General features: G+C 42.9%; 46 protein-coding genes (1 of these 46 only partly in view). 4 read left to right on the top strand and 42 right to left on the bottom strand.

Features of this window, described 5'->3' with window-relative positions; genetic code table 11:
- Positions 1-202: 202 nt before the first annotated feature.
- The 16 genes from J7E35_RS08170 to folE all read right to left on the bottom strand — a co-directional run bounded on the left by J7E35_RS08170 (position 203) and on the right by folE (position 16,134).
- Entirely contained in the window at positions 203-757 is a 555-nt protein-coding gene (locus tag J7E35_RS08170; RefSeq protein ID WP_192470591.1) for a ReoY family proteolytic degradation factor, read from the bottom strand.
- A gap of 42 nt (positions 758-799) precedes the next feature.
- Complete coding sequence (locus J7E35_RS08165; RefSeq protein WP_214778676.1) at positions 800-2,065, bottom strand: tetratricopeptide repeat protein; 1,266 nt, start codon at positions 2,063-2,065, stop codon at positions 800-802.
- Between the two features lie 78 nt (positions 2,066-2,143).
- Positions 2,144-3,049, bottom strand: coding sequence for a hypothetical protein (locus J7E35_RS08160; RefSeq protein WP_214778674.1), 906 nt, complete (start codon positions 3,047-3,049; stop codon positions 2,144-2,146).
- A gap of 319 nt (positions 3,050-3,368) precedes the next feature.
- A complete protein-coding gene (gene aroA, locus J7E35_RS08155; protein ID WP_214778672.1) occupies positions 3,369-4,661 on the bottom strand; it encodes a 3-phosphoshikimate 1-carboxyvinyltransferase in 1,293 nt (430 codons plus the stop codon).
- Between the two features lie 17 nt (positions 4,662-4,678).
- Entirely contained in the window at positions 4,679-5,785 is a 1,107-nt protein-coding gene (locus tag J7E35_RS08150) for a prephenate dehydrogenase (protein WP_214778670.1), read from the bottom strand.
- Between the two features lie 13 nt (positions 5,786-5,798).
- Positions 5,799-6,902 (bottom strand): histidinol-phosphate transaminase, encoded by a 1,104-nt coding sequence (hisC, locus tag J7E35_RS08145; protein WP_214778668.1) that lies wholly within the window; start codon positions 6,900-6,902, stop codon positions 5,799-5,801.
- A gap of 104 nt (positions 6,903-7,006) precedes the next feature.
- Positions 7,007-7,363, bottom strand: a complete 357-nt coding sequence (gene aroH / locus J7E35_RS08140; protein WP_214778666.1) for a chorismate mutase — start codon at positions 7,361-7,363, stop codon at positions 7,007-7,009.
- Positions 7,356-8,447 carry a 3-dehydroquinate synthase gene (aroB, locus tag J7E35_RS08135; RefSeq protein ID WP_214778663.1) on the bottom strand — a complete coding sequence of 364 codons (1,092 nt, stop codon included), beginning with the start codon at positions 8,445-8,447 and terminating at the stop codon, positions 7,356-7,358. Before aroB ends, aroH begins: the two co-directional genes overlap by 8 nt.
- Positions 8,448-8,449: 2 nt before the next feature.
- Complete coding sequence (aroC, locus tag J7E35_RS08130) at positions 8,450-9,622, bottom strand: chorismate synthase (protein WP_214778661.1); 1,173 nt, start codon at positions 9,620-9,622, stop codon at positions 8,450-8,452.
- Positions 9,623-10,029: 407 nt separating this feature from the next.
- Positions 10,030-10,803 carry a CheR family methyltransferase gene (locus J7E35_RS08125; RefSeq protein ID WP_214778737.1) on the bottom strand — a complete coding sequence of 258 codons (774 nt, stop codon included), beginning with the start codon at positions 10,801-10,803 and terminating at the stop codon, positions 10,030-10,032.
- A gap of 494 nt (positions 10,804-11,297) precedes the next feature.
- Positions 11,298-11,744 carry a nucleoside-diphosphate kinase gene (gene ndk / locus J7E35_RS08120; protein ID WP_102263408.1) on the bottom strand — a complete coding sequence of 149 codons (447 nt, stop codon included), beginning with the start codon at positions 11,742-11,744 and terminating at the stop codon, positions 11,298-11,300.
- Between the two features lie 91 nt (positions 11,745-11,835).
- On the bottom strand, positions 11,836-12,798 hold the full coding sequence (gene hepT / locus J7E35_RS08115) for a heptaprenyl diphosphate synthase component II (protein WP_214778735.1): 963 nt from the start codon (positions 12,796-12,798) through the stop codon (positions 11,836-11,838).
- A 392-nt stretch (positions 12,799-13,190) separates the two neighbouring features.
- A complete protein-coding gene (locus J7E35_RS08110; RefSeq protein WP_214778659.1) occupies positions 13,191-13,892 on the bottom strand; it encodes a demethylmenaquinone methyltransferase in 702 nt (233 codons plus the stop codon).
- A 4-nt stretch (positions 13,893-13,896) separates the two neighbouring features.
- The gene (locus tag J7E35_RS08105) at positions 13,897-14,733 is read right to left on the bottom strand and encodes a heptaprenyl diphosphate synthase component 1 (RefSeq protein ID WP_353050023.1); all 837 of its coding nucleotides are present in this window, start codon (positions 14,731-14,733) and stop codon (positions 13,897-13,899) included.
- A 265-nt stretch (positions 14,734-14,998) separates the two neighbouring features.
- Positions 14,999-15,232, bottom strand: a complete 234-nt coding sequence (gene mtrB, locus J7E35_RS08100) for a trp RNA-binding attenuation protein MtrB (RefSeq protein WP_192470602.1) — start codon at positions 15,230-15,232, stop codon at positions 14,999-15,001.
- A gap of 335 nt (positions 15,233-15,567) precedes the next feature.
- A complete protein-coding gene (gene folE / locus J7E35_RS08095; protein ID WP_214737120.1) occupies positions 15,568-16,134 on the bottom strand; it encodes a GTP cyclohydrolase I FolE in 567 nt (188 codons plus the stop codon).
- 374 nt (positions 16,135-16,508) lie between these two features.
- Here folE and J7E35_RS08090 point away from each other — a divergent pair, with 374 nt between their 5' ends.
- Entirely contained in the window at positions 16,509-16,808 is a 300-nt protein-coding gene (locus J7E35_RS08090) for a hypothetical protein (protein WP_214778657.1), read from the top strand.
- A 32-nt stretch (positions 16,809-16,840) separates the two neighbouring features.
- Here J7E35_RS08090 and J7E35_RS08085 read toward each other — a convergent pair whose 3' ends face one another.
- From J7E35_RS08085 to J7E35_RS08045, 9 genes are all read right to left on the bottom strand, one after another.
- The gene (locus J7E35_RS08085; protein ID WP_023627533.1) at positions 16,841-17,113 is read right to left on the bottom strand and encodes an HU family DNA-binding protein; all 273 of its coding nucleotides are present in this window, start codon (positions 17,111-17,113) and stop codon (positions 16,841-16,843) included.
- Positions 17,114-17,616: 503 nt separating this feature from the next.
- Entirely contained in the window at positions 17,617-19,095 is a 1,479-nt protein-coding gene (gene spoIVA / locus J7E35_RS08080) for a stage IV sporulation protein A (RefSeq protein ID WP_214778655.1), read from the bottom strand.
- Positions 19,096-19,385: 290 nt separating this feature from the next.
- Positions 19,386-20,099, bottom strand: coding sequence for a hypothetical protein (locus tag J7E35_RS08075; protein ID WP_214778653.1), 714 nt, complete (start codon positions 20,097-20,099; stop codon positions 19,386-19,388).
- Positions 20,100-20,127: 28 nt separating this feature from the next.
- Positions 20,128-20,328, bottom strand: coding sequence for a DUF2768 domain-containing protein (locus J7E35_RS08070; protein ID WP_167831376.1), 201 nt, complete (start codon positions 20,326-20,328; stop codon positions 20,128-20,130).
- 609 nt (positions 20,329-20,937) lie between these two features.
- On the bottom strand, positions 20,938-21,984 hold the full coding sequence (locus J7E35_RS08065; RefSeq protein ID WP_214778651.1) for an NAD(P)H-dependent glycerol-3-phosphate dehydrogenase: 1,047 nt from the start codon (positions 21,982-21,984) through the stop codon (positions 20,938-20,940).
- A 19-nt stretch (positions 21,985-22,003) separates the two neighbouring features.
- Positions 22,004-23,314 carry a ribosome biogenesis GTPase Der gene (der, locus tag J7E35_RS08060; RefSeq protein WP_214778649.1) on the bottom strand — a complete coding sequence of 437 codons (1,311 nt, stop codon included), beginning with the start codon at positions 23,312-23,314 and terminating at the stop codon, positions 22,004-22,006.
- 203 nt (positions 23,315-23,517) lie between these two features.
- A complete protein-coding gene (locus J7E35_RS08055) occupies positions 23,518-23,703 on the bottom strand; it encodes a capping complex subunit for YIEGIA (protein ID WP_214737128.1) in 186 nt (61 codons plus the stop codon).
- On the bottom strand, positions 23,700-24,593 hold the full coding sequence (locus tag J7E35_RS08050) for a YIEGIA family protein (protein ID WP_214778647.1): 894 nt from the start codon (positions 24,591-24,593) through the stop codon (positions 23,700-23,702). The genes J7E35_RS08055 and J7E35_RS08050 overlap by 4 nt, the downstream gene beginning before the upstream one ends.
- Positions 24,590-25,201, bottom strand: a complete 612-nt coding sequence (locus J7E35_RS08045; protein ID WP_214778645.1) for a YphA family membrane protein — start codon at positions 25,199-25,201, stop codon at positions 24,590-24,592. The genes J7E35_RS08050 and J7E35_RS08045 overlap by 4 nt, the downstream gene beginning before the upstream one ends.
- A gap of 208 nt (positions 25,202-25,409) precedes the next feature.
- On the opposite strand from J7E35_RS08045, the gene J7E35_RS08040 reads away from it, so the two are divergent.
- Complete coding sequence (locus J7E35_RS08040; RefSeq protein WP_084135440.1) at positions 25,410-25,553, top strand: YpzI family protein; 144 nt, start codon at positions 25,410-25,412, stop codon at positions 25,551-25,553.
- A 115-nt stretch (positions 25,554-25,668) separates the two neighbouring features.
- On the opposite strand, the gene fni is transcribed toward J7E35_RS08040, so the two are convergent.
- The 9 genes from fni to prsW form a co-directional block, all read right to left on the bottom strand.
- On the bottom strand, positions 25,669-26,721 hold the full coding sequence (fni, locus tag J7E35_RS08035; protein WP_214778643.1) for a type 2 isopentenyl-diphosphate Delta-isomerase: 1,053 nt from the start codon (positions 26,719-26,721) through the stop codon (positions 25,669-25,671).
- A gap of 12 nt (positions 26,722-26,733) precedes the next feature.
- Positions 26,734-27,873 carry a 30S ribosomal protein S1 gene (gene rpsA / locus J7E35_RS08030; RefSeq protein WP_214778641.1) on the bottom strand — a complete coding sequence of 380 codons (1,140 nt, stop codon included), beginning with the start codon at positions 27,871-27,873 and terminating at the stop codon, positions 26,734-26,736.
- A gap of 154 nt (positions 27,874-28,027) precedes the next feature.
- Positions 28,028-28,609 carry a lysophospholipid acyltransferase family protein gene (locus J7E35_RS08025; RefSeq protein WP_214778730.1) on the bottom strand — a complete coding sequence of 194 codons (582 nt, stop codon included), beginning with the start codon at positions 28,607-28,609 and terminating at the stop codon, positions 28,028-28,030.
- Positions 28,610-28,611: 2 nt separating this feature from the next.
- The gene (gene cmk, locus J7E35_RS08020; RefSeq protein WP_214778638.1) at positions 28,612-29,286 is read right to left on the bottom strand and encodes a (d)CMP kinase; all 675 of its coding nucleotides are present in this window, start codon (positions 29,284-29,286) and stop codon (positions 28,612-28,614) included.
- A gap of 221 nt (positions 29,287-29,507) precedes the next feature.
- The gene (locus J7E35_RS08015; RefSeq protein ID WP_214778636.1) at positions 29,508-29,690 is read right to left on the bottom strand and encodes a YpfB family protein; all 183 of its coding nucleotides are present in this window, start codon (positions 29,688-29,690) and stop codon (positions 29,508-29,510) included.
- 63 nt (positions 29,691-29,753) lie between these two features.
- Positions 29,754-30,413 (bottom strand): flagellar brake protein, encoded by a 660-nt coding sequence (locus J7E35_RS08010; RefSeq protein ID WP_214778633.1) that lies wholly within the window; start codon positions 30,411-30,413, stop codon positions 29,754-29,756.
- A 476-nt stretch (positions 30,414-30,889) separates the two neighbouring features.
- A complete protein-coding gene (gene ypeB, locus J7E35_RS08005) occupies positions 30,890-32,239 on the bottom strand; it encodes a germination protein YpeB (protein WP_214778631.1) in 1,350 nt (449 codons plus the stop codon).
- Between the two features lie 12 nt (positions 32,240-32,251).
- Positions 32,252-33,031 (bottom strand): spore cortex-lytic enzyme, encoded by a 780-nt coding sequence (sleB, locus tag J7E35_RS08000; protein WP_214778628.1) that lies wholly within the window; start codon positions 33,029-33,031, stop codon positions 32,252-32,254.
- 114 nt (positions 33,032-33,145) lie between these two features.
- A complete protein-coding gene (gene prsW / locus J7E35_RS07995) occupies positions 33,146-33,817 on the bottom strand; it encodes a glutamic-type intramembrane protease PrsW (protein WP_214737154.1) in 672 nt (223 codons plus the stop codon).
- A 102-nt stretch (positions 33,818-33,919) separates the two neighbouring features.
- Here prsW and J7E35_RS07990 point away from each other — a divergent pair, with 102 nt between their 5' ends.
- The gene (locus J7E35_RS07990; protein ID WP_214778626.1) at positions 33,920-34,891 is read left to right on the top strand and encodes an asparaginase; all 972 of its coding nucleotides are present in this window, start codon (positions 33,920-33,922) and stop codon (positions 34,889-34,891) included.
- 505 nt (positions 34,892-35,396) lie between these two features.
- On the opposite strand, the gene J7E35_RS07985 is transcribed toward J7E35_RS07990, so the two are convergent.
- The 8 genes from J7E35_RS07985 to J7E35_RS07950 form a co-directional block, all read right to left on the bottom strand.
- On the bottom strand, positions 35,397-36,371 hold the full coding sequence (locus J7E35_RS07985) for a YpdA family putative bacillithiol disulfide reductase (protein ID WP_214778624.1): 975 nt from the start codon (positions 36,369-36,371) through the stop codon (positions 35,397-35,399).
- 44 nt (positions 36,372-36,415) lie between these two features.
- Positions 36,416-36,577, bottom strand: a complete 162-nt coding sequence (locus tag J7E35_RS07980) for a hypothetical protein (protein WP_214778622.1) — start codon at positions 36,575-36,577, stop codon at positions 36,416-36,418.
- A 210-nt stretch (positions 36,578-36,787) separates the two neighbouring features.
- The gene (locus tag J7E35_RS07975; protein WP_214778619.1) at positions 36,788-38,065 is read right to left on the bottom strand and encodes a Glu/Leu/Phe/Val family dehydrogenase; all 1,278 of its coding nucleotides are present in this window, start codon (positions 38,063-38,065) and stop codon (positions 36,788-36,790) included.
- A gap of 350 nt (positions 38,066-38,415) precedes the next feature.
- Positions 38,416-39,000, bottom strand: a complete 585-nt coding sequence (locus J7E35_RS07970; protein WP_214737160.1) for a genetic competence negative regulator — start codon at positions 38,998-39,000, stop codon at positions 38,416-38,418.
- A 65-nt stretch (positions 39,001-39,065) separates the two neighbouring features.
- Positions 39,066-39,980 carry a MerR family transcriptional regulator gene (locus J7E35_RS07965; RefSeq protein ID WP_214778617.1) on the bottom strand — a complete coding sequence of 305 codons (915 nt, stop codon included), beginning with the start codon at positions 39,978-39,980 and terminating at the stop codon, positions 39,066-39,068.
- A 76-nt stretch (positions 39,981-40,056) separates the two neighbouring features.
- Entirely contained in the window at positions 40,057-40,833 is a 777-nt protein-coding gene (locus J7E35_RS07960) for a metallophosphoesterase (RefSeq protein ID WP_214778615.1), read from the bottom strand.
- Positions 40,834-40,856: 23 nt separating this feature from the next.
- On the bottom strand, positions 40,857-41,243 hold the full coding sequence (locus J7E35_RS07955; RefSeq protein ID WP_214778613.1) for a hypothetical protein: 387 nt from the start codon (positions 41,241-41,243) through the stop codon (positions 40,857-40,859).
- A 60-nt stretch (positions 41,244-41,303) separates the two neighbouring features.
- Entirely contained in the window at positions 41,304-41,936 is a 633-nt protein-coding gene (locus tag J7E35_RS07950; protein WP_214778610.1) for a CBS domain-containing protein, read from the bottom strand.
- 145 nt (positions 41,937-42,081) lie between these two features.
- Here J7E35_RS07950 and J7E35_RS07945 point away from each other — a divergent pair, with 145 nt between their 5' ends.
- Positions 42,082-42,125 carry the 5' portion of a spore coat associated protein CotJA gene (locus J7E35_RS07945; RefSeq protein ID WP_214778602.1) on the top strand. It continues 187 nt past the right edge of the window, so the window shows 44 of its 231 coding nt (coding positions 1-44); the start codon lies at positions 42,082-42,084; the stop codon falls past the right edge of the window.

Genomic DNA, 42,125 nt, shown 5'->3' with positions numbered 1-42,125 from the left:
GCTTTTCGTACCCTTATGCAGTCAACTCTGCACCTATAAGGGTACCGTTCAGCCAAAAGGTACCCTTATGCATCCTTTTCCTCCCACATAGCCATCTTTAGGATCAGGTACATCCGTAAATTTCCCTTAGGCCTTCAAACCGCAAATAGGTTGTTATCCATATGAAATCCGGCAAAATAAAAAGCCTGCTATCAAAAGCAAGCTAAAACGAGTTCACGGTACCTAATCTTTTTAATTGTTCAGTGAGATGTTCAAAAGCTTCCTGGTCCTGGCTGTCCAGTGCCTCATCTATCATGGTAAGCAGTTTGTCTTTTTGGAACTTTTGAATGCTTTCTTCAAGAAATCTTTCTGCTACCATCTTGTCACTTTCGCTGATTTGGAGCTGCCCCGGAACATAAGGGTTTTCTTCCAGCACGGCGGCAAACTGATGGGCTTTGTTTGAAGCGTGGAAATTCAATTGGATGTAAATTTCTTCTTCCCTGTTCAAACGAATGTCGTGGAAAGACTTTTCTGCATCTGTCGTCATCACGTTTTCTTTAAAGAACCTGAAAGGCACTTCATCCACGCAATGGGTCGACATCACTAATCCCCTTGGGCAATACTGTGCATTTTCCACAAAATGCACCTTTTCCATCAGCTGGTCATGGCTCATCAAGTAGTTAAGGATCCAAACGCATTCCCGCCTTTTAAGCTGGTAATGGTTTAAAAACCAGCGGATAAAATCCTTTTTCTCGTTGACAGATACAGGGGTTGTCATTTTTGAATCCCTCCTCTGCATAACTCAAATTTTTTGTTAACGTTACAGATTCTCCGTCAAGCGTTCCAATAACTCACGGAATTCTTCATTGCCAGGTTCTTTTTTAACTAACTTACTAAAAATTTCGGCGGCGTCGGCCATTTTTCCTTCTTCAATTAAAAAATATCCGTAGTCTGTCAAAAATTCTTTATTGTCTTTAAAGAAAGTATATGCTAGTTGGTATTTGTTTAATGACTGTGAAAAATCTTCAATTTGCTGATAAGCAATTGCCTCATCCCAAAGAATCTGAGGTTCCTCTTCTTCTTCGTGGATGTCAGCTGCACGCACCAGCTCAAGTACATCTTCATAGCGTTCCTGCTTGAACAGCAGTTTGTTCAGGACAAGGACTCCTTCCATGAACCCTGGATCCAGAGCGATCGCTTCACGAAGCAATTTTTCGGCAGCTTCTTCATCAGGAATTTTAAGTGCCAATTTGCCGCCATAAAAGTATAAATCTTTATTGAATTCATCCTGCTCGATCCCCTGTTTAACAGCTTCGAACGCCTCTTCTGCCATTTCTTCTCGCTCATAGGCTTTTGCCAGATAGAGATAGAGCGAATGGTATTCCGGATCAAGAGCCTTAAGTTCCTCAAACTTGTCAATCGCTGTTTTATTATAGCCTGCCTGGAGCGCTGTAAAAGCAAAGCCGAACAAAGTATTAATTTCCAGCTTTTGCTCGAGCGCTTTTTCGTAAAAATGAAGAGCTTCCTCAAACGAGCCGCCTGCACTTAACGATTCAGCCAATCTCTGATTGAGATTCACTCCGCCAATTTCTTCATGCGACTTAAGGGCTGTTTCATAATACTGTATTGCTTCAATTAGTTTTCCCTGGTGGGCATATAACTCACCAAGAGCAAAGTCAATCACTGGCTCCTCCGGTAAAAGCCTCTTGGCCTCAAGGAGTTTCTTTTCACTCACCTCAAACAGACCTTCCATTTGATACAGGTCTGCCAGCAGAAGCAGCGCTTGTGGAAAAGAAGGATCTTCTTCATCAACCCTTTCAAGAGAAAGCATGGCCTCCTCCTCTTTACCCATTTCAATCTGAGCTTCAGCGAGCAGAACATGGAGTTCGCCTTCATTGGGATAATCCTTCAATAAGCTTTCAATCAAAGCCTCTGTTTCTTCCATGAAACCGAAGCGGAACATCTCCTCAGAAAGAAGGAATTTTTCTTCGTCGCTTCCTTTTTCAAGAATGCCTTTATAAGCAGCCATTGCCTTTTCAAGCTGTCCATTTTCAATATAAGTTGTTATTTCATTTACTCCGACCATTTTTATCATCCTACCCTTACTTTAGGCTTTTGCCTGAAGCTGTCTGATCAGCAATCATTCATATACCGGCTAAGCCCTTTAATAATTATCTGTAAAAAATCCTGGTGTGTTAATTATAACATTCTCTCCCATTCCTGGCCGATAATAAACCTCGTCCCCGGCGCGAATGACTTTTCCCTTATCGACAGTGACGGCCAGATGCTTCGATTGGAAAAACAACCCATGTTCATCACGTTGTTTGGTTTCCGCGTTTATATTATAAAGATTATAGCTGAGTTCTCCGCCACTGTGCAGATTTGATTTTTCCGGGAAGATTCCGGTTTTCTTTAAAATCGACCTCGACACGGGACCCGGGTTCGCTAGATCATCATGCACCGCGGGAACCTTTTCTCTTTTCATCAAATCACTCCAGGCATTAAGCTGCAGCTGCCTCCCTTTTTTATGCTTACTTTCAGGAAAGACTGGAATGATTGGGCAGTTATAAGGAAATAGCGCTTCCTTGATCCATCCCCACGGCATCGCCGCCAATTCGTCCATCTCATCAATTTCCAGAAAGATCGCTGGTATCTTCAGTTTTTTACATTTACGGATAAATCCGGGATTCATCACCCGTGGCGGGATGCGGACGCCAAGAACAAAATCAATTGGGCTGTCTAAATAATTACTTTTTGCCTGCTTAAGCTTTTCTTCAAGCTGCCGTTCAAATTGGATTTTCACTGTAGTGAATACAACTGTGCTGCCCTTCATTATAAAGTTCTTCAGATAGTATTCTTTTCTCTCTTTAAAAGATTCGTTTACAGGGAGATTCGGGTCAAAGAGGACATGTGTCGGGGTCATTATAAATTTGTCCGCATCCATCCTCATATAGTTATAACGTTCAAATTTGGATGTTGCAGATAAGATTCGCTGGCCCTCCACCAGCATGCTTGTATCCATGAAGGCTTGTCCCTTCAAGAGATGGACATTTTCTATAATGTATGCCATAAAACCACTCCTTTAACGGTCTTATGACAAACTATGCTGAAATTACGAGAATATAACGGCGGTTTTATTTTCTGGCTGTTTTCGTAAAGATTGTTGTTAAAATCCTAAAGCCGATTTTAACGTAATAGAAGGCCATTTTGTTGGTCGGTATTAAGTTTGCATGCTCTTTTCTCACAAAAGAGTCAACCTTACGAAGAAAAATAGGTCATTCAATCCTATTTTGTAGTCAAGAGCAACAAAGTTTGAGAAAAGAGCCTAATATAAATAGAGAGAAGGCCATCCATTGCTCATGATTGGCCTTCCTTCAAACAAAACTATGCTAGTTTCCCAACAAGGAATACAGATCATCAAAGAAATCCGGGTAAGAAACGGCGACGGCTTCGCTTTGCTCTAGGACGACCTCGCTTTTACAGAGAAGGGCGGCGATTGACAGCATCATTCCAATCCTGTGGTCCCCGTGTGCTGACACAGTGCCGCCGTCAAGGCTTTGATTCCCTTGTATAATCATGCCATCATCTGTAGCCTCTATGTCCACCCCGAGCTTCTTTAGTTCATTGACAACGGTATCAATGCGATTTGTTTCCTTCACCTTTAATTCCCCGGCATCCTTAATAACCGTCAATCCCTTAGCCTGCGTTGCCAGCAAAGCAATGACCGGGATTTCATCGATTAATCGGGGAATCAGGTCACCTTCAATTATTGTGCCCCTCAGTTCTGAATGTTTCATTCTTATATCTCCAGCCGGTTCAGCTGAATCACCCTCGTACGGTTCCACCACGAAGTCGGCTCCCATGGCTCTTAGCACATCGATTATTCCGGTTCTTGTCGGATTTAGCCCAACATTTCGAAGAATGATGTCACTCCCGGGAACGACAGCGGCTGCGACTAGAAAAAAGGCGGCGGATGAAATATCACCAGGAACATTTATAGCAGTGCCCTTCAGCATTTGTCCGCCGGTTACCTTTACGGCATTCTCCCTGCGTTCAACTTGGCCGCCAAATTGCTTGATCATCCTTTCGGTATGATCCCTTGTTTTCACTGGCTCAACAACTACTGTCTCACCTTCAGCCTGCAAACCGGCAAGCAAGATCGCAGATTTAACCTGCGCGCTGGCTACTGGCAGTTCATATGTAATTCCGTTTAATTTCTGGCCTTCCACTGTCAGCGGAGTGAATTCTCCATTATTCCTTCCCGTAATGCTTGCTCCCATTTTGCCGAGAGGAAGGGTCACTCTAGTCATCGGCCTTCTTGCGATTGACTCATCACCTTCAAGAGTTGATTTAAACGGCAATCCCGAAAGGATTCCCATCATCAGCCGTATCGTTGTTCCGGAATTCCCGACATACAGTGTTTCCTCAGGCTGGCTTAGTCCATCCGTACCTTTTCCTGTAACCGTTACATTGCTGCCATTCTGGACAATTTCAACACCGAGCTGCCGGAAGCAGGAAATCGTACTTAAACAATCTTCTCCAGGCAGGAAGTTTTCAATACGGGTGACTCCGTCGGCTATTGAACCGAACATGACTGCTCTATGCGAGATTGATTTATCACCAGGTACTTTAACTTGTCCCTCCAAAGAGGTTCTATTTGTTAAAAGAGTTTTCACTGACATTTTTCTGCTCCTTAAGTCTACTCTGCGACAGACATTTCATAGTCTGTCTTTTTTCCAATACATTCTTGTGCTCTGGCCCGGTCATCAGGCGTCTGGAAACTGATCACCAGTACTCCGTATATATCTTCACGAGTTTCTATGATTCTGATATTCGTTATACTGATGTTTTCAACTGCTAGATATCCGGTGATTTCAGAAATCACCCCTGGATAGTCCGGGACATCTACAAACAAATCATAAAAGCTGGGAATAGCTCCTTTGTCGCTTACAGGGAGACCATCCCGGTATTTTTTAGCTGCATCAAAGAAATCATAGATCCTGTCCTGTTCATTAGCTACCAATAATTCTTTTACCCGGCTCATTTCATCCTGCCAGTCAGTTAACAGCGAAATGAGGACTTCCCGGTTTTGAAGCAGGATGTCTCTCCACATCTGCGGATTGCTTGATGCGATTCGGGTTATATCCCTGAACCCTCCAGCAGCCAGCCGGTTGACGAGAGGATTGCCTTCATCCGCCCGTGACGCCTGGTGTACGAGGGAAGCAGCTATTATATGCGGAAAATGGCTGACAACTCCTGTTAGATAGTCATGTTCTTCAGGTGAAACATCCAGAAACTTTGCCCGCGTGCCGGAAAGCCATGCTTTTAGCCGGTCTACCGTCTCACTTCCGACTGAAGCCTCAGGTGTAAGAAGATAGAATGCATTTTCAAACAGGATTTTCTTGGCTGCGGCTACACCGCTTTTATGGGAACCTGCCATTGGATGGCCGCCAATGAAGGTAACTCCTTTTGCTCTCAGGCACGTTGCCTTAGTTGAAATATATCCCTTTGTACTGCCGGTGTCGGTAACAATGACCTCATTTTTCAGTTTCAATGTGGCTAATAGTTCAATTATGTTTCCGGTGGCCAATACCGGAGTCGCAATAATGATTAAGTCCGCCTCCGGTGCTTCCACCTCTAAACTGACTGCTGTGCGGTCAATGACCCCCAGCATCATGGCCAGATCCATTTGATTTTTGTCGGCATCCAAGCCAATTAGTTCTGCCTGCGGATGCTGCCCTTTAATACACATAGCCAGAGAGCCGCCAATCAAACCAAGACCAATGATCAATACGCGGCCTTCCATAAAATCAACACCCTTATTTAGATATTACAGTATCAACACTCAAGTATTCTTTGATCAATTCAATTACCCCTTGATTTTGTTCCTTTGAACCAATGGTAATCCTTACACAGGTCGGGAATCCCAGTGCTGTACCTGAACGCACAATATAACCTCTTTCAAGCAGGTATTGAAAAACCTCCTGGCCATCCCTGTTGAAATCAATCAAGATGAAGTTGCCTTGCGATGGGAAATATTTCAACCCTGTACGATCACAAAAATCATAAAACTGCTGGAGGCCGTTTTTGTTTTCGTTTTTACATTCATCTACAAATTTTTGGTCACCAAGCGCAGCTATTGCAGCTGCCTGAGCCAATGTGTTGACATTGAATGGCTCCCTTGCCGGTTCAAGTGCCCTGATGGTATCTTCGTGGGCGATTCCATAACCAACCCGAAAACTGGCAAGCCCGTATATTTTGGAAAACGTTCGCAGGATAATCAAGTTTTTATACTGATCTAAAAGACTCAGGGAGTCATGATAATCCTCCGCGGTCACATATTCAAAATAAGCTTCATCCAGCACGACAAGCACATCGCTTGGCACCCGAGCCATAAACGCTGTTAATTCTTCTTCAGTTATATAGACACCTGTCGGATTATTCGGAGAGCATAACCAGACAACAGATGTCCGATCATCAATGGCAGCAGCCATCTCATCCAAGTCATGAGCACCGTCAACCAATGGAATTTCTGCTATTTCACAGCCTTCGATAATGCCATTGTGCTTATACTGCGGAAAAGTCGGAGCGGCCATCACAGTTTTTGTCTCTGGTGTAAGCAAGCCGCGGGCAATCATTTGGATTATCTCATCCGACCCGTTTCCAAAAATGATCTGTGCTTCCTTTACACCTAAATGGTCTGCCAAATGCATTCGAAGCTCGGTTGCATATCCATCTGGGTACACTGAATACTTGCCAGCATAATTTGCGATTTCATTTTCCACTTTTTCTGAAGATCCAAATGGATTCTCATTTGATGCCAATTTTACAATCTCGGATAAACCATACTGCCTTTTCACTTCACTGATCGATTTACCAGGCTGGTACGGCTTTAATTTTAGTAGCTGCTCTTTCCATCTCATCTAATCCACCTCAACTATTCTACTCTTTAATTCACTATCTTATTAAAGTAATAAAGAACATGAGCTTATCATACACTGTTTGGTGCTGCAGAAAAAGTATAAAGTTATAAATCAGGTCTTAGTCCTGCAGCTCCCTCAAGATAAATATGCTTGATCTCTTCCTGTGGTTTTTCAGTGTTGAAATGAATCATGACTCTGATACATTTCTGCAGCGAGCCGGGGACTGATAATTCTTGCATACACATGACTGGAACGTAGGTCCAGCCGTCCAAATTTCTTAAAGCCCTTGCCGGAAAGGCTGCATCTACATCATCAGTAGCAGAAATGAAAATCGAGGCAACATCATCCGGTGTAATATCGTTGGTAGCGACTGTTTCTTTTAAAAGTCTTTCAGCAGCAGTAATGATTTCTTGCTCATCATTTTCGTTTACTGTAATAGCTCCTCTTACTCCCCTAATCATCTAACTCCCCCTCTTCTGCAAATTTCATCAGGTTCATCCTCAATACATTTTCCTCGACTTCCTTGAGTGAAGGCACTCCGACCTTTTCCAGTAAAACGAAACGGATTGCCCCATTAACAGTTTTTTTATCCTGCTTCATTCTTTCCAGCAATTGTTCCGAAGAGAGTCCCGCCGGAATTTTGGTTACATACCCAAGATTGTTAAGCCAGTTCTTGAATGTTTTTACCTCGAAATCAAGATCAAGCAATTGTTTGCTTAATTGAAGGGCAAATAGCATCCCGATAGCTACAGCCTCCCCGTGAGTAACTTTACCGTAACCCGCTTCGGCTTCAATTGCATGGCCAAGTGTGTGCCCGAAATTCAAAAATGCACGAATTCCGGTCTCCTTCTCATCTTCTGCGACAACGGACCCCTTAATTTGAATGCCCCTCGTCAAAAACTCAAGCAATGAGTCATTCAATTTATCCAATGACTGGATTTCTTCTTTAAGCCAGGAATAAAAGTTTTCATCGCTTATCAGGGAGTGCTTGATTACTTCCGCAAAGCCGGACCGGATTTCATGGTCAGGGAGGGTTTGCAGGAAATCCAAATCATAAACAACAGCTTCGGGTTGATGGAAGGCACCAATCATATTCTTGCCTAATGGATGGTTAATTGCTACTTTCCCTCCCACGGCACTATCATGGGCAAGAATAGTGGTTGGGACTTGTATGAAGCGGATCCCCCTCATATAAGTCGCTGCCACAAAACCTGCTAAATCTCCGACTGCCCCACCGCCAAAAGAGATGATCAGCGACTTCCTGTCTAGTTTATTTTCAAGCGCTGAAGTAAGACAATCCTTATAAACATCGAACGTTTTCGCTTTTTCCCCTGATGGGACGATTTTTTCAAATATTCGTTCCAGACTTGTGTGTTTGTGAAATGAATCAAGGTGATGCTTGGCGACTGTTCCATCAGTAATGATCATGATTGATGTATATTTGTCTGCAGCATCATGTACAATGCTCCGCAGTTGACGGATAGCACCATTACCAATATATACAGGATAGGTTTTTGTACTTGCAACGATGTTCACTTGCTGCATCTTTAAAAATCCCTCGCAGTCCTTCTTTGCTCTTCGATTGATGCCTTCAATGTGTCAAATCGATCTGCATAAAATTGGTCGATGATGGCTGAAGCAAGTTCCCAGGCAATAACGCTCTCAGCAACCACTGCAGCAGCAGGGACAGCACAGGCATCAGATCGTTCTATACTCGCAGCAAAAGGTTCCTTAGAATCAATATCGACACTCATCAATGGCTTGTAGAGAGTCGGGATCGGTTTCATTACACCACGGACTACGATTGGCATTCCTGTTGTCATCCCGCCTTCAAGGCCTCCAAGCCGGTTCGTTTTCCGGTAGTATCCGCTGCCCTCTTCCCAGGCAATCTCATCATGTACCTGGCTGCCAGGCCTTCTGGCCGCTTCAAAGCCAATACCAATCTCCACACCTTTGAAAGCATTGATGCTCATAATGGCCGCAGCAAGCTTCCCATCAAGTTTACGGTCATAATGGACATAGCTGCCCACTCCAGCCGGCATACCCTCGGCTATTACTTCGACGACACCGCCAATAGAGTCTCCATTTTGCTTTGCGTCATCAATTGCTGCCATCATTTTAGTCCCTGCTTCTGGATCGAAGCATCTGACCGGTGATGCTTCTGTTATTTCTTTAAGCTGTTCAAGTGAAGCGAAATCCTGTTTTTCAGCCATCACCCCGCCAATTTCTACAACATGGGCAACCAATTCGATACCCAGCAGTGACAGCAGTTTTTTTGCCGCAGCACCTGCTGCGACCCTTACAGTCGTTTCCCTGGCAGAAGAACGTTCGAGAACATTTCTCATATCCCGATGGCCATACTTAATTGCGCCATTTAAATCTGCATGACCAGGACGAGGACGTGAAATCTTCCTTTTCACTTCATCAGAGGATAGGTCATCGAGCGGTTCCTGTCCCATAATTCCGGTCCAGTGCTTCCAATCGTTATTTTCTACAACCAGGGCAATCGGCGAACCTAATGTATACCCATGCCGAATCCCTGAAGTGATCTGCACCTGATCTTTTTCAATCTGCATCCTTCTTCCACGGCCATAGCCTTTCTGCCTGCGCGCCAGCTCTTGGTTAATATCTTCTGCTACGAGCGGCATGCCTGCTGGCATCCCCTCTATAATGGTTGTTAGCTGTGGTCCATGTGATTCTCCAGCTGTTAAATATCTCATATACTTTCCCCCTTCAACTCGCTAAAGGATTTGTTTTACTATATCATACAGTTAAAAATAAATAAATTAAAAATTATGAAATATGTATTATTCCTTCTCAGAAAAGCTCTTATCCAGTATTTTGTTGCATTCTACCCGTGTATGATCTTAATTCCGGTTCAGAAGCCTCCTTGAAAAGAGCCATGACACCTTTGAGAATTCGGAAACAAGTAAATGTCCGAAAAGCAACCTTCAATGCGAAAACAGCCTTTTAAGAATGAAGCCATTTTATCATGAAGCCTGTTGACTCGCAAAAAACAATCTCCTGGGACTCGAGTATCCGATTGAGACCTGGAATTTGACCTACGGCGTTACATGCCCTGATTCGGGACAAAGGAAGAAGGAGCTCGGTTACCCGGCTCCTCCTATTATTTCTTTCTGTAAAAGAAAGTATCTGCAGTTTCAAAGTTATATGTACCAGGGTTGAAGATTTGTTCAGTGCTTCCCACAAACAAAATCCCACCAGGTCTTAATGCTGCGCTGAATTTATGGTAAATGCTTTCCTTGGCCTCCTCGGTAAAATAAATGAGGACATTGCGGCAGACGATTAAATCAAAAGGTCCGCCAAAATGGTCGGCAAGCAAATTTTGCTTTTTAAACGCAACAGTCTTCTTAATGTCATCTTTCACAGTATAATAGGGTCCATCCTGCTGAAAAAACTTCTTAATCATTTCTTCAGGGGCTTCATTCAGTGACCTTGCTGAATAAACTCCGAGCCTGGCTTTTGCAAGGACGTTATCATCAATATCGGTCGCCAAAATTTGGATCTTCGATAATGGCATATGTTTTGACAGCACCATTGATAATGTATAGGGCTCTTCTCCCGTGGAGCAGGCTGCACTCCAGATTTTCGGCTTTGGATTTTTGCTTAACAACTCTGGAATCATCGATTGATCAAGGACTTCCCACCGTTTTGCGTTTCTATAAAACTCGGAGACATTGATCGTCATTCGATCCAAAAATTCGTTCATGAGCTGCTGGTCATTGGCCAGAGCCTGGAAAAACTCCTTGAAAGATGAGCAGCCCTTCTTTTGATAGAGTGAGGTCAATCTTCTTTTCATTTGTGCTTCTTTGTATAGAGCAAGGTTTATACCAGTCTTCTGGTAGATTTTTGAGATAAACTGTTCATAGTCTTGCGGCATCATTTTGCTCCCTCTCGGTACTAGAAAAAGTTGGACATTTTCATTATATCGAAAAATGATATGTAGAGTGAGATATTTTTTCATATCTCAAGAAGCCCGCCTGTCATCATTAAGTGAATGGCTCTGTTGACAGGGCTGTTGATTTTCGTTCCAGGCGCTTCGCTTTCCGCGGAGAAGAATTATGTAAAAGCCCAATTGCGGACTTTTACAAAGATCAAATTCTTCCTTGCAGTCAGGGAGCCTCCTCGTCACAATCTCCTGCGGGGTCTCCCCATGACTTGCTCATCCCGCAGGACATTGAATTAGCTTCCCAGAAACTGCCCACGCACGATGAAAATGCGTTAGCATTTTCGGAGTAGTCTACGCGCCTTCCACTACAATCAACAAGATTTAAAAACACCATTCAGCTTTAGCTTTATCAGAGCCAAAAAAAAGAACACTTGCTATTCACAAGTGTCCAGAATTTATTAAAAGATAAGGCGCCTGCGCTTTTCTTAGTAAACCCACTCGTTGATTAATTTGCTGTATTCAGCAAGTTCTTCTTGTTTGAAGAATAACCCGATTTCACGCTCTGCGCTTTCTGGTGAGTCAGATCCGTGAATTACGTTCTTGCCTACAGTAACCCCGAAGTCTCCGCGGATTGTTCCAGGAGCTGCATCCTTAGGGTTAGTTGCACCCATCATCTGGCGTGCTGTAGAAATAACATTCTCTCCCTGCCATACCATAGCGAATACTGGGCCAGAAGTAATGAAGTCTACTAATTCACCGAAGAATGGACGCTCTTTATGTTCGCCGTAATGCTCTTCAGCAAGTTCTCTAGGGATGTTCATAAGTTTTGCCCCAACAAGCTGGAAGCCTTTCTTTTCAAAACGAGCAACAACTTCACCAATCAGGTTGCGCTGTACACCATCAGGCTTTACCATCAAATAAGTCTTTTCCATGAGTTCCACTCCTAATTCATATATGTATGTGAACCGCTTACAAAAGCAATCCTTAGAAATAGTATCATTTTTTTGAAAAATTCGCAACTTGCTAATACTTTCGTTTCCCGATGAATCTGGCGATATCGCGCAACGACTTCTTGGCCTTATTAGATGGGAGCTCTTCAAGGATATCAAGGGCCTTATCCAGGTAACGGTCACTGATGTTCAGTGATTTTTCAATCGCACCTGAATCCTGAACAAGCTTAAGTATTTCATTAAGTTCTTCTCTTGGCATGCCCTCATGGACATTCCTGATCCGGCTTTTGATATATTCGTCCTGCATTGCGTACAGTACAGGAAGTGTTATATTCCCCTGGAGAAGGTCCCCGCCAGCCGGCTTTCCAAGTTCTTTTTCTGTACCAGTGAAATCCAGCACATCATCCGTGATTTGGAAGGACATACCGACATAGTAGCCAAACTTATACAATTTACGGTGGTCCTGCTCAGGAACTCCTGATACCACCGCACCAAGCTGACAGCTCGCTGCAATTAGAAGAGCAGTCTTACGCTTGATTCTCAGCAAGTAATTACGCAGGTTCTGGTCAAAATTATATTTATCTTTTATCTGTTCTATTTCGCCAACACTTAATTCGACGATTGTATCAGAGAGGATTTGGTGCGCTGTCGGATTTTTGATGTCAGTCATAAGCTCCAGCGCCCTGGCAAAAATATAATCTCCCGTATACATCGCAATCCTGTTATCCCATTTTGCTTTGATTGTCGCCTGCCCTCGGCGCAATTCAGCATCGTCGATAACGTCATCATGAACCAGGGAGGCCATATGGATGAGTTCAAGGGAGACCGCTGCATCCTTAATGGTATTGATATCATAATTACCGAATTTTCCACCAAGCAGGACAAAAACGGGCCTGATCCGTTTCCCGCCGGCTTTAAGCAAGTGCAGGCTTGCCTGGCTGAGCAGCTGGGAATCCGCCTGGATCGCTTCTTCCAGTTCTCTCTCGATCAATGTCAAATCAGAATTCAAATATGTATATAGTAACTTCATCTTCATAATTATCCACCCAGCTTTTACATCCTCGATATCCATTGAAGCAACTTTGAACGTACCTTTTCGGCGCCTCAATGCATTCAGGAGGTTTCTATTATGCTTGGAGCTTTCAACCGGCCAAGCTAATTCATTTCTCTGCATCCCGATCCATTCTGATAGCCGCTTCGCTATCATCAACATTGCGTAAAACTAAAAATAAAACAGGCTGACCTTCCTTGACGAGCGAAAAAGAAAAGGACAGCCATGGTCTATTTATACCATCAGAATGTTTATTACCCTGGAAAATGGTCCAGCCAGAGCGCTTTGCAAGCCTTCAAGCCAGTAAAACGCTATTCGTTAAACTCGGAAGAAACCACTCAAGACAGTGTCCACAGACCAGTGCCTTTGCACTCTTCCTATTTCCGGCCAATATGCACGGCCGCTACACCGCCGCTATATGGCTTGTATTCGACATTATTGAAACCTGCCTCGGCGAACATTTTGGCAAGCTCTTTCATGCCTGGAAAATCTTTAGCGGATTCCTGGAGCCAGGAATATTCGTCATAGCTCTTAGCGAACATTTTGCCGAACATCGGCATGATAAACCTGAAGTATACTCGATATGCTTGCTTGAAACCTGGCATTGTCGGCTGGGACGTTTCGAGGCATACCGCCATCCCGCCCGGTTTAAGGACTCTGTAAATTTCACGCAGCACCTGATTGTAATCTGGCACATTCCTCAAACCAAAACCAATAGTTACATAGTCAAAGCTATTATCCTCGAACGGGAGCTCCATTGCATTCCCATGGATTAGAGTTGCCTGATCCAGGTTGCGGGCCTGCAGTTTCTCCTCCCCTATCTTCAGCATATTTTTGCTGAAATCAAGTCCGACCACTTCGCCATCTTTCCCGGCAGCTTCCGCAAGCGCAATCGTCCAATCAGCCGTTCCGCAACAAACATCAAGTGCTTTGGCTCCCTTTTGGACATCCATCTTTTTCATTGTGTCATTGCGCCATTTAATATGCTGCTGAAAACTGATGACAGAATTCATTTGATCGTAATTCTCATAGATTTTTTCAAAGACTCCATGGACACGTTGTTCTTTCGATTGCTGCATTGCATTACCCTTCTTCCGCGAATTTTTTAGACATGGTCTGATGCTGCCCTGCAATCAGGTCTAACCGTTCCATCAGCAAGCTGTTCATCCCTGGCAGCTTCTTTAACGCTGCATTAATCTTCGTCATTGAAAATTCAATATATCTTGTGCAAATTGTTATAAGGTATTTTTGCTGTTCCGATGACAGATTTGTTGTAGTCTGGTCCATTTTTGGCAGAGCAATCTTTTTAAGCGCATTAAAAACAAGTGAACTGCCGGATTTAATGAACTTGGTTTCTTCTGATAGCAGCCTCTTGACAAAAAGCCAATTGGAAGCGAATTCAAACCATTCTGACGCATCCAAATGGTCAGCGACCTTGCCTAAAAGAGCCGACTCGATTAATTTTACACTATCCATTAATTTATCGATCGCTTCAGCTTCTTTTTGGTACAGCAAAATTTTCTGCTCATTGACTTCTTTTACTCCTGAAGCTAATAGCTTGATCATTTCTATATCATCCATATCAGCCAGCAGCTTGTAATATAGGCCACTGAAATATATTCCAGCGAGAACCGTCAGCTGGCGGCGCTTATGGCTTTCATCCTCTTCACCTGGTTGTGAGTTATTGACCTGCTCATGGGTATCAAGGGCAATTTGCAGGAGCATTGTGGTCACAGTGTAGTTCTTTGCTTTTTCCTGATTTACTTCCTGCTGTTCCATCAACGAGGTAAGCAACAAGAGCCTGTCATCATCAATAAAAGGAGATTCTACATGCTCCAGCAAATAAGGATGTGAAAGTTTTTCGAGAAGAAGCTCTCTGGTGCCGTCTAATTTGTTTTGTAAATCTAGCAAATAAATCACCCTTGTTCCCCTTATTTATGTTGGATTGCCGGCGGCGAGCACAATTTTTTCCTATCATGAAAGCCAGCCGTATGCAGAAATCTGGCTATTGAAAACAGACATAAAAAAAGCGCCTAAAAACTATTTTTGCAATTGTACCGAACACTCCAAGGCAGTGACAATTATATCACAAATAGTAAAAACATGAACGTGATATTATAAATTAAACACTAATTACGAAGAACTGAGCTCGATTTTGTAACAAAATAGTTGGTTTTGCACTGATCTACTTCTTCTCACTCATTATTTCACCGAATGGCGTGACGATCTTTGCATGCCCTCTGATTTTGATGGCAGAGGTATGTTCTGTAAACTGCGCGATCATAACTTCACCCTGGTCGAGCTTCTCGGAATGATGGAATCGAGTGTCGGTCCCTCTTGTAAGACCAATTACATTCACTCCATCCTCAATGGCTTTGATTACTACATAATCGGTGTTAACGCTTTGTTTCTTATCCATTATTATCCCCCTTACAGGAAAGAATATGTTGTGTCCGGGACGCACTTGTTAGCCCGTTTTTATAACGTGATAGAAAGTCCAAAAACTTCACTTCGAGAATTGTCCAGCTCCCGCCCCTAGCTCCTCGGGTCGCCAGCCACAGGATAAGGAAAGCTTCGAAGCGAATCATCGCACGACCGAAAGCGGTAGCTTTTGGGAGGACGTGGCGTTATAGGCGGGCAGCGCCTGTCGGGGCTGACCAAGGCACTTGCGCTTTTCTTATAATATAACAAAAGGCTAAAAGAATTACTTTCAGCCTCTGACACTTTTGCATGCTACTTTTTTATCAAATCCCTTTAAGCTTTGATCAATGAGAGAATTTCAGCTCTTGCGTTTACATCCTCGGCCAAAGTACCTCTTACAGCAGATGTAACTGTTTTCGAGCCAGGTTTCTTTACCCCTCTCATTGTCATGCACATATGTTCTGCTTCTACCACTACCATTACACCATGGGGATCCAGCTTTTCCATGATCGAATTCGCTATCGTGGAAGTGATCCTTTCCTGAAGCTGAGGTCTTTTAGCCACTGCTTCCACCGCTCTTGCAAGCTTGCTGAGCCCAGTAACCTTTCCTCCTCGCGGAATGTATGCGACATGCGCCTTGCCAAAGAAAGGAACCAGATGATGTTCACACATAGAATAGAAAGGAATATCCTTTACCAATACCAACTCCTCATGGTCCTCACCAAAAATGGTTTCGAAGTATTCTTTAGGATCCTGGTTCAATCCTGAGAAAACCTCCTCATACATCTTAGCGACCCGTTTGGGAGTATCTAGCAAACCTTCCCTGTTAGGATCTTCACCGACTGCTTCTAATATTAAACGCACCGCTTCTTCAATTTGGGCACGATTGACGTTTGACATCTGCGTTTCCTCCTATGATCCATCAATCTCATCATAATCCTGCATAGATAAGCAACTATTAGATTATAATATTTTCATCTTAGCATAACCAATTCTCGGCAGGCAAAACTTAATATTCAACTGTAACAATAAAAAGCGCAATGGCCTCGTTCAGACACGACTCTCGATGGAGCTCGATTTAGAAAACCGTCTATAGTTACCGATCCAAGGTTTTTCAAATTCCCGGAAAGAACAGAAAGCGCAAGCGCCTCGTTAAGCCCCGACAAGCGCTGCCCGCCTATGACGCCACGTCCTCCCAAAAGCTACCGCTTTCGGTCGTGCGATGATTCGCTTCGAAGCTTTCCTTATCCTGTGGCTGGCGGGTCTAGCACATCTTGTGCCTCGGAGGGCCTGTCAGTGAAGTCGTTCTTTGCCTCATTGGCAGGACCGAACTCGAAAAGTATAGCCGACTGCTTAGAAACGCAGAAACTGGAGACTCCGACAAAGAAGCGCTTTTTGCTTCTGCCGGCGGAGTTGAAGTTTCGGAGTTTCTAGGAGGCGACACTAGACAAGCGACTCAAGGGGCTAGGCGCTGGAGCTGGATTAAGATAACTTCAGAGAGTTATCCACAACTCAATAACTTTTATAAATTCCTTAACCAAGCAAAAAGGCCGCGAACAGGTCGCGGCCCTTAGGGTTTAGCATACGCTCAGTGCGTCGTATGTAATTATTTCACTGCATCCTTAAGTGCTTTACCTGGTTTGAAAGCAGGCACCTTGCTTGCAGAGATTTCGATTTCATCACCAGTTTGTGGGTTGCGGCCTTTACGGGCAGCGCGCTCACGAACTTCGAAGTTACCAAAACCGATTAATTGTACTTTGTCCCCATCTTTTAATGCATTTAAGATTGAATCAAAAACAGCGTCAACTGCTTTTGTTGCATCTTTCTTTGAAAGCTCGCTAGCTTCTGCAACTGCATTTATAAGTTCTGTTTTGTTCATGCCATTCACCTCCTCCCAAAGAGATCCCATTGCTCAGAAATTAAGCATCTTAACTACATTTCTAAACAAAACTTGTGAATTCTATACGTTGCCGGCAGATTTTATTATCCTAGTTTGCAAAAAACTATGATAAAGAAACCTAAAATCGCTTGAAACCCTGTTATATAAGGGTTTTTAAGCTACAACGCTAATTCTGTTAAAAGATTATCATAATGTTTTCCTCTTATCAAGATAATTTCAAGAAATAATGGGAATCTTTTCTTCTTTGAAACATATTTGTAATATGTTGACCCTAATTCATTACCCGTAACTGCCGCCATCAAACATACAATAATGAATTTTAAGTCTTTCATCCTTAATTCAAAGGATGTTTTTAAGGTCTTTTCTCATATTTCGCTGCAGATAAATTATATTAGAAGAGCATTTTCTGTTTAGACAACATAATGGAGTATGAATCAAAATCTTCTGGAAGACAAACAAAAAGACTCCCAAAAGGAGTCCAATTATAATATGATTGCTATTAATCCACCGGAACCTTCGTTGATGATTCTTTCCAGCGTTTCTTTTAATTTATACCGTGCATTTTCAGGCATCAAGCTCAATTTTGCCGAAATTCCTTCTCTGACGATCGAGCTCAAGCTCCTGCCAAAGATATCAGAATTCCAGATTGACAGCGGATCATCTTCAAAATCCTGCATCAGATAGCGAACAAGCTCTTCACTTTGTTTCTCTGTGCCAATGATTGGCGAGAATTCAGATTCGACGTCCACTTTGATCATATGGATTGAAGGCGCTACTGCCCTTAAGCGAACACCGAAACGCGACCCCTGGCGGATAATTTCCGGTTCTTCAAGGCTCATGTCAGTCAAGGATGGTGAAGCAATCCCATAACCTGTCTGCTTAACCATTTTAAGCGCATCAGAAATCTGGTCAAACTCTGTTTTTGCATATGCGAACTCCTGCATCAGCTCAAGCAGATGATCCTTCCCGCGTATCTCAACGCCTACGATTTCTTTCAGAATCTCATCGTAAAGATCATCTGGGGCATACAGGTCGATTTCAGCAACACCCTGGCCCATTTCGATACCCGCCAGTCCAGCCCTGTCAATGTAGTCAAAATCGCTGAATTGATGGACGACCCTGTCTACATCACGCAGCCTCTTGATATCCTTCACAGTCTCTTTGACTGCTTCCTGGTAGCTTTCACGCAGCCAGTGGTTTTCACGAAGGACCATTACCCAGCTAGGCAGGTTGACATTCACTTCAAGTACAGGGAACTCATACAGAGCCTCCCGCATCACACTGAGAACATCAGATTCACGCATGCTTTCAACACTCATTGCCAGTACAGGGATATCGTATTTGTCCGCTAACTGGGCTCGTAATGTTTCTGTATTGGGATGGTAAGGCTGTGCACTGTTCACCACCATGATAAACGGCTTTCCGACTTCCTTGAGCTCTTCAATCACTCTTTCTTCTGCTTCAATGTAATCCTGTCTTGGGATTTCCCCAATTGTCCCATCAGTCGTGATGACGACGCCAAGTGTAGAATGTTCCTGAATAACCTTCCTTGTTCCAATTTCAGCTGCTTCATGGAAAGGGATTGGCTCTTCATACCAAGGCGTGTTGATCATCCTCGGTCCATTCTCATCCTCATAACCCTTCGCTCCTGGAACCGTATAACCCACACAATCGACGAGCCTGATATTCACATCCAGGCCATCATCCACATGAACAGATGCTGCCTGGTTAGGCACGAATTTTGGTTCAGTAGTCATAATCGTTTTACCTGCTGCACTTTGTGGCAGCTCATCAAGCGCTCTGGCTCTATCAGCCTCATTATTGATATTAGGTAAAACCACCAGCTCCATAAATTTCTTAATAAAAGTGGATTTTCCGGTGCGGACCGCACCTACAACCCCCAGGTAAATATCGCCGCCAGTCCTCTCGGCAATATCTTTAAAAATATCTACCTTTTCCAAGTGATCCCCTCCCGATCATAGAGTTAGTGGGAATAAATTCATCCAAATTAGTAATCTGGGACAGTATATATTTATGATGTTGTCCTATATCAATATGACAATTTTTTTATATTTTTACCCCCTTATTTTGATTTAACAAAAGAATCCCTTCAATTCCCATATATGAGAACAATTGATATCTTTTTTAAGACAAAAAAACCCTGCTTCTACAATATATTTTGCAGAATCAGGGTTATGACAAATTTATTAGAAATCAGAAGAGCCTTACAGCATCAACAGGAAACCGATATTTAATCCTTTACCAAAAAGACCGGTTCATTGGTCTCCTGATCGATGGCATAGGGCAAAGAATAGGCTGGAACAAACATAGAATTATCTACGAGGATTTCACGTATATCCACACCTTCTTCAAATTCTTCCTTTGATGATTTAATAGCCTGGTAGAGATCACTCCGGTAATCCACATAAATTTCTCCTTCAGTAGAGATGATAAAATGCAGGTTCTGGTTTGTGAACGGGCTTACAACCACAGGCTCCTCTTTATAGCCAATCTTTTTGAAATCAAGCGTGTACACTTTTTCCGCGATCTTTTCCTTGAATGGAGGATAACCTGTGGCATTGATCCGCATTTTTATCTCACGGATCGTCTCTGCTATTCTTAAGTCGAGCAGCTTTACTGTTGGATCTGTTTCTGCATCTACAAGGACATATTGAAACAGTCCGCCATTTTCATAGGCATTACCTGGAGCCTCGGCCATATATCTTGGAACGATCTTCTTGAAATCTATTGGATACTTTTGGTAAATAGGTGTCTCTGCATCTTTTGTCTTGATTGGCAGCAAACCGCCATTTGCTTCCTTGTACTGGTCAACTGCAGACTGGACACTGTCAAGCTGATCCTTATAGGGCACTTGGTTCTGTACTAGCTTTTCTTCCGGATACATACAACCAGTCAACGTGACTAAGACAAGGATGACCGCCAGATAAATACGGATTTTCTTCATTGATCCCAACCCTTTAAACCTATGTATTTTATTCACTCGTAGGGCCGCTGAAAACGACAAAGAAAATTATCAGCCCTGCGATGATCATCAATATGTAGGCAATGATTGCCGTGGCTATTTTGAAAAAGCCTTTTAACTTGTAGCGGCTTAAATAAATGGCAAACAAAGACAGTATCATACTTCCCATTCCAACAAAAGAAATATACATCTTCAATAAAGCGGGTGACAAAGTAAACCCCTCCCTTTTCCGAGAAGTATTATATCATAAGCAGCAAGCATGCAGGCAAATAAATCTTTTTTTAAGACTCTTTTCTCAAAGTTTGTTGCTAGTGACAATGACCAATGTTCCTCTACAAAATTAAAGCTTATTATGAGAAAAGAGCTTGCAAACTTAATACCGGCCTACAAATTGGCTTTTTATTTCGTTAAAATCGGCTTTAGGATTTTAACAACAATTTTTACGAAAACAGTCTTATTTTAGGCTCTTTTCTCAAAGTTTGTTGCTAGTGACAATGACCAATGTTCCTCTATAAAATTAAAGCTTATTATGAGAAAAGAGCTTGCAAACTTAATACCGGCCAACAAATCGGCTTTTTATTTCGTTAAAATCGGCTTTAGGATTTTAACAACAATTTTTACGAAAACAGTCTATTTTAACAGCAAAAAAAGCTGAGGTAAAGAAGGGGCGGACAACTTTACCTCAGCCTACATGACTAAATACCCTTACACCCAGTTCAAACCACCAGTTTGCTTCGTATGCATCTTATGCATGCATTATGGAAATCGCATCCTCGAATGCCCATTTTGACAACATTATACAGCAGAAAATTTTTCTGATTCAGATTTTCCCGCCAAGAATGTCTGCCAGGTCTTCCATTTCGTGTGTTTTCTCTCGGGACATCAACCCATCAACAGCGTCCTTCGGATTGACACCATCGAAAAGGATATTATATAGCGCATTCGTTATTGGCATATTGACTCCGTACTTTCCTGCAAGCTGATAGGCTGCCTTAGTTGTCCGGACTCCTTCTACGACCATCCCCATATTCTCAAGGACTTCCTCAAGGTTCTGGCCTTTACCAAGCAGATTTCCCGCCCGCCAGTTCCTGGAATGGACACTCGTGCAAGTAACAATCAAGTCTCCGATACCTGTCAACCCTGAAAAGGTCAATGGGCTCGCCCCCATTTTGACACCAAGCCGGGCGATCTCCGCAAGACCCCTGGTAATTAAAGCTGCCTTAGCGTTATCCCCATAACCTAATCCATCTGAAATTCCGGCAGCCAGAGCAATAATATTTTTTAGCGCTCCGCCAATTTCCACACCGATCAAATCTGGATTCGTGTAAACCCTAAAGTTATTATTGATGAACAGGTCCTGGATTTTTTCGGCTGCTCCCATGTTTTTCGAGGATACAGTTACCGTTGTAGGGTGGCGCAGGCTTACCTCTTCGGCATGGCTTGGACCGGATAAGACAACAACACTTTCCAACAAGTCCTCGGGCATTTCTTCTTCGATCATTTCGGAAATACGAAGCAAGGAATCAGGTTCAATCCCTTTGCTGACGTGGACGATGACCAAAGGTTCAGAGGTAACCTCAATCATCTTCCTGATTACTTCACGGATCGCTTTTGTAGGAACTGCCAAAACCACTGTTCTGATTCCGTCCAATGACTCTTGAAGTGAAGAATGACCAAAAATGGTTGCAGGCAGAGTAATTTCAGGAAGATACTTCTTGTTGGTATGGTGGAGATTGATTTCATCAATTTGCACTGGATTGTGCCCCCAAAGACGAACCTCATGCCCATTGTCGGCAAGGACCATAGCCAAAGCCGTTCCCCAGCTCCCTGCCCCAAGAACTGCTACTTTCTCACTCTTCCTTTCCATTTAAACCACAACCTTTTTCTTATTTTCTTTGTCTCGCAAAAATCTTGATTGGTGTGCCTGTGAAATCGAAGGCATCCCTGATTCTGTTTTCAAGGAATCGCTCATAAGAAAAATGCATTAATTCAGGTTCATTGACAAAGACAACAAATGTTGGCGGCTTGACCGATACCTGTGTCGCGTAATAAATCTTTAGCCTTTTTCCTTTGTCTGTTGGAGTTGGATTCATCGCAATAGCATCCATGACAACTTCATTCAGGATATTCGTCTGAACCCTCATTGCATGGTTTTCACTCGCCATATTAATCATCGGCATCAATGTGTGGATTCTTTTCTTTGTTTTTGCCGATAAGAAAACAATTGGGGCATAGCTCAGGAATTGGAAGTGAGTACGTATTTTTTCCTCGAATTCCTTCATTGTCTTTTCATCCTTTTCGATTGCATCCCATTTGTTTACAACGATGATGACAGCGCGCCCTGCTTCCTCGGCATATCCGGCAATGTGCTTATCCTGCTCGATGATGCCTTCTTCCGCATTAATGACAATGAGGACAACATCAGAACGCTCAATCGCCCTTAATGCCCTTAAAACACTATATTTTTCAGTTGTTTCATACACTTTCCCTTTTTTGCGCATACCCGCGGTATCAATAATGACATATTTTTGCCCATTATAAGTTACTTGCGAGTCAATCGCGTCTCTGGTCGTTCCCGCTATATCACTTACAATGACACGGTCTTCCCCTAGAATCGCATTCACTAAAGAAGACTTCCCAACGTTCGGTCGGCCAATCAATGAGAACTTAATCGCATCTTTATCATATTCATCTTCTTTGTCCTTTGGAAAATGCTTAGCTGCCTCATCCAGCAAATCACCCAGACCCAGTCCATGCGATCCAGAGATCGGGAAAGGTTCACCGAAACCAAGAGCATAAAAGTCGTAAATCATGTCTCTCATTTCCGGGTTATCAATTTTATTGACCGCCAGGACCACTGGCTTGTTGGAACGATAAAGGATTTTTGCCACTTCTTCATCAGCGGACGTTACTCCCTCTCTGCCGTTCACAAGGAAAATGATGACATCTGCCTCATCAATGGCAATTTCAGCCTGCTGGCGGATTTGATCCAAAAACGGCTCGTCCCCTAAATCTATCCCGCCAGTATCAATAATATTAAAATCATGTGTCAGCCATTCAGCTGAACTGTATATACGATCCCTCGTTACTCCAGGAATATCTTCAACGATCGAAATACGTTCACCAACGATTCGGTTAAAAATCGTAGACTTGCCGACATTCGGACGCCCAACGATAGCTACCACTGGTTTCGTCATGAACATCACCCTTTCAAAATTCTATTGTGCAGGTCAAAGGACCTGAGCCATAACAATGTCAAACTCAAAACTTTTTATAGTTCTCATTATTAATTTAATGCCTTGAAGACATTTATAAAATAAACCCTTCTTGATATACAGAAGGGTCTGGCTTAATCAGTTTATCAAAAGATGCCTTAAACAGGCAATGAAAACATTTCTTGTCAGTGTTTTACGATAATATAGAGCTCGTCTGTCAGTGCATGAGCGATCCCATCCAGGATTGCTTCAAGGTTTGCAGCAACCTTCTCCATTTCTTCCTTTGAATCGCAATGAAAAACGGCTGTACCAGCTGGCATTTTTTTAGGGTTCGTGGTAATGGCGGCAAGGACGAATTTTTCCAGCATCATTGTGCACCACTCCCTTCATTGCTCTTTTTTTCAGAAGGCATCCTGATTGCATTCTCCAGTGTTGGCACATCACCAATTACCGTTAAAGCCCGCTCGATATCCCGTTCCTGCGGAAGCACGAAAACTCCTACTCTGCCATCGTCAAGGTCCCTCTTCGCCAACGGAACGAGCGCTGGTGTACCTGAATCGCGATAAACGCCAAGCGCAGTTGACAAGTCATGCAGAACAGCCTGCCTCTGACCAAGATTCGCAATTGTGGACCGTGCATTCATGTTTTTTGGTTTTAAAATAAATCCCATACCATAACGAAGTACTTCTTTCTGCCTTTCAGGAAGACCAATGTTCATGATATAGATATTATCCACATAAAGCCCTGCACCATCAAACCTTGGTTCCATATATTCGATTTCAACAATATCCTTCAGCTTCCCCCCTGACATCAGCTTATGGGATATTACCACCGCGATTACTGCCGCAATGATTCCAGCCCAAATATTAAATATCAGATAGGCGAGCGTGCTGACAAGGGAAGTGAAGATCACCAGGTAATTACGGCTCTCAAAAGCAATCGCAATGCCCTCAATATATGTCTTTCCGCGAGAAACGAGTTCATAGCTATCGAGTTCAGTCAGAGTGTTTCTCTCCATGTTCCTGACTTCCCTGAATTGTGACGCAGCAAGGGTCAAAAAGGTAATCGCCGTGAACTCTTCCTCCATGATTGCAGGACCTGCAACAGTGCCAAGCCCTGCCGCGATGAATCCGAGAGCTACATGAATGATTTTTCCGTGTAAATAGGTTGGATACTGACGATAATCGGTCCTAAGCATAAAAAGCCTCGATAAGGTCCCAATAGCAATTCCGAATACGATTGGTAACGTATATTCATTCATGAAGTCTTTTGTTCCTCCCCTTCAACTTGATTTAAGGTACTGCCGGACATGACCGCAATCATTGATTCAATAGCTGACCAGGCGAGGAGAAGTCCGAGAGATATGAACAGGAGGTCCATAAAAGCCATGGAAGCAGCAGCATATGGAAAGTTAAATTTCCACAGAATCGCTGAAAACAATAGATCCCCCTGCAAAAATCCTGAAATCAATGCTAATATACGGTCTTGCCTTTCTTTATGTAACAGGACTGCCAGATAAAAACCTGCTGCTCCTAGCATGATTTTCCGATCGAACAATACCCAAATCGGATCAAATAATTCGAACATCAAAAAACTTGTGTACGCAAGCATAATAATAAATGAACTTAAAAATAAATATAAAAATGAGCCAGTCTTTTTCCGTCTTGTTTCAAGGAAAATAAACAAGGCAATTGCTAAAGCAGACAGATGCATCTCGAAAATAAAAACATCGACTGTGTATGGTGCAGCAAAAATGACGGCCAGCAAGATAACAGCCCATTTCAGTCTCAGAGGATTGTTTTTATTCATGAAGAAAGTAGTCCAAACCCAACCGATCCAAGCAAGCCAATAAAAGTACAACCCTTCCATCCAACCCCTCCTATCATTTCCATTATGGTAAACCGTTATGTAATTTAATCTTTTTTGCATAAAGTTTTTTAGCTGTTCCATGTTAAGAAAAGCAGTATCTTTTTTACAGCTTGGAAACAGTTAATGATAGAGGAACCTTTAACAGGAACTAGTCCTCCTAAGCTGACTAGTTCCTGTCTGAATTCCAAATCATTCTGGAGGTGAAAATATGGGCAAAGACCGACAGGAAAAGAAACTTAAAAAGAGCGGACGTGTGGAGTCTGACCGTGACCAGGCATTGCACTATCCAGGAGCTGCGAAAATGCAGAGCCCTGAAGAAGCACGGTCATTAAATGACGGCAAGTATAGCTAAAAAACCTTGTAAATATGCAGCTTTGGACGAATCTTGAAGCCGTAAAAAAATCATTTAAACAAGAATAGCCCCCTGCAAAAATGCAGGGGGCTATTCTGATTTACTTCCTTTAATATTATCGCCTTCTGGCAAATGCTGAAGTATCTATTCCTCTTTGTTCGAGCCAGTGATGAGTTTCTCCTGAGATGACAAGGGGTACGTTCTTCAGTGCGTCGATTGTATGTACTCCAAGCGCTGTCATAATGACAGCAATTTCATCTTTTATCATATTGATTTCCTGGATCAACTCTTCTGTCCCATTCTCCATCAAGGTCTTGAGCAAGTATCCTGCCATTGCGGCCGCGTCGGCACCAGCGGCAAGGGCTTTAACTATATCCAGGCTAGTCTGTATTCCGCCTGAAGCTATAACAGAAAGTTCTTGTGAAGCAGATTTTGTCTCAATAATCGAGGCTGCAGTCGGTATTCCCCAATCCTCAAAAAACGTCAATAAACGGTTCCTCCGCTTATTTTCTATTTCCGCAAAATTGGTGCCGCCAAATCCGCCAACATCAACATAGCGTATTCCTGATGATATAAGAGCTGCAGCAGTCTCGGCACTTATGCCAAACCCTACCTCTTTCACCACTACCGGAATCCCGACACTGTGTTGAATTTCTGCAATTCTTGCTAACGCACCTTCAAAATCCCTATCTCCCTCGGGCATGGTCAATTCCTGCACTACATTCAAGTGGATTTGCAGGCCATCTGCCTGGATCATATCGATTGCGGCTCTTGCCTGCCCGACTGTTGCCTCACTGCCCAAATTGGCAAGGATAATGCCGTTTGGATGCATTTCCCTTACAACTTCATAACTTCTTCCTTCACCCGGATTCTTCAGTGCAGCCATTTGTGATCCAACCGCAATGGCCGATCCAGTCTCTCTTGCCGCTATCGCCAATTCTCGGTTGATTCGGTAAGTTCGCTCTCCGCCGCCGCCAGTCATGGCATTTATAAAAATTGGCGAACTTAAAGAAAGTTCGCCAATTTCAGTTTCCAATTTTACTGAACCAAGATTTGATCCAGGCAAGCTTTGGTTTACAAACTTAATATCGTCAAAACCGGTTAGGCGCTTCTGGCCTGTTTCAAGGGCATATTGGATATGGTCCCATTTACGTTTTGATCTTGACACGATATATCACCATTACTGTTTAAGATTCTTTAGCTTGTCTCCGATCATATCACCTAAACTGAAGCCCTTTGTTTCCTCAGGAAGTTCATAGTCAAACGCCTCATTGCTTTCTCTTTCCTCGAACTCCTTCATGCTAAGTGATAGTCTTTGATCTTCCTTGTTAACTTCAAGCACCTTCACTTTTACAGTCTGCCCTTCTTGAAGGACTTCATGCGGAGTGCCGATATGCTTATGAGAAATTTGTGAAATATGGACAAGGCCTTCAACCCCAGGGAATACTTCGACAAATGCACCGTAAGAAACCAAACGCTTCACCGTTCCTTCCAAAGTGCTACCCTTAGGAGCTTTCTCATCAATGTCCGCCCATGGTCCAGGCAGTGTTTCTTTGATAGAAAGTGAAATACGCTCATTATCACGATCCACGCTCAACACTTTAACTTGAACCTGCTGACCTTCCTCGACAACGTCAGATGGCTTTTCTACATGCTCATGGGAAAGCTGTGAAATATGGACAAGTCCATCAACTCCGCCGATATCCACGAACGCTCCAAAGTCTGTGATTCTTTGTACTGTACCCTCAATAACCTGCCCAGATTGGATAGCCGCAAGCAAGTCCTGCTTTTTCTTTCCTTGTTCTTCTTCCACAACTGCACGGTGTGATAGAATCAAGCGGTTCTTCTCCTGGTCAAGTTCTACAATTTTGAAACTGAGCGTCTTCCCTTTGTAATCAGAGAAATCTTCCACAAAGTAAGATTCTACAAGTGATGCCGGAACGAAACCGCGGACACCAAGATCCACTACCAGGCCGCCCTTAACGACATCTTTCACTTCAGCATCGAAAACTTCGCCACTCTCAAATTTGCCTTTTAGTTCTTCCCAAGCTTTTTCTGCATCTACTTTTCTCTTTGAAAGAATCAAAGCTTCTTCTTCAACCTTTTGTACTTCCAAATCCAACTCATCGCCGACAGAAACCGCATCTTCTGCTTTTTCAACGTGAAGGCTGGATAGTTCACTGATCGGGATGATGCCGTCCAGCTTGCTGCCTTCGATATCTACTAAAACTTGCTTTTCTTCCACTTTTGTTACTTGGCCTTTAACTCGGTCTCCAGCCTCAAAGTTTTTTACCTCAATTTGGTTCATATCTTCTGACATATGTACTCCTCCTTAATCCATGACTGCTGCAAATATATGCTTTGTGGCGAAAAGCCACTTTAAAAACACCATAATTAGCCACTAAGTGAAAATTCTAAAAATATCTCTTCTTAATAACTTCTTACAAACAGACATTTTTGTCAAGCAAGAAACATTACTTATATTTGTTAATCAGTTCTTGGATTTCACCCATGATCAAGTCAGTTGTCTGTTCTGCATTTAACTTTTTTTCTTTAATAGACTCCATATCAATAGGCTTTCCATATACCACCTTCAATTTCTTGAATGCTTTGTATGGACCGATGATCGCGCACGGTACGACACGAGCATCAGACCGGAGCGCAAAGAAGCCCGCTCCTGCAAGCCCTTTACCCATTTCACCTGTCTTGCTTCTTGTTCCCTCTGGAAACAGACCTAAAACCTTTCCATCCTTTAAAATTCCGAGACCTTTTCTTAAAGCTTCCCTGTCGCTCATTCCCCTTTTAACAGGGAAAGCATTCAGGTGAGGGACAATTTTCCCAAGTACAGGGACAGAGAAAAGCTCTTCCTTCGCCATAAAATGGACGGGACGAGGGGCCGTGATCCCAACTACCGGGGGATCAAGATTGTCAATATGATTGGCACATAACAGCACACCGCCATCAGAAGGCACATTTTCTTTGCCAATTACCTCAATGCGATAAATTGGACTCAAAACTGAATTTACTAGAGACCTTACAAACGAATAAACCGTCAATTTCACCCGATCCTTTCAAGCGCCAATTCCATAATTTCCCCTACAACGTCTTGGATTGACAAAGAGGTTGTATCTATCTCGACTGCATCATCCGCTTTTTTCAATGGAGCCACTTCCCGCTCAGAATCAATTTTGTCACGCGCGGCAATCTCTTCTTTCAGCTTTTCAAGATCAGAAGGGAATCCTTTTTGGATATTCTCTGCATGACGGCGTTGTGCCCTTTCTTCAACACTTGCAAGCAAAAAGACCTTTACCTCGGCATTCGGCAATACATGTGTGCCGATATCCCTTCCGTCCATCACTACACCGCCGTCAACTGCAAACTGCTGCTGGCGTTTTACCATTTCTTTCCTCACAAGTTCATGCACGGCTACATATGATACTTGATTGGTAACTTCCGCGCTCCTGATCTCATTGGTGACCTCGATTCCATCAAGCAAAACCATCTGACCCGATTCTCCAGGCAAAAGCACAATTGAGGTATCATTCAAGATTTCAATCAAACCTGCTTCGTTATCCAGGCTGGCCCCTTTATGTAAAGCCTTGTATGTAAGTGCCCTGTACATCGCACCTGTATCGATGTATATATATGTAAGTTTTTCGGCTACAATTTTGGCAACCGTACTTTTTCCTGCTGCTGCAGGACCGTCTATGGCAATTGAAATTCGTCTACTCATATTTCCTCCTGGTACACTTCTAGTTGTTACTTTATATACTCTTATATTTTAACACAAAAATCTTTTAATCCTCGCTAATCAACACTTTTTTTGAGGCACTTTTCTAAACTTTCCCTGCACCCATGCCACTAAAGGAATCAACCTTTTTCAAAAATGAGTCGAGAGCACTTTTTAAAGCGGCTTTAAACCGCAAAATAAAAGAAAGCAGGCTTCCAACCTGCTTACTCTTTGCTTCTTATGGATTTCAGGACTTCTGAATGGTTATTGTCCGTTACACCCTCGTATTGGGTAATTTCTTTAAGCTCAGGAAAAGCATTGATTTCATGGAAGAATATTTGGGCGATAATTAAAAAAACAAATTGAATAATAGCGATTTTGATAAGGATTCTTTCAAGTGTTTTCATTTCTGATGCTCCCGTAAAAATCTTTTATTCTATTATTGGAGCATTTCCAGGTATTTATTCCTTTTAAACAGGAAGTCCTTTTTTCTTCATTTCAAGCTGTCTTTCAAAGCAAAATCTTAGAAGCATCTGCCTGTCGGTACCAGTGGAGTCAAAGAATTGGACAGAAGCCTTGTTCATATGTCCTTCACCGTCGATGATTCGAACTACTTTTCCACGGAACTTCCTGTATTCAAATTCTCCATTCTGCATCGGGAGGACAAACCAGCATTCAACTTCCATATCCTCCTTCAGACTGCTTTTTTTATCAATCAGCAATGCAGCTCCTCCAGCGCTGATATCATCCGTTACTGTTGTAAATGGAGTGAATTCTCCCTTGCCGGAGTAAACAGCTGCATCCACGGAGGTTTCAACCCGGACAAATTGCCTGCGCTGAATTTTAATGAGTCGGTCCTTGCCTGGATACGACAGAATCACCATTGGGATATTAAGCTTGACTCTTCCTTTGACTTCCGTGTCAAAATAATAATGAGAACCTGAATCTGTAACAAAATTAGCCTTTAACGGTGTACCCTCAAGCAAGAACACTGTTCTGTTGGTATTCAAATTTACAGGGTAATCAATAAATAAATCATTGCCCTGACGCTCAACGAGTTTACACTTATATTGTTCAAAGCTGTCAGAATATCTATGCTCAAGGATTATGTTATCACCGATTTTTATCATAGCTAACCCACTTCCCCACTTCTGTCTATGTTGCTTTTAATTTGTTTGATTGAGAACTATCTCATATTTATTATGACATGCAGGACTAATCTGGTGCAATAGTCCTTTAATGGATTATTTTTACAAACCTCTTTTCGTAAATCTTGTTACTTTCCCAACATCGCAAACCATGTTCTGAAGAACTTGAAAGAACAAAAAGCGCAAGCGCCTCGTTCAGCCCCGACAAGCGCTACCCGCCTATAAACGCCACGTCCTGTGGCTGGCGGGTCTAGCACATCGTGTGCCTCGGAGGGCCTGACAGTGAAGTCGTTCTTTGACTTCATTGGCAGGAACGAAGCGTCTCGAGGAGTTAGGAGCCGCAGCTAGACAAGAGTCTCGAGGGGCTAGGCGCTGGAGCTGGAGCTGGATTAACACACCCACAGGTAGTTCTTTTATAACTCTATACAATAAAAAAGGGGAAAGCACTTGGCTTTCCCTTAGACTACATCCTCATATACTGGTTCAGCATTTTGCAGTTTTTCTACTTTCTCTTCCGTTCCGTCTTCCGCATTGATATAAATCCTGAAGGTGTCATTGCCGAGAACTCCTGTGAATTCATAGCATAACACCTCTTCATTAATGTCGTTCAGGATAATTGCTTGCTTCTCATCCATCACTTTGAGATTTGGATTGACTTTCTTTTTTGCCTCCGCCATGTCAATGCCAACCTGTGGAATTTCCCTTGTTTTATGGGATTTCAAATAATCCTCCGCAGAGAAGCCGATGACATCTCCATTGTCCAGTGCGACTTTCATATTGATTGCATCGGGATAAATTCTTACGTCGTCCTGCGTACCGACAAAAGTAAATACACCGATATTATCATATTGGGCGCTTTCAAAGAGATCCAGGTTTTCGAAATTATGATCCTTTAAAAAGGCGATTGCCTTATTAGAAGCGTCGTTGAGGCTGAGTTTTTGATTCTTCACATCTCTGTCAAGCAAGAACCAGATTGGATAGCCACCTTTTTTGGTTATATCCATATTCGCTTCAAGTTTTGATTTTGGATTCTGGATCGAAACACTGAAAAATCCATAATCCGAGCCTTTGCCATTTTCTGTTACCTTCACGTTGCCGCCATTTCTGACCGGAGTATATTTCCTCGTAATCTGGATCGCTTTTTCCTTGGATATTTGCTCGCCAGGCAGCTTTTTGAAATTTTCATCTTTTTTCTGAAGATTGATCTGTGCTGGTCCGAAATCTGTTTCCGTATACCCTTCTACTGTTTTTTCGACAGTCTTGAACCCATCAATGATGGTATTGTCAGTCTGGCCCTTTTCTGTAGCAAGAGCGAGTTCAACATCCATCCATCGGAGATTATTTTCCAGGACCATATGCTGGACTTGCCTTAAATCCTGCTGGATTTCACCTGATTGTTCATATAAGGTCTTAAGTGTCGAATATTCTTTTTCTGTTAATGGTTCTTTATCCAGATCACGGATTGCTGCTTTATAACTGAAATTACCGATATTCGCCAGAAATTCTTCCGTCTTATTAAATGGCAAAAGTGTCAAAGGAAGCTGCCCTACATCATTATGAGCCTGCGAGGTGATTTTCCAAACCTCTGCCAACTGTGGTGATAATGAACTTCTTGAATTCATCGCTAGTGTTGTACCAATTTTATCGTTCAATAAGTCAATTTGATATGTCAGGTCATGAAAGGCTCTTTGGTAATTATTTTCAGCATTAATCAGTACCGCTGTTTTTTCCCTGTGCTCCTGATAACCCCAATAGGCAGTTCCGGCAATACCAATGACGAGGACTGCAATGGCTATTCCTCTTAGCAATTCAACTCACCCCTATTTACAAAAAATGTGTTTTCCAATCTTTTTGATTTGCGGTCGTGACCAAATCCAGGCACTGGTGGCAGTATCAGGATTAAAATAGTACATGGCGTTTCCAGTAGGATCCCAGCCATTGATCGCATCAAGGACTGCTTTTTTTGCGGTTTCGTTTGGCGTAAGCCAGATTTGGCCATCAGCAACTGCTGTGAACGCCCTCGGTTCGAATATAACCCCCGAAACTGTATTCGGGAATGTAGCACTGTCCAACCTGTTCAAAATTACCGCCGCAACTGCTACCTGTCCGGTATAAGGTTCACCCCTGGCTTCTCCATAGACCGCATTAGCCATGAGCTGGATATCATTCTGCGAGAATCCATTTGGTGTATTTGTGGCAGCAGCCGGTTTGGGTGCGGATTGTGTTTGGGCACCTCCGCCCGTTTTGCCGCCGCCTTGTTTTTCGCCGCCCCAGGCAATTTTCGCATTTGGCGTCGCTTTCGCAAGCTTGAGTTTCGTCTTCCACCCTGCAACTCCATCAATCTCCAAACCAAATTCATATTGGAAATTTCTTAGTGCCCAATAGGTACCCCAGCCAAATACTCCGTCGATTTTACCGTTGTAAAAACCAATATGCTTTAGTCGTGACTGTAGTTCAATAACATCGTCACCTACCGCACCCTGCTGGAGCACCTGACTTGTAAACGCCTCAGCCCTTTGATCGATTTCACTTAATTGCACAAAAGACATGATCAAAGCCAAAGCGGCCATCACCTTCAAGATAGACCGATATTTCTTCATTGAATGCAACCCCCAAAGATGTGAACTTAAAAGATTACTCCTATTTTTTGTTAAGAGTTGACTTTTATTCCACAAAACAAAAAAACCCTCCATTTTTTAAGAATGAAGAGTCTTTCAGATTGGATATTGCTTTTCAATATGCTGCAGGGTCAATATTCGCGCCTTTTTCACTTTTCTTAGTCCCAGCCACCAAAGGAAAATCATGAATGGAACCATCAGAACCAGCCAGTCTTCCCTGGTCATAAGGATGAAATCATAAACACCATGCAGAAGGACTGGCACCATTAGTGAAAGTATGATCCACTTCTTTTGAACCCCAGGGGAAAACTTCGCCTTACCAATATAGTAACCCATTATCACTCCAAAAAGCGCATGGCTGGATACAGGCAGGAGCGCCCTCCCAATTGCATCCTGGAGGCCATTGGCAAGCAGGTAAAAGATATTTTCAGCTGATGCGAAACCCAGGGATACAGCCACACTGTATATAATTCCATCATAATGTTCATCAAAGGAAATATGCTGGAAAATTGTATAATAAAGAATAAACCACTTAAAGAATTCTTCTAAAAGACCAACCGTTCCGAACGCTTTGGTGAAGTCTCCCTGGAACAATCCCTCGACAGAAAGCACATATTGAATGAACATAAGCGGAAATACAAGCAATGCACCGAAAATAAACATTTTAAACACCAGTGATAGCGGCTCTGACTCATACTGGTCCTTTAAGTAAAAATAACTTAACAGCGCCAGACCCGGAGCTACCCCGGCAGTAACTATTCCCAGCATATGCTGTCCTCTTTTCAATTTGTTTTTTTAATCGTATCATGTAATTAGAAGAAAGAAAATGGATTATTATTCTTTCTTAATGGTCTTTCGGAGGTAATAGTTTTGAAGAAGAATATTTTATTGATTCATACTGGCGGTACCATTTCCATGAGCGAGGATACAAACGGAGCGGTCAAACCAGGGGCGAATAACCCTCTGACACAGGGAACCGAGCATTTATCCAATCTTGCTGAACTTGTTGTAGAAGAGCCCTTCAATTTGCCATCTCCACACATTACACCAAAAGAGATGATGGAGTTAAAATATATCCTTGAGGATTATAATAAAAAAGGCTACATCGATGGAGCAGTCATTACCCATGGAACAGATACACTGGAGGAGACAGCATATTTTCTCGATCTCACTTGCCAGGCAAGCTTCCCGGTCGTCGTTACTGGTGCAATGAGATCCAGCAATGAAATCGGCTCTGACGGCCTGTATAATTTAATATCGTCAATAAGAGTGGCTTTAAGCCCGGAAGCAAAGGGAAAAGGAGTACTTGTCGTCCTTAATGACGAAATTCACACGGCTGTCAACGTGACCAAGACACATACAAGCAACATCTCAACCTTTCAGAGCCCGCAATATGGCCCAATCGGGATAGTGACAAAAAGGGGGGTTCTTTTCCACCACACTCCTACGAAACACGAAAACTATCCGGTGGCGGATATCAGCAAAAAAGTTTCCCTGATTAAAGCACACGCAGGAATGGACTCTTCTTTACTGCAAGCCATCCTGGCCTTAAACGTAGATGGAGTCGTGATCGAAGCACTTGGACAAGGCAATCTTCCGCCCACAGCACTTGAGGGTGTAAAAGATTTTCTCAAACACAATATTCCGGTTGTCATTGTTTCCAGAAGCTTTGCCGGCATAGTCCAGGATGTTTATGGATATGAAGGCGGCGGCAAGCACCTGAAGGAATTGGGCGTCATTTTTTCAAACGGTTTGAACGGTCAGAAAGCAAGGATTAAACTGCTGGTTGCCCTTGCTATAACGGATCAGATGAATGAAATTAATGAGATGTTCATGTTCTAAAATTGACGTGCTATATGAAAAAGCGGTGTCCTGAATTCAATCAGACACTGCTTTTTTATTCTTTACTCTAGAATTCTATCGTTCGCAATCCTAATTTGGATAAGTAAACGGAAGGTTCAGGTGCTACTGAAGTCTATAGGTGACCTATGAATCCACTTTTCGGAATATAAGGTCACCAATCAAGCCGATTGGTGATCCATAAATCCATTTTCTAGAAAAACAGGTCACCTATCAAGCCTATTGGTGACCCGAAAATCCAGTTTCCGGAAAAACAGGTCACCAATCAAGCCTATTGGTGACCTGAAAATCCAGTTTCTGGAAAAAATCAGGCACCAATGAAGTAGATTGGTGATCCATAAATCCATTTTCTAGAAAAACAGGGCACCAATCAAGCCTATTGGTGACCCGAAAATCCATTTTCTGGAAAAGTAGGTCACCTATCAAGCCTATTGGTGACCTAAAAACATTCTCATCTGAAAATATAAAAGGGGATATCACCCGCCCTCTATTCATTCTTGGTTCTGCTTGATATCGCTTCTGCAATCTGTCCGCCATGGAAGCGTCCATTTTCGATGAATATTTCGTTCGCATTGTTCCCGGCAGCAATTACTCCTGCAATAAAAATGCCTTGAACGTTTGTTTCCATTGTTTCCGGATCAAAATACGGCCGACCTGTATCTGCCTCAATTTTCACACCCATTTTCTCAAGGAAGGCATGATCCGGACGGTATCCAGTCATTGCAAAAACATGATCATTCTTTATTTTCACCTTTTCCCCTTCATGCTCATATACCACAAAGTCTTTTTCGATTTCTCTTACTTCTGCATTAAATACCATCTCTACAGAACCTGCCCTGACAAGCGCTTCGAATTCAGGCAGTACCCACGGTTTGATGCTTGGTGAATATTCTGCTCCCCGGTACAATACGGTTACTCGCGCCCCTGCCTTCTCCAGCTCAATCGCAGCATCCACACTGGAGTTTTTCCCGCCTATGACGACGACGTCCATATCGAAGAAAGGATGGGCTTCCTTAAAATAATGGGAAACCTTTGTTAACTCTTCGCCCGGTATTCCCATGAGGTTTGGGTGATCATAGTAACCAGTCGCTATGACGATGTTATTAGCAGTGTATTGCTGTTTATCCGTGGAAACCTTGAAAACATTATCGCCCTGTTTCTCAACATCCGTTACCTTTTCATATTTATTAATCCTCAGCCTTTCCCGCTTGACAACTTCGCGGTAATAAACCAATGCCTGATTCCGTTTTGGTTTAAGGTTCTCGGTTATGAAGGGCACATCGCCAATTGCAAGCTTTTCACTGCTGCTGAAGAAGGTCTGGTGGGTCGGATAATTATAAATCGCATTTACGATATTTCCTTTTTCAATGATGAGCGGATTCGCTCCCTTTTTCTTTAAGGCTATAGCCGCAGCAAGCCCGCAGGGACCGCCCCCGATAATGATGACATCTTCGTTTATCATGTATTGTAAACACTCCTTATCGATCGATCTAAAATAAGGCTCTGTTAAACTCGGCTGTTGATTTTCGTTCCAGGCGCTTCGCTTTCCGCGGGGAAGAATAATGAAAAAGCCCAGAGGCCGGCTTTTTCAAAAACCAATTCTTCCTTGCAGTCGGGAGCCTCCTCGGCGCTTGATGCGCCTACGGGGTCTCCCCATGACTTGTTCATCCCGCAGGACATTGATTGAGTTTCCTCGAATTTGCCCACGCACGATGAAAATGCGTTAGCATTTTCGGAGGAGTCTTCGCGCCTTCCACTACAATCAACAGGGCTTTAAAACAACATCGGGCTTTAACAGAGCCAAAAATAAAAAAATCTCCTATCAATAAATGATAGGAGATTTCATCTTAAGATTCAATGAAGAACCCTTTGGTAAGATTATATCCAGCCTCTGAAGCGGCTAGCTTCAGCCATTTTGCGGACACCGACCATATAAGCAGCAAGACGCATGTCTACTCTGCGTGTCTGGGCTGTATCATAGATGCTGTCAAAGGATTTCACCATAACCTTTTCAAGCTTCTCTTCCACTTCTTCTTCTGTCCAATAATAACCCTGGTTATTTTGGACCCATTCAAAGTAAGAAACCGTTACGCCGCCTGCAGAAGCGAGTACATCCGGAACAAGCAGGATGCCGCGTTCTGTAAGGATTTCTGTTGCTTCCAGCGTTGTTGGCCCGTTTGCAGCCTCAACTACGATACTAGCCCTGATATTATGGGCATTTTCTTCGGTAATCTGATTTTCTATCGCAGCTGGAACAAGGATATCACAATCAAGTTCCAGCAATTCTTTATTTGTAATTGTATTATTGAATAATTTGGTTACTGTACCGAAACTGTCTCGACGGTCAAGCAAGTAGTCGACATCAAGTCCTTCCGGATCATGGAGCCCGCCGTAAGCATCTGATATACCGATGATTTTCGCTCCAGCATCGTGCATGAACTTTGCTAAGTAGCTTCCGGCATTACCGAATCCCTGGACGACAACTCTTGCGCCTTCAAGTTCAATTCCCTTTTTCTTCGCAGCTTCGCGGATACAAATCGTAACCCCTTTTGCAGTTGCTGATTCACGACCATGTGAACCACCGAGTACCAGCGGCTTGCCTGTAATGAATCCCGGAGAGTTAAATTCATCTATACGGCTGTATTCATCCATCATCCAAGCCATAATCTGAGAGTTTGTGAAAACATCAGGTGCCGGGATATCTTTTGTAGGACCTACGATCTGACTGATCGCGCGTACATATCCCCGGCTCAATCTTTCAAGTTCCCTGAATGACATGTCGCGAGGATCACAGACGATCCCGCCTTTACCGCCGCCGTACGGAAGATCGACGATACCACATTTCAAGCTCATCCAGATTGATAAGGCTTTTACCTCTTTCTCTGATACGTTTGGATGGAAACGTATTCCTCCCTTTGTTGGACCCACTGCATCATTGTGCTGCGCCCGGTAGCCAGTAAAGACTTTAACAGATCCGTCATCCATTCTGACAGGGATTTTCACTGTCATCATCCTGAGCGGCTCCTTTAAAAGCTCAAAAACCTCATCTGGGTATCCGAGTTTTTCCAAAGCCTTGTGAATAACAGTTTGTGTAGATCGTAAGACGTCATGTTTGTCTTCTTTATTTGGATTTTCATTACCGTTTGCGGCTACCATTGATAAACCTCCTAAATCACTTTTGCGGATGTTGTCTGCTTTCATGGATTAGTATACACCTTTGGTTATTTTATGCAAGAAGAAAAAAACAGTTTTCCGCATTTTTTGATTATTGAATGAAAACGCTACCATTCAAGCCCTTATTGTTATTGGCTTAATAATAAATTGACTGAATAGTAAGACATTACCTGGCGATCATACAGTATTTTAAGAGTCATTTTGGGAAGGAAACAACCCGAAAATTCCTCTGAAATTCCCTCGTTGGCAATCAGACAAGTTTGCTGAGGGAATTGATCAAAAGACCACCTCTTGAACCATTGTTTTCCATAAAAAAAGCCGAAACCCCTCCATTATTTCATAAAATAATGGACAAGGCTTTCGACTGCACGTTCTTCCATAATCTCGTTCCCATACTCGAGCAGTCTGTGGATGCTCAATATTGATGGAACTCCATATTCTGCCATGATCGAAACCGTCTTATCGGCCTCATCTGGCAATATTCCGTTCATAAGCAAATAATAATGATCATTCATGAAATGCAGGCTTCCTCCAATAATACCGGCGTCCAAGAGTCTTTTCGCCAGCTGGATCACGTCCTCGATATTCTCGAACTCAAACAATATGTCTTCGCTTCCTTCGAGCGTGACTTGCATTTCTATAATCCCATCATCGAACTGCTCCTCATCTTCATCCTGTTCGATCATAGTGACAATCATGACCATCCCCTGGGCATGCAATGAAAAAATTTCCACTGCAACTGAACCGATGATATCCAAATCGAATTCCTCGCTGGCTTCCTCAAGCATATCATGAAAAAGCTGATGCCACTTCAACGAATCTTTCCATATATCTTCTTTGGTCAATCCCCGGTCGGATAAGTCATCTATCGTAAGGAATATCTTAATCTTATTGTTGGTTAATCGTTCCAAGCGCATATTCATGCCCCCTGCCATCGACAAAGCTCTTATTGTAGTTTATGAAAATATCGCAGGTTGGTGAGTTATTTAAATTGATCAATGCGCTTTTTTAACCACATTTCCCATTCCGCTCTTGTCATTCCTACAATGTACTCCCGATATTCTTCTTGCTGCTCAAACGGCATGGAATCAAATGCTATTCCACCGAGCCCAATAATAAGGTCCGGATTAATCTTTTTCATTTCTTCGGCAAGCTTTATGGTTGCATTTCTATTTTCAACGAGAGTGCAGGAGAAGAAGAGAAATTTGGGTTTAATCTTTTCCACAACTACCTCTAGATCATTCTCGGCAATGCTTGTGCCTAGGAAGATCACTTCAAAGCCTTTTCGCCTTAGGTAAAGCGTATAGATTAACAAGCCGAGTTCATGTTTTTCACCGGGCCCGCAAACTGCAATTGACTTTGGAAGGAATGAGCTATGCGGAAAAGAATTTGATATTCCTTCTATTCGCGAACGTATAAATGACGAAGCAAAATGCTCATGTGCAGTCGTTATACTACCCTCTTCCCATAAATCACCCACTTTAATCAAAATGGGACCCAATAAATCGATAACAGTTTTATCAATTGTAAATAGACTAAAAGCCTCGTTGATTAATTCATGAGCTTTAGAACCGTTGAACTCCAGAAGTGCAGCCAATAGCTTGTCTCTAATTTCATCGACCCTGTCCCTTTTTGGCAGTTCAGCCTTCTCCAAAGAAATAGAAGAAGAGTTCTCAAGCAAAGTTACAGCCTGGCTGATCGTAAAGCCCTGATTAATTTTTGTAATCAGCCACCGTAATATTTCAACATGTTCCTCGGTATATAATCGGTGACCGGATTCATTTCTTACAGGGGCAATCATCTGATATCTTCTTTCCCAGGCCCTTAGGGTGCCAGGCTGGATACCAAGCATTTGGGATACTGCCTTAATATTGTATTTACCTCCGCCATTCCCCATGCTAAAACCTCCATCATTACCTGTATTACCGATTATATCCATGTTGAAGCTTTGCTGTAAAACTTCAATCTGCTTTTTAGGAATCTGAAACCAATGTAATGAGATGTGTCTCAGCCTTTGCCCCCAGTCTTAAAGGGACTCCTGTGGTTCCATAGCCATTGCTGGTCAACACTGTGGCGCCATTTTTCTTTTTGATCCCGCCTAATTCATAAGGACCAAAACCGAATATCCTGATTTGTCCCCCGTGAGTATGTCCGCTTAATACCAGGCGGATACCGTATTCTGGCTTGAGACTGTTAGCGATGGCAGGGTTATGGCTGATCAGGATCCTGAATCCTTCTTCCTCAGCATCACGGACAGCGAGATCCAGTCTGCTTTTACCAAGACTTAAGTCATCAATACCTAATACTTGCATGACGTCCCCAGTTTTTGATTCGAATTTAACTGAGGTATTGTCGAGTACTTTAACACCCAGGTGGTACAAAAGAGAGTCAAGTTCATGGGAATTGAATTCATAATCGTTGTTTCCCCAGACGAAAAAAACTGGAGCAATCATTTTCAATTTTTCAATATTGGCAGAAACCCTCTCCAAGGGAACACCTTTTTCAGCAAGGTCACCACCAATAATCACAAGGTCGGCCTTTCCCTTTACCGCATTGATAATCGAATCTTGTATGATCCGCTTATGGATATCGGAAATAAAAAAGATTTTGACTGACCCGAAGCTTTCCGGAAATCCTTTCAATCTGATTTCCTGCTCAAGCACTCTGTCAGCAAAGGCCTGTCGATACATATATGGTAAAAGGAAGCTGCCAATCAGCAGCATTCCAAGGATGAAAATAATAATCTCCATTTTTGCCTCCCGCAATACTTTATCTAGCTTTCATTTCCGTCCTCTGGTGAGCTAAAAGACATCATACCATAAAGCAAACAGAAAACGAAAAAAATTGCCGTCTGCCAGACACCCAGGGGCAATAGTAATAAGAATGAGGTTAGACAGGTTATTGATAAAATAATATCCGCCCCAAAACCCTTTTTACCCTTGCTGGCACTAATGACACCAACTCCTCCGTCCCTGATCAGGCCCCCGAATGCATACATGCCGAATACAAGAGCCACCGCCCCGGCAAGAAACTGAAAAGGGTTTAAAATAAACTCTCCCAGAAACTCCTCCGATTGTACGGGAAAGATTGCTGACAGCGAAATAATAAAAAGGTAACCACAAAGCAGTCCAATGACCAGCCTGAAAACTTTCCAAAGCATACAAAAACCTCCCATACACAATGTATGAAAGGCCCTTGTCTTTATTTCCGTATAGAAAAATCAAACTTCATGGATATCAAGGATCCGGAATCCAGACTCTTCCAGCTTCTTAACAAACTTGTCAATGTTGTCTTTCTTTTCGACCTTCATGACAATCCTGCGGACAAGCTTATCTGTTTCATCAAAAGTAACCAGTGAGATGATATGCTCATGAAACTGGTGGGCGATATCAGCCAATCGTGCGATACGTCCTTCTGTTTCAACAGAAGTAAACGCAATCCTGACACCCTCCCTATGTACTCCAAAAGCACTCTGGAACTGGTCCAGGGCATCAGAGCGAGTTACGGCTCCCTGGAATTTCCCCTTTTCATCGACTACGGCCATCAGCGGGATATCCTTCAATTTCACCAAAGTACTTTCGAAGATTTCAATGCCATGAAGGATTTGTTCCTGAAGGCAAAGTACATCACGAGCAACTTTGTTTTGGAGGAATTCATCCTTCTCTCCCCCTGTCTTGAAGTACTCCTGGTAGATGCCATATCTTGTGACCACACCTGCATATTGATCGCCGTCCAGTACGGGTACGCCATCAATTTCATTTCCATCCAGCTTATCAAGAACGCTTTGCAATGTTTCATCCAATTGTGCGGTTATACATTTATACTTCGGTATCATGATACTTTTAACAAACATTCCACTCACCTCAAATTTTTAAGTACAGCCCTGTCTTATATATTTCTGCATTTCTGCCAAAATCCCTTCTTATATAGATAAATTTAACATGAAATAAAATTTTGCTCATAAAATGAAATGAAGTTTATATAGAGGAGGGCTTAGCTTGTCAACATACAGAAGAGTTTGGTATCCGTACTCCAGTCCCTT

The sequence above is a fragment of the Bacillus sp. ISL-45 genome, assembly GCF_018613195.1.
Classification (GTDB): domain Bacteria; phylum Bacillota; class Bacilli; order Bacillales; family Cytobacillaceae; genus Mesobacillus.
Note: the sequence above shows the minus strand (reverse complement) of the source record. Positions and strands in the feature narration are given on the sequence as shown.

Excerpts from the sequence above, each read along its gene's own strand:
- J7E35_RS08170 (WP_192470591.1), bottom strand. The coding sequence starts at position 757 with ATGACAACCCCTGTATCTGTCAACGAGAAAAAGGATTTTATCCGCTGG.
- J7E35_RS08165 (WP_214778676.1), bottom strand. The coding sequence starts at position 2,065 with ATGGTCGGAGTAAATGAAATAACAACTTATATTGAAAATGGACAGCTT.
- J7E35_RS08160 (WP_214778674.1), bottom strand. The coding sequence starts at position 3,049 with ATGGCATACATTATAGAAAATGTCCATCTCTTGAAGGGACAAGCCTTC.
- aroA (WP_214778672.1), bottom strand. The coding sequence starts at position 4,661 with ATGTCAGTGAAAACTCTTTTAACAAATAGAACCTCTTTGGAGGGACAA.
- J7E35_RS08150 (WP_214778670.1), bottom strand. The coding sequence starts at position 5,785 with ATGGAAGGCCGCGTATTGATCATTGGTCTTGGTTTGATTGGCGGCTCT.
- hisC (WP_214778668.1), bottom strand. The coding sequence starts at position 6,902 with ATGAGATGGAAAGAGCAGCTACTAAAATTAAAGCCGTACCAGCCTGGT.
- aroH (WP_214778666.1), bottom strand. The coding sequence starts at position 7,363 with ATGATTAGGGGAGTAAGAGGAGCTATTACAGTAAACGAAAATGATGAG.
- aroB (WP_214778663.1), bottom strand. The coding sequence starts at position 8,447 with ATGCAGCAAGTGAACATCGTTGCAAGTACAAAAACCTATCCTGTATAT.
- aroC (WP_214778661.1), bottom strand. The coding sequence starts at position 9,622 with ATGAGATATTTAACAGCTGGAGAATCACATGGACCACAGCTAACAACC.
- J7E35_RS08125 (WP_214778737.1), bottom strand. The coding sequence starts at position 10,803 with ATGCCGCAAGACTATGAACAGTTTATCTCAAAAATCTACCAGAAGACT.
- ndk (WP_102263408.1), bottom strand. The coding sequence starts at position 11,744 with ATGGAAAAGACTTATTTGATGGTAAAGCCTGATGGTGTACAGCGCAAC.
- hepT (WP_214778735.1), bottom strand. The coding sequence starts at position 12,798 with ATGAAGATGAAGTTACTATATACATATTTGAATTCTGATTTGACATTG.
- J7E35_RS08110 (WP_214778659.1), bottom strand. The coding sequence starts at position 13,892 with ATGCAGCAATCGAAAGAACAACGTGTCCATGGAGTCTTTGAAAAAATC.
- mtrB (WP_192470602.1), bottom strand. The coding sequence starts at position 15,232 with ATGGATAAGAAACAAAGCGTTAACACCGATTATGTAGTAATCAAAGCC.
- folE (WP_214737120.1), bottom strand. The coding sequence starts at position 16,134 with ATGTCAAACGTCAATCGTGCCCAAATTGAAGAAGCGGTGCGTTTAATA.
- J7E35_RS08085 (WP_023627533.1), bottom strand. The coding sequence starts at position 17,113 with ATGAACAAAACAGAACTTATAAATGCAGTTGCAGAAGCTAGCGAGCTT.
- J7E35_RS08075 (WP_214778653.1), bottom strand. The coding sequence starts at position 20,099 with ATGAAGAAAATCCGTATTTATCTGGCGGTCATCCTTGTCTTAGTCACG.
- J7E35_RS08065 (WP_214778651.1), bottom strand. The coding sequence starts at position 21,984 with ATGGAAAGGAAGAGTGAGAAAGTAGCAGTTCTTGGGGCAGGGAGCTGG.
- der (WP_214778649.1), bottom strand. The coding sequence starts at position 23,314 with ATGACGAAACCAGTGGTAGCTATCGTTGGGCGTCCGAATGTCGGCAAG.
- J7E35_RS08055 (WP_214737128.1), bottom strand. The coding sequence starts at position 23,703 with ATGATGCTGGAAAAATTCGTCCTTGCCGCCATTACCACGAACCCTAAA.
- J7E35_RS08050 (WP_214778647.1), bottom strand. The coding sequence starts at position 24,593 with ATGAATGAATATACGTTACCAATCGTATTCGGAATTGCTATTGGGACC.
- J7E35_RS08045 (WP_214778645.1), bottom strand. The coding sequence starts at position 25,201 with ATGGAAGGGTTGTACTTTTATTGGCTTGCTTGGATCGGTTGGGTTTGG.
- J7E35_RS08040 (WP_084135440.1), top strand. The coding sequence starts at position 25,410 with ATGGGCAAAGACCGACAGGAAAAGAAACTTAAAAAGAGCGGACGTGTG.
- rpsA (WP_214778641.1), bottom strand. The coding sequence starts at position 27,873 with ATGTCAGAAGATATGAACCAAATTGAGGTAAAAAACTTTGAGGCTGGA.
- cmk (WP_214778638.1), bottom strand. The coding sequence starts at position 29,286 with ATGAGTAGACGAATTTCAATTGCCATAGACGGTCCTGCAGCAGCAGGA.
- J7E35_RS08015 (WP_214778636.1), bottom strand. The coding sequence starts at position 29,690 with ATGAAAACACTTGAAAGAATCCTTATCAAAATCGCTATTATTCAATTT.
- J7E35_RS08010 (WP_214778633.1), bottom strand. The coding sequence starts at position 30,413 with ATGATAAAAATCGGTGATAACATAATCCTTGAGCATAGATATTCTGAC.
- sleB (WP_214778628.1), bottom strand. The coding sequence starts at position 33,031 with ATGAAGAAATATCGGTCTATCTTGAAGGTGATGGCCGCTTTGGCTTTG.
- prsW (WP_214737154.1), bottom strand. The coding sequence starts at position 33,817 with ATGCTGGGAATAGTTACTGCCGGGGTAGCTCCGGGTCTGGCGCTGTTA.
- J7E35_RS07985 (WP_214778624.1), bottom strand. The coding sequence starts at position 36,371 with ATGATAAACGAAGATGTCATCATTATCGGGGGCGGTCCCTGCGGGCTT.
- J7E35_RS07980 (WP_214778622.1), bottom strand. The coding sequence starts at position 36,577 with ATGAACAAGTCATGGGGAGACCCCGTAGGCGCATCAAGCGCCGAGGAG.
- J7E35_RS07975 (WP_214778619.1), bottom strand. The coding sequence starts at position 38,065 with ATGGTAGCCGCAAACGGTAATGAAAATCCAAATAAAGAAGACAAACAT.
- J7E35_RS07970 (WP_214737160.1), bottom strand. The coding sequence starts at position 39,000 with ATGCGCTTGGAACGATTAACCAACAATAAGATTAAGATATTCCTTACG.
- J7E35_RS07965 (WP_214778617.1), bottom strand. The coding sequence starts at position 39,980 with ATGGGGAATGGCGGAGGTAAATACAATATTAAGGCAGTATCCCAAATG.
- J7E35_RS07960 (WP_214778615.1), bottom strand. The coding sequence starts at position 40,833 with ATGGAGATTATTATTTTCATCCTTGGAATGCTGCTGATTGGCAGCTTC.
- J7E35_RS07955 (WP_214778613.1), bottom strand. The coding sequence starts at position 41,243 with ATGCTTTGGAAAGTTTTCAGGCTGGTCATTGGACTGCTTTGTGGTTAC.
- J7E35_RS07950 (WP_214778610.1), bottom strand. The coding sequence starts at position 41,936 with ATGTTTGTTAAAAGTATCATGATACCGAAGTATAAATGTATAACCGCA.